Origin of the sequence: Actinomadura kijaniata (genome assembly GCF_014138665.1) — a bacterium.
GTDB lineage: Bacteria > Actinomycetota > Actinomycetes > Streptosporangiales > Streptosporangiaceae > Spirillospora > Spirillospora kijaniata.
The window spans coordinates 108,871-165,104 of record NZ_JACJIA010000010.1 but is presented as its reverse complement, the minus strand read 5'-3'; the positions used below and the strand labels follow the sequence as shown (position 1 = coordinate 165,104).

Genomic DNA, 56,234 nt, shown 5'->3' with positions numbered 1-56,234 from the left:
GGATCTCGGGCACCGCGTCCACCGTCGTCCGGTGGATGTCGTGCATCAGGATCACCGCGCCGGGGCGCGCGCGGCGCACCGCCCGGTCGGCGACGACCTTCGCGTCGCGGTCGCGCCAGTCGTTGGTGTCGACGCTCCACAGGACCTGCCGCAGGCCCAGCGAACGCGTCACGCCCGCGACGGTGCCGTTGGTCGCGCCGTAGGGGGGCCGCATGAGCGTCGGCGCGGTGCCGGTCGCCGACCGCACGATCTCCTGGGTGCGCTGGACGTCGGAGTTGACCTGCACGGCGGTGAGGCGGCTCAGGTCGCGGTGGCTCTGGGTGTGGTTGCCGATCTCGTGGCCCTCGGCGTGCTCGCGGCGCAGCAGGTCGGCGTGGGCGTCGGCGTTGGTGCCGACCACGAAGAACGTGGCGCGCGCCCGGGCGTCGCGGAGCGTGTCCAGCAGCCGCCCGGTGGCGGGGCCGGGGCCGTCGTCGAAGGTCAGCGCGACGCACTTGGCCGTCGCGCAGTCGGTGCGTCCGGGCGGGACGGTGGCGTCCGGGGTGGCGCCCGGGGTGGCCGTCGGGCTCGGGGTGGCCGATCCGTCCAGCGCCAGCCTCGGGCGGGGCGCCATCGCGGCCGCGTACGCGCGCCTGCCGAACTCCGACAGCAGCGGCTCGTAGTCCGCGCGTTCCAGCACGACCGCGACCCGCCCCGACGAGCCGGGCGCGACGGTGTTGTCGCTGAACTCCACCACCATGTCGCCGACGTCGTTGAACCCCAGCGACGAGAACGTGTCGGCCCCGGCGGTGACGCGCGCCGGGTCCCCCTTGCCGCCCAGCCGCGCGCGGACGCGCTCGGCCAGCCCCGCCAGGCCGCCGCCCGCGCGCAGCAGGTCGGCCGAGGGCCGGACCTCGCCGGTCCGCCCGTCGTACCACAGGGTGCGCCGCGCCTCCCCGGCCGAGGCCCCGGCGGACTCGGCGAACACCAGCCGCACGCCGACGACGTCGCCGGACGCGGCGGCCAGGGACCACTGGACGTTGAGCTCGGGCACCGCGCCCGGCGTCCGGTCCCCGGTGTCGGCCAGGAACGGCCGGATGCGCTCGTCGGCGGCGGCGGCCAGCGCGGCGGTCAGCCGGTCCGCGCCGGGGATCCTCGGCCAGGCGGCGTACAGGTGGCGGCGCCCGTCCTGCTCGTTGCGGGTCGCCACCGACAGGCCGGGGACCGTGCCGGGATCGACGACGTGCACCGCCGTGGAGTCGGCCACCGGCCGGACCCGCTGCCCGGGGCCGCCCCCGCAACCCGCCAGCAGCGCGGCCGAGGCCAGCCCGGAGACCAGCACGGCCGCCCCGCGCAACGCCCGGGCCCGCCCGGGGGTCGCCGCCTCTCCCCGTGCCCGACGCCGTGTCCCGACGAACAAAGAACGCACCCCCATGTGTCCCGGTGGACCGGGCCCCCGGCCCGGAGATCGGTTCGCAGCGTATGCCGGAGATCGTCAGGAAATGCCGTAACACATGGGGCATAGCGGACTTTTCCCTTTATCGGAGGAGTCGTTGGGAGGTGCTTTAACTTTCCTTGACTTCGGCGGGGCCGCTCTGGCGGCGGCGGCGCGGCTCGTGCCATCGTGAGACACGACGGGACGACGGGCCCTCCGGCGGCCCGACATCCGACGGCCCGGGTCGAGAGGTGACGCCCCATGACCAGCCCAGGTGCGCGTCCGGCCGACGGTTCCCCACGGGACCTGCGGCCGGGCGACCCCACGCGGGTGGGGCGCTTCACCCTGGAGGCGCGCATCGGCGAGGGCGGCATGGGCGCGGTCTACCTGGGCCGCTCCCCCGAGGGCCGGCCCGTCGCGGTGAAGGTCGTCCGCCCCGACCTGGCCGACGACCGCCGGTTCCTGGCCCGCTTCCACGACGAGGCCCGCAACGCCCAGCGCGTCGCGTCGTTCTGCACCGCGCAGGTCCTGGACCACGGCGAGGACCTCGGCCTGGCCTACATGGTCACCGAGTACATCGAGGGGCCGTCGCTGCTGGAGTACGTCACCGGGAACGGCCCGCTCCAGCCGGGCATGCTGCACGGCGTCGCGGTCGGCGTGGCCGCCGCGCTGGTGGCCATCCACTCCGCCGGGCTCGTGCACCGCGACCTCAAGCCCAGCAACGTGCTGCTGTCGATCACCGGTCCGCGGGTCATCGACTTCGGCATCGCCCGCGCGCTGGACGAGGCGTCGGCGCACACCCGCACCGGCCAGGTGGTCGGCACCCCCGGCTACATCTCCCCCGAGCAGGTCACCGCGCAGGAGACCACCCCGGCGGCCGACCTGTTCGCCTGGGGCTGCCTGGTCGCGTTCGCCGCCAACGGGCGCAACCCGTTCGGCACGGGCCCGTTCCACCTCATGATGGCCCGCGTCGTGCACGCCGACCCCGAACTGGGCGCGCTCACCGAGCCCCTGGCCGGGCTGGTCCGCCAGGTCCTCGACAAGGATCCGCGCCACCGTCCCACCGCGCGCGACCTGCTGCTGTCGCTGGTCGGCGGCTCCAGCGAGGAGGCCGTGAACACCACGCTCGGCTCGCTCGGCCCCGCCTGGGTGGCCCCGCTCCAGCCCGAACCGGCCGCCCCGCCACCGCCCGCCGCGCCCGAGTCCCGGCCCGAGCCCGAACCGCAACCCGAACCGGAGCCCGCGCCGGAGCCGGAACCCCGGCCGGAGCCCTGGTCGGAACCCCGGTCGCAGCCCGTGCCCGAGCCGCCGACCGGCCCGCTCGCCTCGCCCCCGACCGGCACCCCGCTCCCCCACGCCACCGTTCCCTCCGCCCCTCTCACCTCGGTCCCCTCCCCCTCCACCCAGGAGACCGTCGCCGAGACGCCCACCGTCGCCCGGCGCCGGAGCCCCCGGCGCGGCGGCGCCATGGCGGCGGCCGCCGCCGCGGCGCTGGTCGCGGCCGTGACCGGCGGCGTGTTCGCGCTCGACCGGCTCACCGGCTCCTCCGGCCGCCCGGACGCCGGCGGCCAGGCGGGTTCGCCGCAGACGAGCGGAGCCTCCGGCACGTTGGCGGGCGGCGTCCCGACCACGCCGATGATGGTGCGCATCGACACCGAGCAGACCTGGACCAAGGGCGAGTGCCGCAGCGACATCGGCCGGTTCACCCCCGGCGCGGCCCGGCCCGAGACCCTGGTCGGCGGGGACACCTGCGACTCGCTGCCCGAGCAGTCGCACGACCGCTCCCGGATCGCGTTCACCCGCTCGCTCGGCGGCGGCCGCACCGCGGCGATGCTGGTCGGGGCCGCCGGCGGCACCCCCACCATGGTCACCGACCGGCTGTCCGGCGGCCGGGTGTCCTGGTCCCCCGACGACAGCAAGCTGGCGTTCGTCGGGAAGGTGGACGGCGTCGCGCAGATCTTCACCGTGCCGGTCGGCGGCGGGACGCCCCGGCAGCTCACCCGCGACACCGCCGCCAAGGACGACCCCATGTGGTCCCCGCAGGGCCGGATCGTCTTCTGGAGCAAGCGCGACGGCGTCGAGCAGCTCTACACCCTCGACCCCGAGCGCCCCGACGAGCCCTGGAAGCGGATCGTCGACGACGGCGTGCGCTCCGTGGACCCCGAGTGGTCGCCCGACGGCACGCGGATCGCCTACACGCGCGGCCCCTATCCCGACAGCGACATCTGGGTGGTCGGCGCGGAGGGCGGCACGCCCCGTCCGCTGGTGCGGGGCGGGGGCCACGACATGGACGCCGCCTGGTCGCGCGACGGGCGGTGGCTGTCCTACGTGCGGGGTCCCTACGACAAGCCGGAGCTGCGGGTCATCCGCACCGACGGCGAGGAGGACCGGAAGCTGACCCCGAGCGGCTACACGATCGCCCACCCCAACTGGTGAGCCGCGCCGCCGGTCTCAGGTGCCGAGGGTGTCCAGCCGCCGCAGGATCACGCCCTCCCGCAGCGCCCACGGGCAGACCTCCAGCTCGGGCAGCCCGAACAGGTCCATCGCGGCGTCGGCGACGATCGCCCCGGCGGGCAGCTGCGGAACGCGGCGCTCCGACACCCCGGGCAGCTCGGCCCGTTCCTCCGGGGACATCCGCGGCAGCTTCTCGGCCAGCTCGGTCAGGCCCGGGTGCCGCAGCACGCGCCGCACGAACGGCCCCTCCGCCGACGCCGCCGCCCCGGCGACCCGCGCCAGCTGCTTGAACGTCTTCGACGTCGCCACCGCGTGGTCGGGCGCGCCGTAGCGGGACACCTCCCCCACGTGCCGGGCGATCTCGGCGCGCACGTGCTTGCGCAGCTTGCGCACCTCCTCGGGCGGCACCGGGTCGGCGGAGAACCAGTCGCGGGTCAGGCGGCCGGCGCCCAGCGGCAGCGAGATCGCCGCGTCGGGCTCCTCGTCGATCCCGGAGGCGACCTCCAGCGAGCCGCCGCCGATGTCCACCACCAGCAGCCGCCCCGACGACCAGCCGAACCAGCGCCGCACCGCCAGGAACGTCAGCCGCGCCTCGTCGGCGCCCGACAGCACGCTGATGTCCACGCCCATGTCCTCGCGGAGGCGGGTGAGGACCTCCTCGCCGTTGGCGGCGTCGCGCACCGCCGAGGTCGCGAACGCGACCAGGTCCTCCACGCCCTTGTCCTCGGCGATCTGCAGGGCCTCGGCGACGAACGCGGTCAGCTTCGCCTCGCCCTCGGCCGACAGCCGGTCGTCGTCGTCCAGGTGGGCCGCCAGCCGCAGCTCCGCCTTGTGGGAGAACGCGGGCAGCGGGCGCGCCCCCCGATGGGCGTCCACCACCAGCAGGTGCACCGTGTTCGAGCCCACGTCAAGCACGCCGAGTCGCATGGCCATGACGGTAGCGGACCCGGAGCGAATCGGGGTCAGCCGCCCTTTCCCTCCGAAAGGGTGTCCACGGCGATCGCGACCGCCAGCGCCAGCGGCACGTCGGCGCCCTCGGCCACCTCCACGGCGTAGGTGTCGCGCAGCGCGACCTGCACCCATTTGCGGGAGATGACCGCGACGGTGCCCTCCTCGGCCGCGACGGTGTACTCCTTGCGGAACACGTTGCCGGTGACCGACCATTCGCCGCCGTCGGCCAGCTCCACGGTGAACCGGTCGCGCGGGAGGCTGATCAGGTGCTTGCGGACGATGGCGGCGGGCCGCCCGTCGCGTTCGACGGTCATGGTGTCGCGGATGCCGAGCATCTTGCGGCGCACCACGGCCAGCACCTCGCCGTCGGGCGACTTCAGCTCGAACGTCCGCCGGACGCGCAGCGCCTTGCCGTCCACCAGGAACGCGTGCCGTCCGTCCTCGTCCTCGATCCAGGAGTCGTCCCCGATCCCCATGATCCTGCTGCGCACGGTGAACCTCATGCGGCCACTCCATCCGATCGCGGCGCCGCGCGCCAGGCCCGGATACGCTCGCAGACGTGAAAGAACGGACGGGGGCGGGGGCCCGGTGGCGGGTGCCGCCGCAGCAGGTGGCCGTCAAGTGGCTGGCGTGCGCGGCGTTCGTCGCGCTGGCGGCGCTGTCGTCGGGCGACCCGCAGCGGATGCTGCTGGCCGGGGCCGCCGCCGTCGGCGCGGGGGCGCTGGCGCTGCGCGACGTGCTGGCGCCGGTGCGGGTGGCCGCCGACGCGGAGGGCGTGACGCTGGTCACCGGGTACGCGACGCGGCGGCGCGTGCCGTGGGGCGAGGTGACCGCGGTGCGGGTGGACGAGCGCAGGCGGCTGCTGACCACCACGCGGCTGCTGGAGATCGAGACCGGCGGCACGGCCGACGGCACCGAGGACGGGCACGACGTGCACCTGTTCAGCCGGTTCGACCTGGGGGTCGACGTGGCGGACGCCGCCGCCGGGCTGGAGCGGCTGCGGGAGGCGGCGCGCTGACCCGGGGTGGCGCTCGAAGTTAGGGCGACCTAACATCGAGATCCGACCCGACCGCCCGCAGCACCGACCCGGAACGAGGAAGCCCGCCTCATGATCGATTTCTTCCGCGGACTGCCGCTGTGGCTGGGCGTCTCGGTCGCCGTCGCGATCATCTTCGTGCGCGGGATGGTCTACTACTGGATCGGCCGCGCGGTGGGACCGCGGATTTATACGTCCAAGCTCGGCCGCCGGATCGGCGAGGGGCGGCTGCGCCGGGTCGAGGCGATGGTGGCCCGGCGCGGCGTCCTGGCGATCGTCGGGGCGCACTGGGTCGCCGGGATCCGGCACGCCATCCCGATCTGCGCCGGGGTGATGCGGATGCCGCTGCCCCGCTTCATGCTCGGCTCGGTGATCGGGGCGGCGCTGTGGACGCCGCCGTGGATCGTCGGCGGGTACGCGGTCGTGTGGGGCTGGCTGAAGGTGTTCCGCGAGTCGCCGCCGGCCGCCGCGGCGCTGGTCGTGGCCGTGGCGGCGCTGGTCACCGGGCTGGTGGTCCTCCGGCGGCGCCGCCGGGGCGGCGCGCCGGAGGAGACCGTCGCGCAGGATCAGCCGGGCAGCTCGTCCACGCCGGTCGGATAGGAGCTCTGCGCCCCGGCCTTCCGGACGGCCGCCGCGCCGACCCGCACCGCGAACCGCGCCGCCGTCACCAGGTCGTCGCCGCGCGCCAGCCGCAGGCACAGGGCGGCGGTGAACGCGTCCCCGGCCCCGGTGGTGTCCACCGGGTTCACCTTCGGCGAGGGGACCACCTGGGTCTCCTCGCCGGTGGCGACCAGCGCGCCGTCCGCGCCGAGCGTGATCACGACGGAGCGGGGGCCGCGTTCCCGCAGGGCCGCCGCGAGCGCCGCCGGGTCGTCCTCGGCGCTGTGGTCCGGCAGCAGGAACGCCGCCTCGTGCTCGTTCACCACCAGCGGGTCGCACAGTCCCAGCAGCTCGTCCGGGACCAACGCGGCCGGGGACAGGTTCAGCACGACCCGCGCCCCGCCCCCGGCGGCGGTCCGCGCCGCCGCCAGCACCGTCGGCCGCGGCACCTCCAGCTGGAACGACACCACCGTCGCGCCCGCGAGCAGGTCGCGGGCGGCGGCGACGTCGTCCTCCGACAGGTGGGCGTTGGCGCCCGGCGACACGATGATGGTGTTGTCGCCGTCCGGCCCGACCGTGATCAGCGCGACACCGGTGGGGGCGTCGGTGACCAGCAGGTGCGCCAGGTCCACCCCGGCGTCGGCGAGCGAGCCGCGCAGCAGGTCGCCGTGCCCGTCGCCGCCGATCCGGCCGAGCAGCGCGACCCGGCCGCCGAGCCGGGCCGCCGCGACCGCCTGGTTGGCGCCCTTGCCGCCGGGGTGGGTGGCCAGGTCCGAGCCCAGCACGGTCTCCCCCGGACCGGGCCACCGGTCGACGCCGACCACCAGGTCCGCGTTGACCGAGCCGACCACGACCACTTCGTGTGACACATCTGCTCCCGTCAGGAGGTGGCGAACTCGGCCGCGTTCTCGCGGGTGGCGATCTTCACCGGGACCGCGGCCGTGGCCTCGATCCTCTCACCCTTCGCCGCCTTGATCGCGGCCTGCACCGCCATCCGGCCGAGCAGCCGGGGCTGCTGGGCGACGGTGGCGGTGAGGGTGCCCGCCCGCACGGCCTTGATCCCGTCGGGGGTGCCGTCGAACCCGATGACCTTGACCTGCCCGCCCGCCTTCGCGCCGAGCGCCTTGACCGCGCCGAGGGCCATCTCGTCGTTCTCGGCGAACACCCCGGTCACGTCGGGGTGGGACTGCAGGAGGTTGGTCATGACGTCCAGGCCCTTGGTGCGGTCGAAGTCGGCGGGCTGCTTGGCCACCACCTGGATGCCGGGGTACCGCCGGATGCCCTCCTCGAAGCCCTGGCCGCGCTCGCGGGAGGCGGAGGTGCCGGGCTGCCCCTGGATCACCACGATCTTGCCCTTTTCACCGAGCTCCTCGGCCAGCCTTCGGGCCGCGTCGCGTCCACCGGCGACGTTGTCGGAGGCGACGAGCTGGGCGACCGCCGCGCCGTTGACGCCCCGGTCGGCGGCGATCACGGGGATCCTCGCGCGGCCGGCCGCCTGCACGGCGGGCGCGGCGGCGTCGGAGTCGACCGGGTTGACGATGATCGCCCTGACGTTCTGGCTGGTGTAGTTCTGCACCTGGTTGACCTGCTGGGAGGCGTCGTTCTGGGCGTCGCCGACGGTCAGCGCCACGCCCTGCCTCCTCGCCTCCTCCTCGGCGCCCTGGCGGAACTGCACGAAGAACGGGTTGTTGAGCGTGGACACCGACAGGCCGATCTTCAGGCCGCCGCCCGCGCCGGTCGTGCCGGTCCTGGAGCCGGTGGACGCGACGCCCACGGCGATGGCGACGACGGCCGCCAGCACGGCGACGCCGCCCGCCCAGAACGCCACCGGGCGTCCCTTCAGGCCGCGGAGGCCGCCGCCCCGGCGGACGGTGTCCAGCAGCACCGCCAGCGCGATCACCACGCCGATCACGACCTGCTGCCAGAACGCCGACACCGACAGCAGGTTCAGGCCGTTGCGCAGCACCGCCAGGATGAGCGCGCCGACCAGGGTGCCGAACGCCCGGCCCTTGCCGCCCGACAGGCTGGCCCCGCCGATGACGACGGCGGCGATGGCGTCCAGCTCGTAGCCGCTGGCGGCCTGCGGCTGCGCCGAGGCCAGCCGGGAGGCCAGCACGATCCCGGCCACGGCGGCGAACGCGCCCGACAGCGCGTAGGTCACCAGCTTCTGCCGGTCGACGCGGATGCCCGACAGCCGGGCGGCCTCCTCGTTGCCGCCGATCGCGTACATCGCGCGGCCGCTGTAGGTGCGGGCGAGGACCAGCGCGGTCAGCAGCCCCATCACGATCATGACGAGGACCGGGACCGGCAGGTAGTCGCCGATGGTGTCGCCGAGGCGGGTGACGGCCTTGGGCAGCGCGATCGGGCTGCCCTCGGAGATCACCAGCGCCAGGCCGCGCGCCACGCCCAGCATCGCCAGGGTGGCGATGAACGGCGGCAGCTTGCCGAAGGTGATCAACGCGCCGTTGACCAGCCCGGCGACGACGCCGACCAGCACCGCCAGCACCAGCGCCACCGGCCAGGGCACGCCGCCGTCGGTGGCGGTCCAGGCCAGCACGACCGCCGACAGCGCGGCGACCGCGCCCACCGACAGGTCGATCCCGGCGGTGACGATGACGAAGGTGACGCCGAAGGCCAGGATGGCGGTCACCGCCGCCTGCACGCCGACGTTCAGCAGGTTCGTCACGGTCAGGAAGTCGCCCGACAGCACCGCCAGCGCGACCACCAGCACGGCGAGCCCGACCAGCGCCCCGTTGTCCCCCAGCAGGCGCCGCGCCGTGCCCGGCGCGCCCTGCTTCCGCGGCTGCTCGCGCAGCGTGTCCGCAGACATCACGATTCCTTCCCTGTGTCCGAGACGGCCAGCGCCATCACCGCGTCCTGGGTCGCCTCGCCCGCCGGCAGTTCCCCGGCGAGCCTTCCGCGCGCCATGACCAGCACCCGGTCGCTCATCCCCAGCACCTCGGGGAGGTCGCTGGAGATCATGAGCACCGCGTGCCCGGCGGCGGTGAGAGAGTTGATCAATCGGTAGATCTCGACCTTGGCGCCGACGTCGACGCCGCGCGTCGGCTCGTCGAGGATCAGCACCCTGGCGTCGGCCATCAGCCACTTGCCGATGACGACCTTCTGCTGGTTGCCGCCCGACAGCGTGCGGACCGGCTGGTGCAGGCCGCTCATGCGCACCCTGAGGTCGCCCGCCATCTCGGCGGCGCGGCGGCGCTGCCCGGCCCGGTCGACGAACCCGCCGCGCACCGCGCGGCCCAGGGTGACCAGGCCGAGGTTCTCGGCGACGTCGGCGTCCAGCACCAGGCCCTGCCCCTTGCGGTCCTCGGGGACCAGGCCGAGGCCCGCCTCCATCGCGGCGTGCACGTCGCCGCCGCGCAGCGGGGCGCCGTCCACCTCCACCCGGCCGCCGTCGTAGGGGTCGGCGCCGAACACCGCGCGGGCCACCTCGGTGCGGCCCGCGCCGACCAGCCCGGCCAGGCCGACGACCTCGCCGGCGCGCACCTCGAACGAGACGTCCTCGAACACCCCGGAGCGGCGCAGCCCGCGCACCCGCAGCAGCGGCTCGCCGGCGTCCGAGCGCTCCCGGGGGTACTGCTGCTCGATCGAGCGGCCCACCATCAGGCGCACCAGTTCGGGTTCGGGGGTGTCGGCGGGCACCCGGCCGACCGAGCGGCCGTCGCGCAGCACCGTCACCCGGTCCCCCACCCGGGGGATCTCCTCCAGGTGGTGGGTGATGAACACGACCGCCACGCCCTGGTCGCGCAGCGCCGTCACGATCTCGAAGAGCCGGTCCACCTCGCCGGTGGTCAGCACGGCGGTCGGCTCGTCCATGATCAGCACGCGGGCGTCCAGGCCGAGCGCCTTGGCGATCTCCACCATCTGGGCGCGGGCGATGCCGAGGTCGCCCATGCGGGCGCCGGGGTCGACGTCCACTCCGACCCGTTCCAGCAGCCCGCGCGCGGCCTCGCGCATCGCCCCGCGGTCCACCAGCCCGAACCGGCGGGGCGGGCGGCCGAGGAACAGGTTCTCCGCGACCGTCAGCTCGGGGACCAGGTTGAACTCCTGGTAGATGGTGGCGATCCCGAGCCGGGCGGCGTCCTGCGCCGACCGGATCCCGGTGATCTCCCCGTCCACCTCGATCGTCCCGGCGTCGGGCCGGTGCGCGCCCGACAGCGTCTTGATCAGCGTGCTCTTGCCCGCGCCGTTCTCGCCGAGCAGCACGTGCACCTCGCCCGGGCGCAGGTCGAAGTCGACCCCGTCCAGCGCGACCACGCCGGGGAACGCCTTGCGCAGCCCCCGGACGCGCAGGATCTCTTTCTCGGCCGTCATCGACCGCTCCCTTCTTCCCGCTCCGGCTCACCGCACGAACGACGCACCACCAGCCGGGCCCGCAGCTCGACCGGCTCCACCGGGCCGCCCGCGATGCGGTCGGCCAGCGCCGCCACCGCGCGCCGCCCCAGCTCGCGCACCGGCTGGGCGATCGCGGTGATCGGCGGGTCGAGATGGGTGAACCAGGGCACGTCGTCGTAGGAGGCCAGCGCCACGTCCCCGGGGATCGCCAGGCCGCGCGCCCGGATCTCGTCCAGCGCGCCCAGCGCCATCAGGTTGTCCCCCGCGAAGATCGCCTCGGGGGGTTCGGGCAGGTCCAGCAGGCGCGCGGTCGCCGCGCGCCCGCTGGCGGCCTGGAAGTCGCCGCTCTCCAGGTACTCGGGCCGGACCGCGAGCCCGTGCCGGGCCATCTCGACCATGAACGCGTCGGTCCGCTCCCGCCCGGTCGACAGCAGCGCCGGACCGGAGATGAACGCGACCCGCCGGTGCCCGAGCCCCTTCAGATGCGCCACCAGCGCGCCGATCGCGGCCGTCCCGTCGGCGCGCACCGTCGGCACGTCCAGGCCGGGCAGCGTCCGGTCCAGGAAGACCAGCGGCAGGCCGTCGTCCACCAGGTCGCGCACCAGGGAGGTGATCTCGGCGGTGGGGCACAGCAGCAGCCCGTCCACCCGGCGCTCCAGCAGCGTGCGCACGTAGTGGTCCTGGAGGTCGGCGCGCTCGTCGGCGTTGCCGATGACCACCGAGTAGCCACGCTGGCGCGCCTCATCCTCCGCGGCGCGGGCCAGCTCGGTGAAGAACGGGTTGAGGATGTCCCCGATCACCAGGCCGATGGTGCCGGTGGCGTCGGTGCGCAGCGAGCGGGCGACCGCGTTGGGCCGGTAGCCGAGCTCGGCGACCGCCGCCAGGACCCGCTCCCGGGTCCGCTCGGTGACGGGCGCGCTGTCGTTCAGCACGCGCGAGACGGTCGCGACCGACACGCCGGCCAGCCGCGCGACGTCCTTCACGCTCGCCATCGTCACCTCCCTTGCGTGTAAACGATTACAGAAAAGCTCGTGTAAACGTTTACACAACCCTCGTCCAATGTGCAAGCGCAGGTCGGGACCGTTACCGTGGGCCCGCGTGAGCGAGGTGCACGAATCCCGGCTGGCGCGCCGGGTGCGGGAGGCCGCCGACGCGGCGACGCGGCGGGCCGGGACGGTGTCGCCGGTCGAGGTGTTCGTCCGGCTGCGGTGGCTGCGGCAGGCCCAGGTGGACGAGTGGCGGCAGGGCCGCGTCGACCCGCTGTCGGAGGCGACGCAGGTGCGTCCCGACCGGCTGGCCGCCGCCGCCCGCGCGCTCGGCGACTGGGCGCGGGACAGGGGATGGGAGCCCGGCGAGGCGGCCTACACCGCCGCGACCCGCGACCGCCGCCCGCTGCGGTTCACCCCCGACGGGCGCGACGACGCCCTGTTCCGCACGCACTGGATGGCGCCCGACCTCACCGACGCCCAGCGGCGGCGGCTGGCCGCCAAGCTCGACAAGGCCCCGGACCTGGAGGTCCTGGTCCCCGAGCGGGAGCGGTGGACCTGCACCGGTTGCCACGGCACCGACCGGTTCCAGCTCGTCGAGGACGGCGCGCCGCTCTGCCTGGCCTGCGCCGACCTGGACCACCTCGTGTTCCTGCCCTCGGGGAACGTGGCGCTGACCCGGCGGGCCAGGAAGGAGAGCCGCCTGTCGGTCGCGGTCGTGCAGTACAACCGGCGGCGCAAGCGTTACGAGCGGCGCGGCCTGCTGGTGGAGGAGGCGGCGCTGGAGCGCGCCGAGGAGCGGTGCCTCGCCGACGAGGAGGTGCGGGCCCGCCGCCGCGAGCGCGACCGGGAGCGCCGCGCCGCCGAGGACGTGGAGTTCCAGGAGGCGATGGCGGCCGAGATCCGGCGGCTGTTCCCCGGCTGCCCACCGGGCCGCGCCGCGGTGATCGCCCGGCACGCGGGGCTGCGCGGCAGCGGCCGGGTGGGCCGCACGGCCGCGGCCCGGGACCTGGACCCCGAGGCCGTCACCCTGGCGGTGGTCGCCTCGGTGCGGCACCTGGACACCGACTACGACGACCTGCTGATGGCGGGGGTGCCGCGGACCGAGGCCAGGTCCCGGATCCGCGGCACCGTCGACGCCGTGCTCGCCCGCTGGCGGGCCTGAGCGGACCCGCTCAGTTCCCGCGCACGTCCTCGCGGGCCTCGACGGCGGTGTCGGGATTGTCGCTCCACACCCCGTCGATGCCGGTGCGGTAGAAGGCCGCGTACTCGCGGAACGCCTGCCCGTAGTCGCCGGGGCTCGTGCCGACGCGCAGGTCCCTGGGCAGGAACTGGTTCTCGTTGCGGAAGGTGTAGACGATGACCTTCAGCCCGGCGGCGTGCGCGTCGCGCACCAGCGGGGTGGGCGTGCCCATGGTCCCGTCGGCCCTGTTCGGGATGACGCGGGTCTTCTCCGGGCCGATCATGTCGGCGTAGGTGGAGATCTCCTTGAGCCCGGCGGGGGCGACCATGTCGTTGAACGTCGGGCCCTTCCCGCTCGCGACGGTGTCGTAGGGCGCGCCGGAGGTGGAGATCGCCTGGAGCAGCGGCACCCGCAGCCCCCGGTTCATGATCTTCAGGCTGGTCGGCTCGAACGACTGGACGATCGCCCGGCCGTCGCGGTGGTCCATCCCGTTGCGCTTGAGGACGCGGATCACCCGCTCCTCCAGCGGCAGGCCGATGGAGCGGAAGTAGGTCGGGTGCTTGGTCTCGGGGAAGATCCCGATCCGCCGGTGGTGCTGCCGGCTGAGGCGCTTGGCCAGGTCGATGACCTCCTGGAGGGTCGGGACCTGGTAGCGGCCGTTGTAGAGGGTGCTGTGCCGGCGGACGGCGGGGATGCGCTCCACCGCGCGCAGCGTCTTCAGCTCCCGCAGCGTGAAGTCCTCGGTGAACCAGCCGGTCACCTTCGCGCCGTCGATCGTCTTGGTCTTCTTGCGGTCGGCGAACTCGGGACGGCTCGCCACGTCGGTGGTGCCGCCGATCTCGTTCTCGTGCCGGGCGACCAGCTCGCCGTCCTTGGTGGGCACCAGGTCCGGCTCGATGTAGTCGGCGTTCATCCGCACGGCCAGCTCGTAGGAGGCCAGGGTGTGCTCGGGCCGGTAGCCGGGCGCGCCCCGGTGCCCGACCACCAGCGGCCCGCGCGCGCCGACGCCGTGCTCGGGTGGGGCGGCCTGGGCGGGTCCGACGGCGGCCAGCAGCGGCAGCAGGGCGGCGGCGGCCGCGAGCAGGGCCGTGCGCCTGCCCCGACGTGCGACGGGCATAGCGGTTCCTTTCCGGCGCGGCGCCCGGTGCCGGTCACCGGGGGATCACCGCGCCCGGAACGTACCGGGCCAGGGGTACCCGGGCCAGGGCCTGTCCGGTGACGGCCGGGGCAACGGTGGACGGCGACCTGGTGAACCGCCCCGCTCCGCCGTTCGCGGCGCGTCCACCCTTCGCGCCCGACGAGGAGGACCCGGCGCGGGCGGGAAGGTCCACGAAGGGGCCGACGCGCGTCGCCGGTTAGCGGAGCTGGTCGGGGCGGGCGTCACGCCCGGTTCGGACACGTGAGGTGAACGCCGCGCTCCGCTCCGCGACCGCTCGTTAGAGTGGACCCCATGCGCATCCGTATGAGGTCGGGCCTGGCGGCGCTGGCGCTGCCGGTGGCGTTGCTGGCCTGCGGTCCGGCGGACGCGGGGCGGCGGGGCGACACCGTCGGGGCGGGCGGGACGTTCACGCTCGCGCCCGGCGGCACCGCGCGGCTGGAGGGCGCCGATCTGGCGGTGACGTTCACGAAGGTGAGCCAGGACAGCCGCTGCCCCCAGGGCGTGCAGTGCGTCTGGGAGGGCGACGTGACGGTGGACGTGGAGGCCGTCACCGGCGGGAAGGCCACCGCCCACCGGCTCAACCTCAACCGCGCGCCCACCGGCGTCACGGTCGCCGGGCACGAGCTGAGGCTCGTCGCGATCAGGCCGGACCGCGTGGCCGGACGGCAGATCCCCGCGGGCGACTACCGCGCCGACCTCACCCTCACCCGGCGCTGAGCGGGCGTCCGGCCGCCGTCGCGGCGGCCGGACGCCGCGACGGTCACGCCACGTGGAAGGTCGCCGGGTCCGGGCCCAGGCGCTCGCCCTTGTCCAGCGCGGCGATCGCCGCCATGTCCTCGCCGGTCAGCGCGAAGTCGGTGACCGCGAAGTTCTCGGCGATGCGCGAGGGCGTCACCGACTTGGGGATGACGAGGTTGCCGAGCTGGAGGTGCCAGCGCAGCACGACCTGCGCCGGGGTCCGGCCGTGCGCCCGCGCGACGCGCGTCAGCGCCGGGTCGTCCAGCAGCCCCCTGCCCTGGCCGAGCGGGCTCCAGGCCTCGGTGCGGATGCCGTGCTCGGCGTGGAACGCGCGCAGCTCGGCCTGCTGGAGATAGGGGTGCAGCTCGATCTGGTTGACCGCGGGCACCACCCCGGTCTCGTCGAACAGCCGCCTCAGCGTCTCGACGGTGAAGTTGGAGACGCCGATCGCGCGGACCCGGCCGTCGGCGTAGATCTTCTCGAACGCCTTCCAGGTGTCGAGGTACCTGCCGGTGTCGGGCATCGGCCAGTGGATCAGGTAGAGATCCAGCCGCTCCAGGCCGAGCCGGTCCAGGCTCGCGTCGAACGCGCGCAGCGTCTCGTCGTATCCCTGGTCGGCGTTCCACAGCTTGGTGGTGACGAAGACCTCCTCGCGGGGCAGCCCGGAGGCGCGCAGCGCACGGCCCGTGCCGGCCTCGTTCTCGTAGACCTTCGCGGTGTCGATGCTGCGGTAACCGGTCTCCAGGGCGGTCCCCACGGCCTTCTCGGCCTCGTCGTCGGCCACCTGCCAGACGCCGAAGCCCAGCTGCGGCATGGTGATTCCGTTGTTCAGCGTGATGTCGGGTACCGACACACTCTCTCCCTGGCTCGCTGTCAGCTTTCCTCCCTGGGGCAACGCGCCGGTCCCGCCGCGGATTTCCCGTCCGCGGCGTGACCCGCGCCACCCCGCCCCCGCCGCCACCTGCGGCGGAGCCCATGTCAGGGTTTCCCACGATGTTCGCGGGAGCGGCCCCTGGCCAGGATCGAGGGCGTCCGGAGCGGAGCCATGCCCGGAACGCGCCCGCCGTCGAACAGGAGACCCGTCCCCATGGCCGCTCCCCCCGGCTTCCGTCTGCCCCCGGCCGCGCAGGTCGCCTGGCTCGTCGGCGACCCCACGGGGTTCTACGCGGCGGGACGGCGCCGGTTCGGCCCGGTCTTCACGGTGCGCTTCCCGGGGCTGCCGCCGGAGGTGTGCGTGGCGACGGCGGAGCTGGCCCGGGAGGTGTTCGCCACCGACGGCGGCGACGCCGGGGGGTCGCGCGCCGGGGCGATCCGGCGGGAGTTCGTCGGGCCGCTGGTCGGCGAGCAGTCGCTGCTGCTGCTGGACCGGGAGCCGTGGTGGCGGCACCGGCGGCTGGTCAATCCCTCGCTGCACGGCCGGGCGGTGGCCGGGTGGCGGGACCGGATCGCCGCGATCGCCGCCGCCGAGGTCGACGGCTGGCCGGTGGGGGTGCCGTTCGCGCTGCGCGACCGGGTGGAGCGCGTCACCCTCGAGGTCATCATGCGGATGGTGTTCGGCATCTCCGACGCCGCGCGGCTGTCGGCGCTGCGGGCGCTGCTGCCGGAGCTGGTGTCGGTCGGGGGGTCGCCCGCGCTGCTGCGGCTGCCGCCCCGGCTGCGCGACCGGGCCCTGGGGTCGCCGCTGCTGCGGCGGGTCCGGGCGCTGCCGACGACCCGGTTCGCGCGGTTGCGCGACGCGGTCGACGCGATCCTGTACGACGAGATCGCGCGGCGCCGGGCGCGTCCGGAGCCCGGCGCCACCGACGTGCTGTCGCAGCTGGTGGCCGCGCGCGACGACCGGGGCGAGCCGCTGACCGACCAGGAGGTGCGCGACGAGCTGCTGACGCTGTTGCAGGCCGGGCACGAGACGACCGCGACGGCGCTGGCGTGGACGTTCGAACGGCTGGTGCGCACCCCGCGCGTGCTGCGGCGGCTGCGCGCCGAGCTGGCGGCGGGCGAGGGGTCGGAGTACCTGGACGCGGTGGTCAAGGAGGCGCTGCGGGCGCGGCCGGTGGTGCTGGGCGCGCCGCGCCTGCTGGACGCCCCGGTGAGGATCGGCGGCTACGAGGTCCCGGCCGGGTGGTACCTGTCGGCGTCGATGCCGCTGGTGCTGTCCGACCCGGAGGCGTTCCCCGCGCCCGGCGAGTTCCGGCCCGAACGGTTCCTCGGCCCCGGCGCGGACGCGGCGCTGCGGTCGTGGATGCCGTTCGGCGGCGGGCACCGCTACTGCGCGGGCGCGCAGCTGGCGACGCTGGAGATGCGCGTCGTCATCACCGAGGTGCTGCGCCGGGTGGACCTCGTCCCGGCGCGTCCGGAGCCGGAGCGGCCCCGCGTGAAGAACGTGACCCTCGCCCCCGCGCGCTCGACCCGGGTCGTGGCAAGGCCACGCCGGGACGAGGCAAAAGAAAGATGACGAACACGGCACGGTTGCCCGCACACTGTTGACATGTGCCCTCCGACGGCGCTTGATGGCACTGGAACCTGACTGACGGAGGAAACGACCCGCGGCCCCGGGTTATGGCCGTTTCGTCTAATAAGGGCGTGTCGGTCTCCCGCCGCGGGGGGCGGATCGGTATTGTGACCCCCGCGATTTTCACAATCGCGACAAGAAAGCATCATCACGGCGTATCGACCGCCTGTCGCTGTTGGGATGTGGACATGGAGGGTCGTGCGGACCGGCACGCTGACCGGCGTCACGAGGAGTCGGCGGGGAGTCCCGGGGTGCCCGTGAACATGCCGGGCCCCGTCCCCGGGAACATGCCGCTGGTCGGCCGTGACGACGTGCTGCGGGGGCTGGAGGAGTGCCTGGACGTCGCCGCCGAGGGGGCGTTCCGGTTCGTGGCGCTGGTCGGCGAGCCCGGCGCGGGCAAGTCGCGGCTGCTGACCGAGCTGACCGGCGCGGCCGCGGCGCGCAAGCTGGTCCCGCTGAACGGCCGGGCCGCCGAGTTCGAGCAGGAGATGCCGTTCGGCGCGGTCGTGGACGCCCTGGACGACCATCTGGAGGAGCACTTCCCCGACCTCGGCCCGGCGGCGATCAACCTGCTGGCCCCGGTGTTCCCGGCGCTGTCGACGGCGCTGCTCGACCCGCTGGGCGTCCCGGGGACGGCCGCGCCGCACACCGGCACGCCGGTCGCGCGCTACCAGCTGTACCGCACCGTGCGGCACCTGCTGGAGGAGCTGGCCGCGCCGTCGGGCCTGGTGCTGGTGCTCGACGACGTCCACTGGGCCGACGACGCCACCATCGAGCTGCTGGACCATCTGGTGCGCCACCCGCCGCGCGCCCGCGTGCTGATCGCGGTGGCCTACCGGCCCGCGCAGGCGTCGGCGCGGCTGCAGGCGCTGGTGCAGGCGTCGGCGCAGGGCGGCTGCGGGCACGTGGTGCCGGTGGGGCCGCTGACCGAGGACGAGGTCGCCCAGCTGCTGGGGCCGCGGGTCGGCCGGGCCCGCTGCCGGGAGCTGTACGAGGCCAGCGGCGGCAACCCGTTCTACCTGGAGGCGCTGGCCCGCAGCGCCCAGCCGTTCACCGGCGGGGTGCAGGAGGGTGACCTGCCGCCCGCGGTGCGGGCGGCGTTGCAGCTGGAGCTGAGCGGGCTGTCGCCGGACGCGCTGCTGGTCGCCCAGGGCGCGGCGGTGGCCGCCGACGAGTTCACTCCCCCGCTGGCCGCCGCGGCGGCCGAGGTGTCCGAGGACGTGGCGCTGGCCGCGCTGGACGAGCTGGTCGCGCGCGACATCGTGCGTCCGGCCGCCGAGCGGTTCCGGTTCCGCCACCCGCTGGTGCGGCACGCCGCCTACGGGTCGGCGGCGGCCGGGTGGCGGCTGGCCGCCCACGGCCGCATCGCCGTGTACCTCAGGCAGATCGGGGCGCCCGCCGCGCTGCGCGCCCGGCACGTGGAGCGCTCGGGCCGGGTCGGCGACCGCGACGCGGTCGCCACGCTGGTGGAGGCGGCCCGGGCGTTCGCCACCCGCGCCCCGGCGACCGCCGCGCACTGGCTGAGCGCCGCGCTGCGGCTGATGCCCGAGAACGCCCCCGAGCCGCCCGCCGGGGAGGGCCTGCCGTCGCGGCTGGAGCTGCTGATGGAGCTGGCGCAGGTCCAGTCGGTCGGCGGCCAGCTCAAGGAGGGCCGCGAGACCGCCCGCGCCCTGCTGCGGCTGCTGCCGGACGACGACTACGGGCGCCGCGCCCGCGCCGCCCGGTTCGCGGCGCTGATGGAACGCCAGCTCGACCGTCCCAACGAGGCCCGCGCGCTGCTGCTGGACGAGCTGCGCCGGATGCCCGACCCGCGGTCGCCCGCCGCCGTCCCGCTGCGCATGCGGCTGGTCGCCGAGCGCATGATGCGGATGGACTTCCGCGCCGCGCAGGCGGTGCTGGACCTGATGCCCGACACGGGCGACGACTGGGAGCCCAGCCTGGAGGTCGCGGTCGCGGCGATGCGGCCGATGCCCGCCCTGGCCGCCGGGCGGATCGCCGACGCGCTGCGCTACGCCGAGGCCGCCGACCGCCTGCTGGGCGCCGCCCCCGACGAGCACCTGGCCGAGTGGATGGACGCCATCGCCTGGTGCTGCTGGGCCGAGACGTTCCTCGGCCGCTACCAGCACGCCGCCGACCGGTTCCGCCGCGCGGTCGCGGTGGCCCGTTCCACCGGCCAGCTGTACGTGGTCACCAACCTGATGGCGGGGCTGGCCCGCTCCTACGGGATGCTGGGGCGGCTGGCCGAGGCCGCCGCGGCCGCCGAGGAGGCCGTGGAGGAGGCCCGGCTGCTCAACTCCGGCCAGCAGATGATCTTCGCGTTGACCCAGCAGAGCCTGGTGGCCTGCTGGTCGGGCGAGGAGGAGACCGCGCTGCGGCACGCCGACGAGGCGGTGCGGATCGGCGCCGGCGTCGGCGAGTGGTGGGGCTCGATGGCCCGCTACGCCCGCGCGGTCGCGCTGCTGGGGCTGGGCCGCACCGACGAGGCCGTGGCCGCCGTCGCCGAGGCCACCAACGACTTCGACGCCCCCGTCCTGGACGCGCACACCCTGCTGTCGTGCTGCGAGGTGATGGCGGGCGCCGAGGCCGCGCGCGGCAACGCCACCGCCGCCGCCGAGTGGGCCGACCGCGCCCGGCTGTTCGTGATCCCCGGCCTGGACGCCATCAACCCCCTGGCCGACCTGGCCCGCGCGCACGCCCTGCAGCTCACCGACCCGGCGCTGGCCGCCGACCGGGCGGTCGCGGCGGCCGAGGCGCTGGAGGCCGGGCAGATCCGCGTGGACGCCGGGCGCGCGCGGCTGCGCGCCGGGCTCGCCCACGCCGAGGCCGGGGACCGCGGGGCCGCCCGCGAGCAGCTGCGCGGGGCGGTGCGGCTGTTCGAGGAGTGCGGCGCGCGCACCCTGCACGGCCAGGCCGTCCGCGAGCAGCGGCGGCTGGGGGTGCGGGTGCCCGGCCAGGGCGGGCGCGGCGCGACCGGGCCCGGCGGGCTGTCCAAGCGCGAGCAGGAGGTCGCCGCGCTGGTCGCCGAGGGCTGCACCAACGCCCAGATCGCCGAGCGGCTGTTCGTCAGCGTCCGCACCGTCGAGACGCACCTGTCGCACATCTTCACCAAGCTCGGCGTCACCTCCCGCGTCGGCGTGGTCAGCGCCATGAACCGCGGCGCGGGCGCCGGCCGGGACTGACCCGTTCCTCCGCGTCCTCCCAGAACCCGAGCGGCTCCGGGAGCGTCCCACCGGTATCGGTGGTGCGAGTCAGGGTTTACCACGATGCCCCCGGATCGCTCCGGGTCGCATCATTCTTGCGGGGGCAACACGGAGGCGAGGACATGGAACGGATGATCCCGAGGTTCACCCTCGACGGCGTCGGCGACGCCGAGGTGTCGGTGTACCCGTTCGCGACCGAGGACGGTCTCGGGCTGGAGCTGACGCGGTTCCTGCGCGCCGAGAGCGACGACGTGATCCTGCTGGTCCACGGCCTCACCTCCGCCAGCGACGTGTTCATGATGCCGGAGCACCGCAACCTGGCCTCCCACCTGCTGGACAACGGGTTCACCGACGTGTGGGCGCTGGACTTCCGCATGAGCGGCCGGTACCCCTACGACACCGAGACGCACCGGTACACGCTCGACGACATCGCGCTGTACGACTTCCCCGCCGCGCTCGACGTGCTGCGCCGCCATATCGGGGGCCGGCGCATCCACGTCATCGCGCACTGCCTGGGGTCGGTGTCGTTCTCGATGAGCCTGTTCGCCGGGAAGGTCTCCGGCATCACGTCGCTGACCTGCAACAGCGTGTCGCTGACGCCGCGGGTGCCCGCCTTCTCCCGGCTCAAGCTGCGGTTCGGGCCCGCGGCGATGGAGTACCTGGTCGGGCTGCCCTACATCGACCCGCGCTTCGGGGAGGCGCCGGTCCTGACCCGCGGCTGGATGGTCGCCAAGACGGTGTCGCTGTTCCACAACGAGTGCGACGTGTCGGCGTGCCACCTGCAGAGCTTCCAGTGGGGCGCGGGCAAGCCCGCCATGTACGAGCACGCCAACCTGCTGCCGGTCACCCACAAACGCGTCGCCGACATCTGCGGGGCGTCGGGGCTGCACTACTACCGGCACGTCCGCAGGATGGTCGAGGCCGGGCGCGCGGTGAAGTACGACCGGGACAACCCGGCCCACCGCGACCTGCCCGACGACTACCTGGTGAACGCCGCCGACGTCGGAACGCCGATGCTGCTGCTGGCGCCCGAGCGCAACAAGGTGTTCACCGACTCCAACAACCACCTGTTCCGGGTGCTGGAGAAGCGGCGGCCCGGCCGCCAGGAACTCGCGGTGCTGCCCGGCTACGGGCACCTGGACCCGCTGATCGGAAAGAACGCCCACCTCGACGTCTTCCCGAAGATCGTCGACTTCCTGAAGCGGCACGGCGGCTGACGGCCGCACCGCGAGCGAGACGGACGGAGCAGGAGCAGAGTATGGAGCACGTCGACGCGGTCGTCGTCGGGTCGGGTTTCGGCGGCTCGGTGGCCGCCTACCGGCTCGCCGAGGCGGGGCGTTCGGTGGTGCTGATGGAGCGCGGCCGGGCGTTCCCGCCCGGCAGCTTCCCCCGCTCCCCCGCCGACATGGGCCGGGCGTTCTGGGACCCCGAGGCGGGCCTGCACGGGATGTACGACGTGTGGCGGTTCGGCGGGTGCGACTCGGTGGTGTCGGCCGGGCTGGGCGGCGGTTCGCTGATCTACGCGAACGTGCTGCTGCGCAAGGACGAGCGCTGGTTCGCGCACGAGGACGCGCACGGCGGCCACAAGTCGTGGCCGGTCACCCGCGGCGACCTGGACCCGCACTACGACGCCGTCGAGCGGATGATCGGCGCGGCGCCGTACCCGCTGGACCGGCCGCCCTACGACGACACGCCCAAGGCGCACGCGCTGGCCGACGCCGCCGCCGAGCTGGGGCTGCACGCGACGCTGCCGCCGCTGGCGATCAGCTTCGCACCCGAGCGCGGGGTCGCCCCCGGCATGGGCCTGCCGGTCGTGGACGCCCCCTACGGCAACCTGCACGGCGTGCCGCGCCGCACCTGCAAGCTGTGCGGCGAGTGCGACATCGGCTGCAACGAGGGCGCCAAGAACAGCCTGGACCACACCTACCTGTCGGCCGCCCGGTTCCACGGCGCGGACCTGCGCACCTCGCACGAGGTGAAGGCGGTCCGTCCCCGGCACGGCGGCGGCTACGAGGTCGACTACGTCGTCCACGACCCCACCCGCGACCCCGCCGAGGACCCCGCGGGCGAGGACCGCCATCCCCCGGTGCGGACGATCACGTGCCGGCGGCTGGTGCTGGCCGCCGGGACCTACGGCACCACGTTCCTGCTGCTGCGGTCGCGGGAGGCGTTCCCGGGGCTGAGCCCGGCGCTCGGCACGCGGTTCTGCGGCAACGGCGACCTGCTGACGTTCCTGCTCAGGGCCAAGGACCGCAACCGGGTCCGGCCGCTGGACGCCTCCAAGGGACCGGTGATCACGACCGCGATCCGGCTGCCCGACGCGCTCGACGGCGTTCCCGGCGCGGGCCGCGGCGCCTACATCGAGGACGGCGGCTACCCGGGGTTCGCCAAGTGGATGGTGGAGCCGACGCTGGACTTCTCCGCGCAGCTGGAACGCATGGTCAAGTTCATGTGGGGCCGGTTCGTCGAGTTCTTCAAGGACGCGCCCGACACCAACCTGTCGGCGGAGCTGGCCGAGCTGATCGGCGACGGGGCGCTGACGGTCAGCTCGCTGCCGCTGCTGGGCATGGGCCGCGACACCGCCGACGGGCGGCTGTCGCTGCGGGAGGGCCGGCTGAACGTCGACTGGTCCGCCGAGACCAGCGAGGAGCACTTCGAACGGCTGCGCCGCACCATGCGGAGCATCGCCGACGTGCTGGGCGCGGAGTACCGGGACAACCCGATGTGGCTCCGCAAGCGCGTCATCACCGTCCATCCGCTGGGGGGCGCGCCGATGGGCGACCATCCGGACGAGGGCGTCTGCGACGCCTTCGGCGAGGTGTTCGGGTTCCCGGGCCTGTACATCGCCGACGGGGCGGCGATGCCCGGTCCGGTGGGCCCGAACCCCTCCCTGACCATCGCGGCGATGGCCGACCGGATGAGCACGAGACTGCTGGAGTCCGCGAGCGCCGGCGGGAACGCCGGCGGCGCGGGCGCCGGCGCGGGGGCCGGGCCGGTCGCGGGGACCGGCCCGCACCACGGGGCGGTGGGCGGCACGGCGCACGGGTCGGAACCCGGGCTCCACGACGGGACCGGGGAACAGTCCCGGGCCGAGGGGTCCGGCCCGACGTCGCTGTCGTTCACCGAGGAGATGAAGGGGCGCCTCGCCCACGGGGTCGCCGACCCGCGCGCGGGGGAGCTGGCCGAGGGGCGCGAGCCCCTGTCGTTCCGCCTCACCATCACGGCCGACGACGTGCGGCGGTTCCTCGCCGAGCCCGAGCACACCGCGCGGGCCGAGGGGTGGATCGACGCCGCCTGCTGCGGGGGCCGGCGGCCGGTCCAGCGGGGCTGGTTCAACCTGTTCGCCCCGGACGGCGACGAGAACCGCCGCCTGATGAAGTACCGCCTGTTCTTCACCGACGACCAGGGGCGCGAACGCACCCTGGCCGGGGAGAAGAACGTGCTGCACGGTCCGCCGACGCGGATCTGGCCCGACACCTCCACGCTGTACGTGCGGCTGCTGGAGGGGCACGTCGCCGAGGACGGGCCCGACGGCGAGGTGCCCGGTGGTGAGGTGCCCGGTGGTGAGGTGCCCGGTGGTGAGGTGCTCGGCGCGGGGGTGCTGCACATCCAGCTCACCGACTTCGCGCGGCAGCTGACCACGTTCCGCACCAGCGGTCCGCGGGGCGTGGCGGCGCTGCTGGACTTCGGCCGCTTCTTCGCGGGCGAGCTGTGGGAGGTCTACGGCCCCGACCTCGAATAGGGGCCGCCACGGACGCGTGGGCCGAGGGAACTGCGGGGTGCCCTCGGCCCACGCCCTTTTCCCGTCCCCTTCCGCGTCCCTACCGGGGGAGGCGGGCGCGGTAGACGGCGCGCGCGGCGTCGAGCAGGTCGAGGTGGTCGGTGAGCCGGCGCTCGCCGTCCAGGCGCGCGTGCTCGCGGATCATCGTCTCCAGCCCGTCCAGGTAGTCCAGGCACCAGCGCACGTCGGCGGGCCGGGCGACGTGCCGTCCGGCGACGTCGAGGTAGACGGGGCTGGTGTGGGCGTACGCGCCCGAGTAGTGGAAGGTCCGGGGGTGCGCGGGCCCGGAGGCGACGGCGACGACGTAGGTGGGGGCGTCCACGGTCAGCTCGGCGGTGAGTTCGCCGGGCGGCCCCTCGGCGACCACGCCGTCGGCGGTGCGCAGCTCCAGCCCGCGCACCTCGGGGCCGACGCAGCGGGCGGTGACGGTGACGCGGTCGCCGGGGGCCCGGTCGAGGGCGTCGCCGGGGCCGTGCCCGTCCACCTCCAGCTCCAGCCAGGGGCCGGTGGTGGCGAACGTGCGGCCCGCGCGGATCGCGTCGGCGAACGCGGCGGCGGTGAGGGGGCCGTCGAGGCGGGCGTAGACGCGTTCCCAGCCGGGCGGGCCGGACTGGCTGCTGCGGCGGTTGAACGACAGCATCGTGTCGGTCCCGGCGGTGACGGCGAGCCGGTTGCCCGCGCCGACCAGGTGCCGGTACACCGTGGCGGTGGCCTGGATCGAGGAGTGGTTGAGCACGTCGAGGGAGTCGACCAGGCCGAGCGCGGCCCCGGACACGATCTCGCGGGCGCTGCAGTTGCGGCCCTCGGTGAGCGCGGCGGCGGGCGGGGCGTCCTCGTCGAACGGGACGTGGAAGGGGTGGCTGTAGCCGAGCACCGCGCCCAGCCCGCGCAGCTCGCGGCAGGCCTCGGCGTTGGGCGGCCAGTCCGCGGTGCCCAGGAACCCGGTGTGGTAGCGGGTCGGCGGGGTGTGCATCCCGAAGGCGTAGAAGTGGCCGAGCAGGTCGCTGCGGTACTCGACGCCGAGGCGCGCGAGGTGGGTGGCGTCGGACCAGGGCAGGTCCCGCCCGGCCCAGTGCTCCAGGGCCTCGCGGTCGTAGACGCGTTCGGAGGCGACGTTGCCCGCGACCAGGTTGAGCACGTGCAGGTCCTCGCCGTGCTGGGCGGCGGCGGCCTGGGCGGGGGTGCCGACGGTGTCGCCGGTCCAGTTCATGTGGACGTGCATGTCGCCGCCGTACCAGCCGCGCGCGGCGGCGTCGTACAGCCGCCGCGGGGTCAGCTCGACGAGGGTCTCGCGTCCGGGCTCGGGGATGACCTCGGCCTCGGCGGTGTCGTACTCCATGCCGCGGGTGACGCGGACGGTCAGCGGCTCGGCGGGCACGTCCAGCACCAGGTCGTCGCCGTGGAAGTAGGGGTCGCGGTGGCCGTCGCGGCGGGGCTGCGCGCCCTCGGGGTACCAGCCCCGGCCGTTCTCCCCGATCACGGACCAGCGGCACGGGAACCCGGCGCGCACCCGCAGCCGGGCGGCGGGCGCGGAGCGGACCAGGCCGCCGAGGCCGACGGTCCGGCCGTCCACCGCGACGACGCTGGCGGGGGTGACCGGGACCAGCAGCGCTCCCCCGGCGGCCAGCTCGCGGGCGGCGCCGTCGACGGTCAGGGTGACGGGCCGGTCGAGCGCGGAGTCGGCCATCAGCGTGGTGCGGAACCACTCCCCCTCCAGCACGGTCTGGGCGCGCGCCTCCAGCCGCACGCCGTCCGGGGTGATCCGCAGCGCGGCGAGGTTGTCGGGGAGCTCCCGCCCGGCGAGGGCGTCGCGGATCACCTCCTGGAGGTCCATGTCGCGGACGCGTTCCTCGATCTCCTCGGCGGACGCGCCCGGGTACCGCGCGAAGACCTTCTCCAGGAGCGCGAGGAAGAACCGGTGCTCGTCGCGCACGAACGCGTCGGCCTCGATCTGCCGGACGTAGGTGATGGGGTCCTCGCCCCAGGTCGGCCCGTGCTCGGCCAGCAGCCGCCGGTAGTCCGCAAGGGCCCGCCGGACGGCGGGCGGCAGGTCGTGCTCGTCGCACATGGGGTCTCCGTCTCGCTGGGGCCGGGGTTCCCTCAACGTGCCACAGCGCACCACGGCGGGGAAGCGCGTGGCCACCGCCGGTAGGCGATCTTCCCTACCGGGAGGAACAATCCTCTATCCGGCCTTTTCACCCGGTGCGGAAGCGGTCCAGCATGGCGGCCTTGGCGGTGGCGAACTCCTCGTCGGTGAGGACGCCGTCGCGGTGCAGCTCGCCCAGTTCGCGCAGGCGGCGCAGCAGCACGTCGGGGTCGGCGGCCCCGGCGGCGGCCGCCAGGGCGGGCGTCTCGGCGGCGGGCTTCTCCAGCGAGGGCTTGTCCTCGGCGGGCGCGAACGGGTGCGGCAGCCGGGCGACGACGGCGGCGGCGAGCAGCGCGGTGGTCCCGCCCTCGCGCTGGATGCCCCACGCCAGGCCGTTCGGGTCGTTCTCGGCGGCGTGCTGGGCGGACGCGCCGCGCAGCCGGAAGCGCAGGAACCCGTAGCCCATGCCCGACTGGCGGCTCCACTCGACGCCGGCGACGTCGCCGAGGGCGAACTCGCGGGGCCCGGCCTTGGTCTTGGCCTCCTCGGCCATCCAGTTCCACTCCAGGCGGATCCGGGCGCCGTCGAAGGTCGCCGTCCCGTCCCCGGCGGTCGCCGAGATCGGCACCGGCGGCCCGGGCATCAGGTAGCGGTCGCAGGGCCCGTCCGGCACCTCCCACACGATCAGGGAGTTGCGCACGTCGTCCACCAGGAACTCGGCCACCCCGACGCGGTCCCTGCCGACGGCGAGCCGGTAGGGGTCGGCCTCGGGCGGCAGCCCGCCGCCGACCGCCTGGGTGAACGGGTCGGCCCCGGGCCGCAGCCGCAACCGCAGCCGCCCGCCCTTGCGGCCCGGTTCGAACGCGACGCCCGCCACCGCCCGCAGCGGGACGGCGATCTCGCCCATCGCCCTGCGCAGCTTGTGCACCGACCGGTCGTGCCCGGGCACGATCCGCAGGATCTCGCCGTCGAACGTCCAGGATCCGTCGCGGGTGGTGATTTCCGCCATGTCCGAATGGTAGAGCCGTGGAACGCGGATCCCCCTCCGCCCGGAGGACCGGTTCGGGCGGCCCCGCTAGCGGGCGCGCCGGGCCCAGGGGGTGCGGCCCCAAGGCTTGTAGTACGACAGCACCGTCATCGTGACGTACATCGTCATCGACACCACGGGCGGGGCCAGCAGGTCCCAGGAGCCATGGTCGGCGGGGGTGCCGAGCGCGGCGCGGGCCGCCTCGTGCAGGCCGGGCCGCAGCGAGAGGACCGTCAGGGTCCCCGCCACCAGCGTCAGCACCAGCTTGACCAGCACCCACAGATGGCGGGTCAGGCCCCAGTGGGTGCCCAGCGACAGCACCACGCCGGTGGTCAGCGCCAGCAGGGCGACCGGGACCAGCAGCACGTCGCCGAACAGCCGCATCGCCACGTAGGCGGCGCGCAGCGTGGTGGTGTCGTCGGTGGTCAGGCCGGTGAGCGTGAGGGTCAGCAGCCCGACGTCCAGCCCCAGCCAGGTGACCGAGCAGATCACGTGCAGGACGAGGTTCGCCTTGCGCGCCCGGGGCGACATCCGCCACCCCCGCCCGGTGGTGCCCCGCCGCGCGCGGGCCTCGCCCTTCACGGACCCCCCGCCCCTGACGGGGACCTCGGCACTCGTGGGGACCTCGGCACTCGTGGGAGCTTCGGCACTCGTGGTGGCCTTACCACCCGTGGAGCCCTCACCGCCTGTGAAGCCCTCACCGCCTGTGAAGCCCTCACCGCCTGTGAAGCCCTCACCACTCGCGTGGAGCTCGGTGTGGGCGTGGGGTTCGGCGCCCGTGCGGTTCTCGGTGGTGGTCATGTCCTGACGGTGCCGGGCGGGTTCGGGGTGGCGCGTCGCATGGGCGGCGGCTTCGTCCCTAACGCGAGCGGTGTAGAACGACGGCGTCCGCCTACCGCGTCTGAGGTAGGCGGACGCCGGGGTCGGTCCCGGCCCCCGTCAGGCCGGGCTCAGGGCCGGGATCGGCCCGGTGAGGATGTGCCCCTGGAAGACCGCGCCCTTGGCGGTGACCTTGACGGGGGTGAACACCGACGGCGGCAGCGCGCAGAACCCGGTCCGCACCACGTCCGCGTACAGCGAGTCCGACACCACGTAGGCCACGTCGCGGCCGGGGTCGTCGACCAGCAGCCGGCGCAGCGGCCCGGCGTCCAGCAGCCGCTGGACGACGATCGGCGCGTCCCCGGCGGGCCCGAACGGCCCGTCGGTCATGGTGCCGTGGTGCAGGGCCAGCCGGATCCGCAGCCGGGGGCCCGACCCGGTGTTGGCCTCGTGCAGCGCCGCCGCCAGCGCGACGACGAAGTCCCCGGCCACCGGCGCGGGGTCGACGTCCTCGGGAAGGGTGGCCAGTTCCCCGTCGCCGCCGACCTGCTTGGCCCACCGGGCCCGGTCCAGCCCGGTGCCCCGGGCCGCCGCGTCGAGCGCGTCGTTCAGCTGCCGCTGCGCCCGCAGCTGCTCGGCGGTGTTGCGCTTGCTGTAGCCCTGGATGTCCACCGCCAGCAGAAGGCGGTAGACGAGCTGTTCGTCCCCGTTCACTCCGGTTCGCCTTTCGGTCTCCGTCGTTCCTCCAAGAACAGGCGCGGTGTTCGTTCCGCCCTTAGACGTCACGGACCGGTCCCTGAGACGGCCCGGGTCAGTAATCAGTGGCGAATCGGTAAGTGCTTGAACCCGTTTTCCCGATCCCTGCGTACTGCCTCCCGACGTGACACGAAGCTCACCGGGAAGGAACGCCATGACCGTGTCCCCCTGGAGGGTGGCCCCCGGGCTCCCGCGGCGCGACGGCGCGGCACGACCGATCGCCCTTCTCGCGGGCGCCGTGGCCGCGGCCCTGGCGCTGACCGCGTGCGGCGGCTCCGGCGGGGCGGTCGGTCCCCCGGCGCGGGCCGCCGCGGGCGGCATGGCGGACATGCAGGACATGCAGGCCGTTCCGCCGTCGCTGCGCGCGCTGCCGACCACCATGTTCGGCAGCGTCGTGGCCGACAACTCCGGACGCACCCTGTACCGCTTCGACCGTGACCGCCCCAGGCCACCGGCCACCACCTGCGTGGACCAGTGCGAGCGGACGTGGCCGCCGGCCGTCTGGACGCCGGAGCTGAGGATCACCGGCATCGACCGGGAGCGCGTCGGGCGGGTCCGGCGCCCCGACGGGTCCTGGCAGGTCACCCTGGGCGGCTGGCCGCTGTACCGGTACGCCGGGGACGCCGCGCCGACCGAGACCACCGGGCACGGCAAGGGCGGCGTCTGGTTCGCCAGCGCCCCGAACGGAGGCAAGGCCCGCCTGGTGCGGCCCGCGCCGCCCGGCACCCGCGCCGAGGACGGCCAGGGCGGCGCCCCGAACGGCGGCGCCCCGAGCAGCCCTCCCCCGGACGGCGGCATGCCGGGCATGCAGGGCATGCCCGGCATGAACTGAGTCCCGGCCGCGTCCACCCCACCCCGCACCCCCACCCATCGGAGACCATCGATGGCTCATCGTTCCCCCACCGCCCCGGCCGCCCGCGGACGCGGCCGGGGCGGCGACGCCCCGGCCGACGGCCCGTGGTCGTGGTTCCGCGGCCCCCGCCCGGCCGGGGACGTGGACGACCAGGTGATCATCACCGAGCTGTACCGCGTGTACGGCCGTCCGCTGCTGTCGCTGGTGCTGCGGCTGACCGGCGGCGACCGGCACTGGGCCGAGGACGTCGTGCAGGAGACGATGATCCGCGCCTGGCGCAGCGCCCACCAGCTGGACTCGGGCGCGACCTCGCTGCTGCCGTGGCTGGCCACGGTGGCCCGCCGCATCGTCATCGACGACCAGCGGCGCAAGAACGCGCGGCCGCAGGAGGCGGGCGAGGGCCCGCTGGAGAACCTGCGCGCCCCCGACGGGTTGGAGGACCTGCTGCGTTCGGTCGTGGTGTCCGAAGCACTGCTCGCGCTGTCCCCCTCGCACCGCGAGATCCTCAACGAGACCTTCTTCCGGGACCGCTCGGTCAACGAGGCCGCCGCGGCCCTCGGCATCCCCGTGGGCACGGTCAAGTCCCGGGTGTACTACGCGCTCAGGGCGTTGCGCGTCGCCCTGGAGGAAAGGGGCGTGACGCCGTGACCGGGCACGTCGAGGTCGGCGCCTACGCGCTGGGCCTGCTGGAGCCGGGCGACCGGCTGGCGTTCGAGGGGCACCTGGCCGGGTGCCCGCCGTGCCGCCGCGAGCTGTCGGAGCTGCGCGGCGTCGCGGCGGCGCTGGACGGGCTGCCGCCGGAGCTGGCCGCTCCCCCGCCCTCCGAGCCCGACCCGGCCGGGGTGGTGGACCTGCTCAGCCTGCACGCGCGGCGGCGGCGCCGCGACCGGTGGTCGCGGGCGCTGGTCGGGGCGGCGGCCGGGCTGGTGCTGCTGGGCGGGGCGCTGGGGCTGGGAACGACGCTGGACCTCACCGAGGCCGAGCCGCCGGCGCCGCCGGACGGCAGCGCCGAGCAGCTGCTGAGCGCCGGCCGGACGGCCGCGGCGACCGACCCGCGCACGGGCGTGACGGGCCGCGTGGCGACCGAGTCGAAGGCGTGGGGCACCCGCGTGGGGCTGCGGCTCAGCCGCCTGCGCGGCCCCCTGCAGTGCGAGCTGGTGGCCGTGGACCGGTCGGGCCGGGCGCACACGGTGGCGGGCTGGTCGGTCCCCGAGCGGGGCTACGGCCTGCCCGGCACGCCGCCGGCGCTGGTGCTCCAGGGCGGCACGGCGCTGCCGTCGTCGCAGATCGTCCGGTTCGAGGTGCGCACGCTGGGTGACGACCGCACGCTGCTGACCGTTCCGGCGTGAGGGACCGAACGCTACCGGCGGGTACGGATCCGGTGCGGGCGGCGTCTACCCTGGAGCGGTGAGCGCGACCCGACCCGCATCCCGTGAGCCCCGCCTGCTGCTGCCCGGCCTCCGCGAGGTGTACGCGGCGTACGTGCGGGCGGCCGGCGCGCTGCCCGCGCTGCCGTCGGCGTTGCAGGCCGAGGTGTGGGCCTCGGCGCAGCTCGGCTCGCTGGAGGCGGCCGCGCCGAACGCCGAGGGGTACCGCGCGGCGCTGGGCGATCTGATCATGAGTCTGCGGGCCGCAGCGACGCCGGGGGCGAAGGCCTTCCTGCGGGCGCTGGCGGCGATCGGCCCGGCGGAGGCCCGGACGGCGGCGGGCCGCGCCGCCGACGCCCTGGCCGCGGCCGAGCCGTCCTGGGCGGGCGCGCTGGGCCGGGTGGTGCCGGGCATGGTCTGGCTCATCCAGGAGGGGCCGCTGGACGGCGACCGGCTGGTGTGCGAGTTCCGGTACGAGGGCGGCGCCGACCTGCACGCCCTGGCGGTGCGGCTCGGGTACGGCGACGAGCCGGGCGAGGTCGTGGTGGTGGGGGACGTCCCGGCGCTGATGAACGCCGCCCGCCAGGCCATGCAGGCGGAGCTGTGCGTGGTGCAGCCCTACGACGCGGCGGCGGTCGGTCCTCGGCTGCGGGCGGCGCTGGCGGCCGGGCGGACGTTCGCCGACGACTGTCACCCGGCGCTGGCCGTCGCCCGGCACCGCGCGGACGCGCTGCCGGGCGACTGAGCCCTCACCGGTCCAGGTCGCGGTAGCGGCGCACCGACAGCGGCGCGAAGACCAGCACCAGCAGCAGCGGCCACGCCACCGCCAGCTCCATCGCGTGCTCGGCGGCCCAGGACCCGCCGCCGGGCACGGTCTGGCCGAACAGCTCGCGGCAGGCGGTGACGGTCGCCGACAGGGGGTTCCACTCGGCGAGGGCGCCCAGCCAGCCCGGCATGGTGCTGGGCGCGGCCAGGGCGCTGGACAGGAAGCTGACCGGCCACACCAGGATCTGCACCGCCACCAGCGACTCGGGGCCCTTGGCGACCAGTCCCAGGTAGACACCGACCCACACCAGGCCGAACCGCAGGGCCAGCAGCAGCGCGAGCGCCGCCAGCGCCGCGCCCGGCCCGTCGTGCCAGCGCCAGCCGACGGCCAGCCCGCACACCACCATGACGGCCAGGGACACCGTCGAGTGGAGCATGTCGGCGACGGCGCGTCCGGCGACCACCGCCGAGGGGGCCATCGGCATGGCCCGGAACCGGTCGGTCACGCCCCGCTGGGTGTCGGTGGCGACCGCCGCGAACGTCGTCTCGACGCCGAACAGCATGGTCATCGCGAACATGCCCGGCATGATGAACGCGCGGTAGTCCCCGCCGCCGGGCACGCGCATCTGCCCGCCGAACAGGTAGCCCATCATCAGCACGACCATCACGGGGAACAGCAGGCCCAGCACGACCTGGCCGGGCTGGCGCGCCCAGTGCGCCAGCGCCCGCCCGGTGATCGTCCAGGCGTCGGCGACCGCCCAGCGCAGCCGGGCGGCGCCGGTGGGCACGGCGGGGACGGGGATCGAAGCCGGGACGCTCATACGGTCGCCTCCTCGGTGGCGGGGCCGGTCAGGCTGAGGAACACCTCGTCGAGGGTGGGGCGGCGCAGGCCGATGTCGGCGACCGCGACGCCCGCCGCGTCCAGGGCGCGGACCGCCTCGGTGAGGGTGGCGGCGCGGTCCCGGGCGGGCGCGCCGACCCGCAGCGCGGCGGCGTCCACCTCCGCCTCCGCGCCGCAGACCCGGCCCACGACCTCGGCGGCCACGGGCAGGGCGGCCGGGTCGGCGACCACCACGTCCAGGCGGTCCCCGCCGATCCGCGACTTGAGCCGGTCGGGGGCGCCCTCGGCGATGACCCGGCCGTGGTCGATCACCGACAGGCTGTGCGCGAGCCGGTCGGCCTCCTCCAGGTACTGGGTGGTGAGCAGCACGGTGGTGCCGCCGCCGGCCAGGTCGCGGACCGCCTCCCACACCTCGTTGCGGGAGCGGGGGTCCAGGCCGGTGGTGGGCTCGTCCAGGAACAGCACCGGCGGGGCCAGGATCATCCCGGCGGCCAGGTCGAGCCGCCGCCGCATCCCGCCGGAGTAGCCGCGCACCGGCCGGTCGGCGGCCTCCTCCAGCCGGAACGCCGCCAGCAGCTCGTCGGCCCGCCGGCGGGCGGCGCGGGCGCCCAGGTGGTACAGCCGCCCGAACAGCACGAGGTTCTGCCGTCCGCTGAGGATCTCGTCGACGGCGGCGTGCTGGCCGACCAGCCCGATGCGCGACCGCGCCCGCGCCGCGTCGCGCACCACGTCGTGCCCGGCGATCTCGGCGCGGCCGCCGTCGGGCCGGGCCAGGGTGGAGAGGATCCGGACGGTGGTGCTCTTGCCCGCGCCGTTGGGGCCGAGCAGGCCGTGCACCGTCCCGGCCGGGACGGCCAGGTCGACCCCGTCCAGGGCCGTGGTGCCGCCGTAGCGCTTGCGCAGCCCGGTGGCGACGATCATGTGCGTCGTCATGGTGCGCCTCCAGTTTCGTACGCCGTACAGAGTTGGCTCGCAGAACATAACGTACGCCGTACAGAGTTTCAATCCGTAAGGTGTACGGATTTTCTGCCAGGATGGAGGGGTGAGCACCGAGCACACCGGAACCGGCGACCCCGTCCGCACCCTGGAGCTGCTGTGGGGCGTCCAGGACCGGCCCCGGCGCGGGCCCAAGCCGAAGCTGACCGTGCCGCGCATCGTCGACCGGGCGGTCGCGATCGCCGACGCCGAGGGGCTGGAGGCGCTGTCGATCCGGCGGATCGCCGAGGACCTGGACGTCGCGCCGATGTCGATCTACACCTACGTCCCCGGCAAGGCCGAGCTGCTCGACCTGATGGTCGACCGGGTCAACGGCGAGCCGGCCCCGCCCGGCGGCGGCTCCTGGCGGGAGCGCCTGGAGCACATCGCCCACGAGAACTGGCGGCTCTTCCACCGCCACCCGTGGCTGCTGCACGTCTCCGCCGCCCGCCCGCCGATGGGCCCCCACCTGCTGGACAAGTACGAGTACGAGCTGGCCGCCGTCGAGGGCCTCGGCCTGTCGGACGTGGAGATGGACTCGGTCGTCGCGCTGGTCAACGGGTTCGTGCACAGCGCCGCGCGGCTCTCGGCCGACGTCACCCAGACCGAGCGCCGCACCGGCATGAGCGACCACCAGTGGTGGGAGAAGGCCGCGCCGGTGCTGTCGAAGCTGATCGACATCGACCGCTACCCGCTGGGCGCACGGGTGGGCACGGCGGCCGGGCAGGCCTACGACGGCCCGGTGGGGCCCGAGCACGCCTTCGAGTTCGGCCTGGCCCGGATCCTGGACGGCATCGAGGTCCTGATCCGTTCCCGCGGCTAGACGGTGCCGCCGGGCCCTGGCCCACGGCGCTCGCCCCGGGGGGGGCTCGCACCTCACCAGGTCTCGGCGAGCGCGACATCGCTTCGCGATCTGACCCGCGGGCCCTCGCCTGCGGCGTCGGGCCCGCAGGTCAGGCAACACGCTCGCGTGCGTGGACGAGACCCACTTTGAGACAGGACCTAGGCCCGGCGGTTGGTGCGCCGGGTGGCGGCCGCCTGGGTGGGGTCCTCAGGCCAGGGGTGCCTGGGGTAGCGCCCGCGCAGCTCGGCCCGCACCGACCGGTACCCCTCCCGCCAGAACGAGGCGAGGTCGGCGGTGACGGCGGCGGGCCGTCCCGCCGGGGACAGCAGGTGCACCACCACCGGGACCCGCCCCCCGGCGAGCCGGGGCGCGGCGTCCCAGCCGAACAGCTCCTGGAGCTTCACCGCGAGGACCGGCTGCTCCCCGGAGTAGTCGACCCGGACCTGGGACCCGGACGGCACCCGGATCCGCTCGGGGGCCATCTCGTCCAGCCGCGAGGCGCACTCCCACGGCAGCAGCCCGCGCAGGGCCGCCGCGACGTCGATCCGCGCGAGCTCGGCCCGCCGCCGAGCCCCGGCGACCCAGTCCACGGCGTGCGCCAGCAGCGCGCCGTCGTCCACCGCGGGCCACGGCTCCCCGAGCGCCCGGTGGCAGAACGCCATCCGCTCCCGCAGCGCGACGGCCGCCGGGCCCCAGTTCAGCAGCCCCAGCCCCTCCTGGCGCAATCCCTCGGCCAGCGCCTCGGCGACCGCCCCCGGATCGGGCGCGCGCAGCGGCCGGGCGGCCAGCTCGACGGCCCCGAGCCGCTCGACCTGCCGCGCCACGACGTCCCCGTCGCGCCAGACGACCTCCCGCGCCTCCTCCAGCAGGGGGGAGGCGGCCTCGCGGGCGGTGTCCTCGTCGATGACCACCGCCTGCCGGATCCGCGCCGACGCGGCCCCGGCGGGCCGGTCGGCGACCGCGACCGCCAGCCACTCGGCCCGCGCCCCCGCCAGGGCGGACCCCTCCGCGAGCTCGCCCCCGGTCCCGGAGGCCATCAGGTACCGCCCCTCGGCCCGCCGCCGGGCGACCCGCTCGGGGAACGCGAGCGCGACCACGGTCCCGGCCGCCGCGTCGTCCCCCGTCCCCCGGGCCGGAGGGGCCGTGGCCGTCGCGGTCAGGGCGGTGGTGAGGCGGCGGGTCTCGTCGCGCCAGCGGGCGGCGTGGGCGTCGGCGGGGCGGCCGCGGCGCAGGGTCCGCCAGATCGCCGTCAGGTCGTCGCCGGCGCCGGGCGGCGGGGGCTCCGACAGCAGGGCGACGATCTCGGCGGCGGTGCGGGCGCCGACGCGGCGGGCGCCGTCGAGCAGGGCGCGGGCCAGGCGGGGGTGCAGGCCGACGCGGGCCAGCGCGCGGCCCCGTTCGGTGACGCGGCCGTCCGGCCCGGTCGCGCCGATCGCCCGCAGCGTGGCCCGGGCGGCCCGCAGCGCGGCGGGCGGGGGCGCGTCGAGCAGAGCCAGGTCGCGGGCGTCGGGGTCGCCCCAGGCGGCGGCCTGCAACGCGAACGCGGTCAGGTCGGCCAGCTCGATCTCCGGGCGGGGGCGGGGGGCGAGGCGTTCGTGCTCGGCCGCCGTCCAGCAGCGGTACACCGTTCCGGGGGCCTCGCGGCCGGCGCGGCCGGCGCGCTGCCCGGCGGCGGCGCGGGAGACCCGGACGGTGGTGAGCGAGCCGAGGCCGCGCGCGTGGTCGGTGCGGGGTTCGCGGGCCAGCCCGGAGTCCACCACGATCCGCACGCCGGGGACGGTGAGGCTGGACTCGGCGACGGAGGTGGCCAGCACGACGCGCCGTCGCCGGCCCGGCGCCAGCACCGCGTCCTGCGCGGCGGGCCCGGCCTGGCCGTGGACCTGGAGCACCTCGGCGTCCACGCCGGCCAGGGCCCCGGCGACGCGGGCGATCTCCCCGACGCCGGGCAGGAAGCACAGCACGTCGCCGTCGCGTTCGGCCAGGGCGCGGCGGACGGTCGCGGCGACGTGCGCGAGCAGGGCGGGGTCGACGCGCATGCCGTGCGGCGGGGGGAGCGGGCGGTCCGGCGGGGCCCACACCACCGCGACGTCGTGCAGGGCGGCCTCGGTCTCCACGACCGGCGCGGGGCCGTCGCCGCCGCCCAGCAGGGCCGCCCAGGGCGCGGTGTCGGCGGTGGCGGAGGCGGCGACGATCCGCAGGTCGGGGCGGAGCGCCGCCCGGGCGTCCAGCAGGAACGCCAGCGCGGTGTCGGCGTCCAGGTGGCGTTCGTGGCACTCGTCGAGGATCACGGTGCCGACGCCCGCGAGCTCGGGGTCGTCCTGGAGGCGCCGCAGCAGCACCCCGGTGGTGACGACCTCGACGGCCGTGCCGGGCCGGTGCTCGCCGCGCACGGTGACGCCGACGCGGCCGCCGACGCCCTCGCCCAGCAGCCAGGCCATCCGGCGGGCGGCGGCGCGGGCGGCCAGCCGCCGGGGTTCCAGCACCACGACGCGGCCGGGCGCGCCGGTGTCCTCGCCGGCCAGCCCGGCCGGCCCGGTCAGCCCGGCCAGGGCGAGCGGGACCAGGGTCGTCTTGCCGGTGCCGGGCGGCGCGGCGAGCACGGCCAGGCCCCGGTCGGCCAGGGCGGCGCGCAGGCCGGGCACGGCGTGGCGGACGGGCAGGTCGAGGGCCTCCCGCAGGCGGTCGGTGGTCGGGCCGGTGCGCATCGCACCAGTGTGCCGCGCCGGTGCTCACCGTCGGGAACGGCCCATGTACACTTCCGGCGGATGTGACGAATCCCACCGGCCGAAAGCGGTCACGATTCTTGCGGTGATAGTTTCACCGCCCTTTTCGCCGCGCCTTTGAAACCTTCTCAAGGGAGCGCCAAGAACGCACAATAAAAGCTTCACCAAAAGCCGCGTACTGCGATATCTCTTCCACCGCCGGTGACTTTCGGGTTCTAGTTCCCTCACCCCGTGATGGCCCGCCCCATTGTCCCGGGTATGCCCATAATCGGCTCGTCAACACCGGGGCAGGAGGAACAGCGGTGATCGGAAGCTCTATCTATCTCAGGGACCGCGCGGCCTTCACCGGGGGCACGCCGCAGGCCGTCTACGAGGAACTCTGGCAACGCGGACGAAAGAGCCGTGTAAGGAACCGTGCAATTTTCGCGGTGCTCACCTTCGTACTGTGCGGGATGCTGGTGAACGCGGTTTTCGGCATCGTCATGGCTCTTGTGGTGACGGTATTGGACGCCTACTTCCACTGGCGCGGTTACAACGCATCCTCGGTATGGCGGCGCGGATTGCGCGGCGAGGAGCGCATGAACCGGTGGCTGCGGCACACGCTGGAACGCCGCGGTCACCGCGTGCTGCACGCGCGCACCGTTCCCGGATACGGCAAGGCCGACCAGATCGTGATCGGTCCGGGCGGGGTCTGGCTGGTGCACAACGAGGCCTGGCACCCCGAGGCCGAGGTCGCGCCCTACGGCGGGCGGCTGTTCATCGACGGCCGCACCCAGTCCGCGCTGGTCAAAAGGTTGACGGGCGCGGCGCGGGAGACGGCCCGGCTGCTGTCGGAGCGGACCGGGGAGCCGGTCACGGTGACCCCGGTGCTGGCGGTGCACGGCGGGCGGCTGGCGCGCGCCCCGTTCGAGGCCGACGGGATCGTGTTCGCGCCGCCGCTGGCGCTGCTGCGCTGGATGCGCCGCAACCCCACCGCCGAGTACCCGGCCGAACGCGTCGAGGAGATCACGCGCGCCGGCGTGCACGTCCTGCCCATCGGCGGCCACACCATGCAGACGGCGGCCTGAGAGCGGCCGGCCGTCCCACGAACACCGCCCGTACGGGTCCGGCGACCCTCCCCGTACGGGCGGCGCTCTTTTCTCCGCTCTCCCCCGGCCCCCGTCTCAGGCGCGGGCGCCGCGGCGGCCGGTGCGCCACAGCCACCACAGGCCGACGACCGGCAGCACCAGCGGGACGAACCCGTAGCCGCGCCCATAGGCCGACCAGACGGTGGCGTCGGGGAACGCGGCGGGGTCGGCCAGGCTGAGCGTCCCGACGACCAGGACCCCGGCCAGCTCGACCGAGCAGGCGGCGGCGGCGACGCGGCGGGAGGTCCGCCCGCCGCGGGCCAGCGCGACGGTGGCCAGCACGTACACGGCCGCGGCCACCGCCGACAGCGCGTAGGCGACGGGGGCCTCGTCGAAGCGCGTGGCGATCTGCACGCCCGCGCGGCAGCCCGCCGCCAGCGCGAAGACCGCGTAGACGGCGACCAGCATCCGCCCGGGGCCGCTGCCGGTGCCCGGAGCGGCGGGGCCGGCGGGTTCGGTGGGGGTGGTGCGCTCAGCCAACGGTGCCCGTCCAGATCTGCCGCATGCGTTCGATCATGACCGCCACCGACAGCCCGGCGACGACGATCACGCCCGGTCCCCAGCGGGAGCGCTCCAGCAGCCCCCAGCCGGCCCCGGCGACCGGGATCACCAGGATCGCCAGCAGGTAGCCGACGAACGTCGCGCTGTCGCCGGGCCCCTCGCCGCCCGACAGCTTCACGAACCCGACCACGGCCTGCACGACCAGCAGGACCTCCAGCACGCCGAGGGCGGCCAGGTCCCCCCAGCCCATCGCCCGGTTGCGGACGGCGGTCACGGCGCTGTAGGCGGCGGCCAGCAGCGCCACCACGATGATCACGACGGACAGGGCGTTCGACATAGGACCTCCGAGACTACTACCGGCTGTAGAGCACGGCCGCACGGGCTCGCGCGGCGTGGAATCATGCTGGGGTGGACACGCTCGATTGGTTGATCCTGACCCGGCACGGCGAGAGCACCGGCAACGTGGCCTACCGCGCCGCCTACGAGCGGGGCGCCGAGGAGACCGGGATCCTGGAGCGCGACGCCGACATCCCCCTGTCGGAGGCGGGCCGTGTCCAGGCCGCGGGCCTGGGCCGGTGGCTGGCGGCGCTGCCCGAGGGCGAGCGGCCCACGCTGGTGCTGACCTCCCCGTTCCTGCGGGCCGCCGAGACCGCGCGGATCGCGCTGGAGCAGGCGCCCTACGCGGTGCCGGTCCGGGTCGACGAGCGGCTGCGCGACCGCGACCAGGGCGTCTTCGAGGGGCTGACCTCGTTCGGGATCCGCGCGCGGTTCCCCGAGGAGTACACGCGCAAGCGGCGGATCGGCAAGTTCTACTACCGGCCGCCCGGCGGCGAGTCGTGGGCGGACCTGGCCCTGCGGCTGCGTTCCCTGTACCGGGACCTGCACGAGCAGGAGCCCGGCGGGCGGGTGCTGGCGGTCGCGCACGACGCGATCGTGGTGATGACGCGGTACGTGGTGGAGGGCCTGTCGGAGCCGGAGATCCTGGAGATCGAGAAGACGCCGATCGGCAACTGCTCGGTGTCGCGGTGGCGGCACGACGGCGGGCGGCTGTGCCCGATCATCTACAACGACATCTCCCACCTGGCCTGACGCCCGGCCCGCACGGCGTCCGCCCCGGGGCGGCGTTCGGTCCCCGCCCGCCAGCAGCGTGGCGGCGCGGGCGGCGACGGCGGCGTGCCGGGGTCGTCCGGCGGGAGCAGGGCGTGCAGCCGTTCCAGCGCCTCCAGGTCGTCGCGGCCCGGTCCGCCGGTGACGTAGTCCCACAGCCCGGCGATGCCGCCGCGGGCCAGGACCTGCCGGCGCAGCCGCACCGCCGCGGCGACCTCGCCCGCCTCCAGCAGCCGCCGCACCGCCAGCAGGTCGGCCTCCACCTCGCAGTCCAGCCGGTAGGGGCGGGCGCGCCCCACCCCGCCCAGCGCGGACCGCAGCCGGTGGATCTCGGCGTGCCGCAGCGACAGCGGCACCGGGCGGCCGTCCAGCCGCGCGGCCGGGGCGGCGTCGCCGAGCAGGGTGAGGGCCAGCAGCGGCCGGCGGTCCGGGGCGGGCGGCTCGACGTGCCGGACCAGGAACACCTCGCCGACCGGTTCGGCGAGGGCGAGGCCGCCGTCGGGCAGCACCAGCCGCCCGCCGGACGCGGGGACCCCCACGCGCCGCCCCCGCCAGCGCGCCGCGCCCGCCAGCACCCGGCCGGTCGCGGTCACCAGCAGGCCGTCGCCGCCGACGTAGCGGCCGTAGCGTTCGCGCAGCCGGTCGTCGGCGGCGCGCATCCGGTCCGCCAGGCGCTCCTCCACCAGCCGCGCGGCGGCCCCGACCAGCGCGACGGTGGCCGGGTGCAGCCGGTCCAGGGTGGCGCTGACGTCCACGCAGCCCAGCACCCGGCCCGAGTCCGGGTCGGTGACCGGCGCGCCCGCGCACGATCAGCGGTGCAGCACCGACACCACGTGCTCGGCGGAGTAGACGTACTCGGGGCGCCCGGTGACCAGCGGGGTGCCGATGCCGTTGGTGCCGACCGCGTTCTCGGCCCAGCAGAACCCCTCGGTCAGCCCGACCTCGTCGGCGCGGCGCCGCACCCCCGGCGGCCCCTCGGTCCACAGCGCGCGCCCGAGCTCGTCGGTGACGACGATCAGCTGCTCGGCCTCGTCGGCGACCGTCGCGGTGTTCCCCCGCGCAACCCCTTCCGGAAAAAGGAATCACCTGGGACGTCTCGCCGTACGTGCACGGGTGGTCGCAACGTGCATGCAACCTGGTCCGTCCTACCGTACGGGCGTGCACCGGAGCCCGGTCGCCGGGATCGGGACCCGCCGCCGCGCGTTCCGCGGGACGCGCGGCGGCGATGGGGGAGGTCCCGGCCGGCGACGGCTCCGGTGACGCCGAGGAGGAACGCGATGCTGTGCCTGACCTGCCGCAGGGTGCGCCCGGCGCACGGCCCTGCCGGCTACACCGCCGACCGTGCCCGGCTGATCCTCCGGCACGGGCTGTGCCTGTGCGCGCCCCATGTTCCGGCTCCCTCCCCAAGGAGAACATGACTCGTTTCGCCATGGTTCGCCTAGAGTTCAAGAGGCGTCCACGCCGATCCCCTTGCCGAGGAGTGTCATGGCCGTTCTGCCGGGTCTGGTCCGCCGGGTCGTCTCCGAAGCCGACCGCCATCTGCGCGGTCGCCTGCCGGCCACCCCCGGGGACCTGCTCCGCGGCCTGGCACGGGAGCTGACGCGCCCGGTGGAGCTGGAGCGGCTGGTGGCCGCCCAGGGCGAGCGGATCGCGCGGCTGGAGGAGCGCCTGCGCGAGCAGGACGCGGGGTTGCGCGCGGTGCGCGCCGAGCTGGACTCGCTGGTCGGCCAGCTCAACGACCGGCTGCTGCCGCGCCTGGACGAGCGGCTGGACGACCTGGAGCGCGACCTGATCGCCGTCGCCACCGGCATGATCCGGGCGGGCAAGGAGGACGACGCCGCCCGCGTCCGCCTCGACATCCTGGACCGGCGCATCGGCGACCTGCGCGGACGGATGGCCCAGACCGAGCAGCGCGCCGGGCTGTGGCGGGAGCTTCAGGCCACCCTGGCGCGGCTGGGCGACGACGTGGACGCGCTGCGCGAGCGCCTCGGCGGCCGTACGGTCGGCCCGGTCCCCGACCCGATCACCGACCCGATCACCGAGCGGCTCACCGACCAGTCCCGGCACGGCGCCGAACGCCTGGCCGAGCCGCTGGGCCGGGGCGAGGCCCACGCCTGAGACCGGTTCCGGCACGGGCAGAATGGGCCCATGACCGATCCTTCGAACCCCTCCGTCCCGCCGCGGGGCCGCGTCGTCGTGGTCACCGGGTCCGCCGGCGCCGCCGGGCAGGCGGTCGTGCGGCGGCTGGCCGCCTCCGGCGCGCGCGTGGTGGCCGCCGGCCGGGTCCCCCACCGGTGGGACGACGAGAACGTCTCCCCCGCCGTGGTGGACCTGCTCGACGCCGAGGGCACCCGCGCCTGGGCCGACGCGGTCGCGGCCGAGCACGGCGGCGTGGACGGGCTGGTCCACCTGGTCGGCGGCTGGCGCGGCGGCGTCCCGTTCGGCGACACCGACCTGGCCGACTGGGCGTTCCTGCACGACCTGCTGGTCCGCACGCTCCAGCACGCCACGCTGGCGTTCCACGGCCACCTGCGCCGCTCCCCGCGCGCCCGGGTCGCGATCGTCTCCCAGCACGCCGCCCGGCGGCCCGTCCAGGACGCGCCCGCCTACTCCACCGCCAAGGCCGCCGCCGAGGCGTGGACGCTGGCGATGGCCGACGCGTTCGGTGACCTGCCCGACGCCGCCGCCACGATCCTGGTCGTCCAGGCCCTGCTGACCGACGCCATGCGCCGCGAGCACCCGGACGCCCCCTTCACCGGCCTCACGCACGTCGACGACCTGGCCGCGGCCGTCGCCGGGCTGTGGGACCGTCCCGCCGCGCGACTGAACGGAACCCGCGTTGACCTCTCCGCTTCCTGACCTCTCCGCCGGCCTCGCCGCCGGCCGCGGCTTCGCCAGCGACAACCAGGCCGGGGCGCACCCCGACGTCCTGGCCGCCGTCGCCGCCGTCAACACCGGCCACCAGCCCGCCTACGGCGACGACGCCGTCACCGCCCACGCGCGCGAGGTGTTCCGCCGCCACTTCGGCGAGCAGGCCGAGACCTACCCGGTCTTCAACGGCACCGGCGCCAACGTCGTCGGCCTCCAGGCGATGTGCGACCGCTGGAGCTCGGTGATCTGCCCGGCGACCGCGCACGTCAACACCGACGAGTGCGGCGCGCCCGAGAAGGTCGCCGGGATCAAGCTGGTCCCGGTCGCCACCCGCGACGGCCGCCTCACCCCGGGCGACGTCGCCCGGCACGCCCGCGGTTTCGGCGACGCCCACCACGCCCAGCCGCGCGTGGTGTCGCTGACCCAGAGCACCGAGCTCGGCACCGTCTACACCCCCGGGCAGGTCGCCGCCGTCGCGGCCGCCGCCCACGAGCGCGGGATGCTCGTCCACATGGACGGCGCGCGCCTGGCCAACGCCGCCGCCGCGCTGGACGCGCCGATGCGGGCGTTCACCACCGACGCCGGGGTGGACGTGCTGTCGTTCGGCGGCACCAAGAACGGCCTGATGTTCGGCGAGGCGATCGTGGTGCTGAACCCGGCGGCCGTGCGCGGCGTCGAGTACCTGCGCAAGGCCGGGATGCAGCTGGCGTCGAAGATGCGGTTCGTGTCGGCGCAGCTCGTCGCGTTGCTGGAGGGCGACCTGTGGCTGCGCAACGCCCGCGGCGCCAACGCCATGGCGCGGCTGCTGGCCGACTCGGTGCGCGGCCTGCCCGGCGTGGAGATCGCCCACCCGGTGGAGGCCAACGCCGTGTTCGCCGTGCTGCCGCACGAGGTGATCGAGCGTCTGCGCAAGCGGTTCGCGTTCTACGTGTGGGACGAGGACCGCGGCATGGTGCGGTGGGTGTGCTCGTTCGACACCACCGAGCGGGACGTGGCCGCGTTCGCCGCCGCGCTGGCGGAGGAGCTGGGCTCCTGAGCCCGGGCGGCCCCGGCCGCCCCCCTATCTAACAATCGTTAGATAGAAAAGGTTATCGTGGGGCTGAACCCGATTCGGCACTGGAGGCACCCCCATGGCCAACCGCACGTTCGTCATCGGCGTGGGCATGACCAAGTTCGAGAAGCCGGGCTCCCGCGACTGGGAGTACCCCGACATGGCGAAGGAGGCCGTCGGCAAGGCCCTCACCGACGCCGGGATCGCCTACGACCGCGTCCAGCAGGCCTACGCGGGTTCCATGTACGGCGCGATGGGCCAGCGCGCCCTGTACGAGGTCGGCATGACCGGCATCCCGGTGATGACCGTCGCCAACGCCTGCGCCACCGGCTCCAGCGCCCTGTTCCTGGCCCGCCAGGCGGTGCGCGGAGGGCTGGCCGACTGCGTCCTTGCCCTCGGCATGGAGAAGATGCAGAAGGGGTCGCTGGGCGCGGGCGTCGGCAAGTCCAAGGTCACCATCATCGACCACCACCTGAAGGCGATGACCGCCGGCCGCCCCTGGGAGATCGACAAGGCCCCGATGCCGCAGATGTTCGGCAACGCGGGCCGCGAGCACATGGAGAGGTACGGCTCCACCCCCGACCACTACGCCTGGATCGGCTGGAAGAACCACAAGCACTCGGTGAACAACCCCTACGCCCAGTTCCAGGACGAGTACTCCCTGGAGGACGTCAGGAACGCCACGATGATCTTCGACCCGCTCACCAAGCTCCAGTGCTCCCCCACCTCCGACGGGGCCGCCGCGGCGATCGTGGCCGGCGAGCGCTTCGTGGACGAGCACGGCCTCGGGGACCGGGCGGTCGAGATCGCCGGACACCACATCACCACCGACACCCCCGACAGCTTCGCCGACCACTCCTCGATCGCCGCCGTCGGCTTCGGCTGCACCGAACGCGCCGCCCGCGCCGCCATGCGGGAGGCCGAGGTCTCCATCGGCGACGTGGACGTCGTCGAACTGCACGACTGCTTCTCGGCCAACGAGCTCATCACCTACGAGGCCCTCGGCATGGCCCCGGTCGGCGAGGGCCACAAGCTCGTCGACGAGCGGGCCACCACCTACGGCGGACGCTGGGTCGTCAACCCCTCCGGCGGCCTGATCTCCAAGGGCCACCCCCTCGGCGCCACCGGCCTCGCCCAGTGCGCCGAGCTCACCTGGCAGCTGCGCGGCGAGGCCGGCGCCCGCCAGGTCGAGGGCGCCCGCGTCGCCCTCCAGCACAACATCGGCCTCGGCAGCGCCTGTGCCGTCGCCGTCTACCGGCCCGCCTCCTGACCCGCCCCCAGGGTGGCGGACGTGAGACGAATATTGACTCACGTCTCACGATCGGCCACCCTGGCGGGCAGGACCTCCAGGAGGTGGGATGACCGCACCCCTCGAACCCGGCTGCCTGCTCCGGAAGTACGCCGGCGACCTGCGCTCCCTGCTGCCCGGAGCCGCCGCCGGACTCCTGCAGCTCATGCACCCCGGCATCGGCGCGGGCGTCGCCCGGCACTCGGCGTTCTTCGACGCCCCCTTCGACCGCATCCACCGCTCGGTCCCCCAGATCTGGGCCACCATCCTCGCCCCCGACGGCCCCGAACGCGCCCGCGCCATCCGCGACCTGCACCGCGCCATCGGCGGCACCGACGAGCACGACCGCCGCTACCACGCCCTCGACCCCGAGACGTTCTGGTGGGCCCACGCCACCTTCACCTGGGAGATCTTCAAGGCCGCCGAACTGTTCCACCCCGGGACCCTCACCGCTGAGGACCGCGAACGCCTCTACGCCGAGACCGTCACCTGGTACGCCCGCTACGGCGTCAGCATGCGGCCCGTCCCGCCCGACCACGCCGCGTTCCAGTCCAGGTTCTGGCACGTGTGCGCCCGGGAACTGGAACTCACCCCCGCCGCCGCCCGCGCCCTCGACATCGCCCGGCACGGCTCCGACACCGTCACCCTCCTGCCCGTCGGCGGCCCCCTCGCCGAACGCGCCGGACGCCTCGTCGCCGAACGCCCCCTCCGCCTCATCACCTTCGGCTGCCTGCCCCCGATCGTCCGCACCCGCTTCGACATCCCCTGGAGCCCCCTGGACCAGGCCCGCTTCACCGCCCTCGCCCTGGCCCACCGGCAGGGCTACCGCATGCTCCCCGGCGGCCTGAACCACTGGGCCCTGCGCACCGCGCTCCGCTACATCGGCGCCCACACCCGCGACCAGCGGTACCGCCCCGCCGCCTGAAACCCGTCACGCGCCGGAAGGCCAGGTTCACCGGCCGCCTCCCCCGGGCATGATCCCCCCGACCGCCGGGAGGTGTTCTCCCGCGCGGCACCCGAAGGTCCCCCGGCCTTCAGGGAACCAGCCGACAACCGAAGGTGTGGAGACGATCGCCGCCGGCGCTGAGCGAACGGCGCCCGCCGTCCTGAGCGGCGCCGCCGCCGGGACCTCCCGGCCCCGCGCCCGCCGGCCGCGCGTCCGCCAGGGCGTGACCGCGGCCCTGCTACTGGCCGCCCTGGCCGCGGCCGCCCTGCTGATCCCCACGCACACGCTCGCCACCGCGTTCCGCGACACCCGCTGGGAGTACGTCCCCGTCCTGGCGGCCCTGTCGGTGCTGCACTACGTCTTCGCGGCCCTGGCCCTGCGCGGCGTCAGCGGCCGCGCCCTCCCCCTGCTGCCCACGACGATGGCCCAGTTCACCGCGGCGGCGGCCAACCGCCTCACCCCCGGTGGCCTGGGGGCGATCGCCGTCAACACCCGCTACCTGGTCTGCCACGGCCTCCCCCTGGCCCGGGCCGCCGTCGCGGTGGCGGTCATGCAGGTCGCCGGCGCTCCCGCCGACCTGATCCTCCTGCTGCTGATCCTCGGCGTGGACCCGGACGACCGCGCCCTCCACACCATGGGCGACCACGCCGCCCGCGCCATGACGTTCCTGCCACCCGAACCGCTCCTGGCGGCGGGCGCGGCCCTGCTCGCGGCCGCGGCCCTGTGGGGCCGCCGCGCGGCCCGCTCGGCGGCCGTCACCCGCGCCCTGGCGGGCCTGCGCGACCTGGCCCGCCGCCCCCGCGACCTCCTGCTGACCGTGACGGCCTCGGCCGCGACGACGTTCGTGCTGGGCCTGGCCTTCGCGCTGAGCGCCCTGGCCGTCCCCGGCACGGGAGCCGGCCCCGGCGACGTCCTGCCGTTCCTGACGGCCTACCTGGTCGGCGCGGCGGCGGCCGCCGCGGTCCCCTCCCCCGGCGGCGTGGGCTCCACCGAAGCCGCCCTGACAGGGGCCCTGATCGCCCTGGGCGTGACGGCGGCCCCGGCCCTCCAGACGGTCCTGCTGTTCCGGGCCATCACGTTCTGGGCCCCGGTGCCCATCGGCCTGCTGACGTCCCGGACCCTCCGCCGACCCCCCGAACCCCGCCGCGACACAGCGCCAGAACGGTGAGCCGCCCCCGGCCAGGACATGGCGCCTCCCGCGCCCCCACCTCAGCCGAGTCCCAAGCCCCTGACCCACGGCGCTCACCTGGCTTCGGCGAGCGCGACCTCGCTTCGCGCTCTGACCCGCGGGCTCGCGTGCGAGGCTGGGGCCCGCTTCGAAACAGGCCCCAGCCACACCCGAGCGAAGCGGCGTTCACCACGGAGGATCCAGCACGGAACGGGCCGGTCACATGGAAGCGCCAGGTCCCGGCTAGACCACGAGCTGGTCCCCCAGACGGCTCCGGCGGTACAGGACGTGCCGCCCGCCGCGGGCCCGGGTGACCAGACCGGTCGCGTACAGCACGCGCAGGTGCTGGGAGACGGCACTGGGGGCCACCTTCAGGCGACGGGCCAGCTCCACCGTCGGCAGCGGCTCACCGAGAAAGCCGAGCAACGCGGCCCGGGACGCACCGAACAGCGACCTCAGGGCGGTGGCGTCCAGGGACGGCGCCAGAGCCCACAGAGTGGCCACCCCGCGGCTGGGATAGACCAGGAGCGGCGGCTCCTGCGGAACCTGGCGGCCGCAGCGTCGCCGGGAACCCCCTCTGGCACCAGCGCAACGCGCAGGTCCCTGCGGACGGGCTCCGGAGCCGTCGAGAGCGGACGGGGTCTGGAGATGGACTCCGACGCGAGGCGTCCGAGCGTTATGACGTCGTCACGGACAGCCAAGCCGATGCATGGATGGCATCAGCGCGCATGAACGAGCGATTTCCCTCCCTTCACCCTTCGTGTCGAATCGTCCCCTTCCTTTACATTGTAGATTTCTAACGTCGGCGGGCCGCCACCGCGGTCGCCAGCAGGGGCAGGGCCGCCAGGGCGGTGCACCATGCCAGGGGGACGCCGCCCAGGAGCATCCCGGCTCCGGCCGTGCCGGTGGAGGGACCGGCGTTGAAGGCGGTGTTCACCCACGCTCCCGCCCGCGTGCGGCTCCCCGGCCCGGCGCTCTCGTCGGCGATCAGGGAGGCGGTGCCCAGCAGCGGCGACACGAAGAGCCCGGCGACTCCGACGGCTCCCGCCAGCGTCGCCACCTCGGGCATGCTCCCGGCCGCCGCGACCGCTCCCCCGAGCAGCACCCCCAACAGCGCCAGCCGCACCCGCACGTCCGCGCGCCACGTCACCGCCCCGTAGGCGAGACCGCCCATGGCGCTCCCGGCCGCGAACAGGGCCGCGCCCGCCGCCAGGAGCGGTTCGGGCGCCAGGAACGGTTCGGGCAGCAGGAACGTCATGGCGCGGGCGGCGTGGTCGCCCATGGTGTGGAGGGCGCGGTCGTCCGGGTCCACGCCGAGGATCAGCAGCAGGAGGATCAGGTCGGCGGGAGCGCCGGCGACCTGCATGACCGCCACCGCGACGGCGAGGAGGTGGAGAGCCCCAGGCAGAAGCCGGTCCCGCCGCGACCGCGACGGGCCGCTCCAGCCCGGCGAGACCGCCCCACGACCGCTTCGGCTCGTCCCGCTCCTTGTCACCCTCCCCTCGCATGTCCCGCACCGCCGGCGAAGACACCAGCGCCAACGTTCCAACGACCACCAACACGGCACTCACGGCGACCCCGGCAGCGGGGCGCGCGACCACCGCGAGCAGTCCCGCCACCAGCGGGCCGGTGACGTAAACGAGCTCCTCAGCGACGGTGTCGAGCGAGAACGCGCGCTGCAACAGCCGCCGGTCGGGCACCAGTTCGCCCAGAGCGCCCGCATCACCGGCCCCAGCGGCGGGGCGCGCGCCCCGCCCAGCGCCGCGAGCCCGCGCAGCAGCACGCGCGACGATCCCGGTTGCCAGCTGGAAGCGGCGAGCCCCACCAGCGACACCGCGCAGGCGGCGGCCGTCACGGGCAGGACCCGCCGCGGTCCGCGCCGATCGACCAGCGCCGCCCGCCACGGCGACACCAGCGCCCCGACCAGCCCGAACAACGCCATCGCCCGCCTGCGACGGCATACGACCCGGTGGCCTGGGAGACCGCCAGCGTCAACGACAGGAAGACGATTCCGTAGGACAGCCGCCCGAGCAGCGCGGCGGCGAAGGTCGTGCGGGCATGCGGAACGCGCAGCACGACGGCATACGAAGACATGGGAGTCGTTCCTCGGAGAACGCGACGCGCTCCAGGCGCGGCGCGGGTGTGCAGGGGACGTCGAGGGGCGGGCCGCTCGGGACCCGGCCGACGCGTCTCCTACGCACGGGAGAGGAACATGCCGTCACACTGAACGATCACATGATCCGTCGGCAATCCAACCGCCTCACCCACTCCGCGAGCCGGCCCAGGAAGGTGCGGGCCACGGGCGGCCACGCTCCCTCCGCGAGCAGGACGGCCGTATGGAAGGCATGCGGCATGTCCTCGTAGACGTCGAGGGTGACCTCCGCGCCCGCATCGGCAACCGCGCGGGCGAGACGTCGCGCGTCGTCCAGCAGGAGCTCGTCCGCTCCCACCGCGACCAGCAGCGGCGGCGTTCCCCGGAAGTCCCCGTAGACCGGAGACTGCGGCGCCTGATCCGGGGGCGCGCCCGCCAGATAGTGCTCGGCGATGACGGCCATCGTCTCGGGGGTCATGACATCGCGGCCGTCGCCGGCGTGCACCCCGGCAACGGCGAAGTCCGTGACTGGCGACACCGAGACGGCACCCGCGGGCAACGCGTCCCCGGCCTCCGCCAGAACCAGCAGCGCTGACAGGGCCAGGGTCGCCCCGGCCGACTCCCCGACCATCAGGATCCGACCGGCGGGCACCCCCTGCTCCACGAGGCTGCGGTGGACGGCCACCACGTCCTCGACGGCCGCCGGATACGGGTGCTCGGGCGCGAGCCGGTAATCCACCCGGAACACCGGCCGCCCCGTGGCCTGCGACAACCGCAAGGCCATGACCTCCTCCAGCGCCGGCTCACTCTGCGAGAACCCGCCGCCGTGCACGTAGACCGTGACCCCGGCCCCGCCCACCGCCTCACCCGCGACGACCTCGGGCGCGGTGACCCACGTCCCGGGCACGCCCCCGGTGTACGACAGCACAGGAACAAGATCAGCCCGCTCGTCCAACACCGGCGGATCGACGAACAGCTTCGACATCTGCTCACGCAGCGCGGCACCCTCTCCAGGCGCAGCGGCAATCGAATGGAAACGCACGCGAACCACTCCTTCCCCCATACACGAACGAAGACAAGACAGAACGAAGACGAGACAGACCGAAGCGCGCAAGCCATGCGTAGCGGCCGCGCGGCACAGCCATGCGTCACGGCATGCGCCACGGCCATGCGCCACAGCCGCGCGTCACGCCCACGCATCACGCCCACGCATCACGGCGGCTCGTGGGGTCTTTCCCGGTGGGTCATCTTCGGCGGCGGTTGAGGCGGGCCAGGCGGGTGGCTATTCGGTCCATGGTGTCGTCGCCCGGTTCCCAGCCGTGTTGCAGCAGTGTGGTGAGCAGTGCCTCCAGGTAGGGGCCTGGCCGGGGTAGGAAGTCCCTGGTGATCGGAATGACGTTCCATCCTTGCTCCTTCTTCAGCCAGCGGCGTCGGGCGGCGTCGGGCGGCGTCGTGGGCGCGTGCCCGGCGGCCGGTGTGGTGTTCCTCGCCGTCGTACTCCAGTCCGACCTGGTGGTCGGGGTAGCCGAGGTCGACGTACAGCAGCTCGTCGTTCGGCCCCGGTATCGGGATCTGGGTGCGGGGGCGGGGAAAGCCCGCGTCCATCGTGATCAGGCGGACCCAGCTCTCCCCCGGCGACTGCGCGCCCCCGTCGCCGAGGCCCAGCAGCGCGCTGAGCCTCCTGTTGTTCCGGTAGCCGGTCAGGGTGCGGGCCATGGCCCGCAGCTCCTTCTCGGTCACGCCGCGCCGGAGGAACTGGTCCAGCGCCGCGACGGCGTCCCGGCGCGGCAACCAGCGCACGCAGTCCAGGGCGGTGCGTGCGGGCGTCGTCACCCGCACACCGTCCTTCTCCACGACGTGGTCGTCGGGCAGCTCCGTCCAGCGGGGGTCACGCCCCGGCGGCATCGGCCCCGGCGCGAGGACGAGATCGACGTCGCACTCCATCGCGCTCACTCCCGGGGGTAAGACGTCCAGCCCCCAGATCCAGGCCGCCGTGCGGCGCGCGACGGCGCACCCCTCCGGCAGCAGGCCGCTGATCGCCCTGGCTCGTTCCGTCAGGGACGCTCCGGGTCCCGGGGCGAAGCCGACGCCGGGTGCGACCGGCACGACCTGGCCGTTGGAGGACCGTGTCCAGAGGACGTTGAGTTCGCTCATGCCCTCGATGCTGCGGGTCGTCCGCCGCTCCCCGGAAGGCGTCCGCGAGATCTGTGGATAACTCGCTCCCCCGGATGGGGAGCATGGTGATCGAAATGACGGTCCCGCAGGCTAAGGTGCCGGACATGGCGGATGTGTACGAACTGATCCTGTCCGCGGACCTGCCCGCCGACCTGTCGCGCGGTGAGGTCGCGGAGCTGCGCTGGCACCTGGGCACCGGCCGGCAGCCGGACACCCTGACCATCGTGACCGACTTCGCCGAGGCGTTCGAGGACGAGACCGGGCAGGTCCGGACCGAGCAGGTCCCCTACCCGGTCCTGGCCCGCCGGGAGCCCGCCTGGCGCATCGGCGGGGTCGTGTCCGCCGAGTTCCAGCCCCGCGATGACGGCGGTTGGGCGCTGACCGCGCGGCAGGAGATCCATCCTGACGGATTCCCGCAGGTCACCGCGTTGCTGCGGTGGCTGGAGGCGCGGGCGGTCCGCTTCTCCTGCCAGGCGCGGCACTACGAGAACGAGGTGTTCACGCCGGTCAGGAACGCCGAGTTCCCCGACGTCGAGGCATTCGCCTAAGAGTCTCAATGCAGTGGCCAGGGCACCCGGAGGGCCGGGCGGCCACTCCCGGGGAACCACACAAAGCGGCAAGGGCCGATCAGCCACATCCGGCCCTCCGGCGCCACCCAACAACTTACGGAGGGCTGATGTTGCTGGAGCATCGCGGGGCGCGTCCCGTCGTTCCCGATTCCGCGTATGTGGCGCCGTCCGCCGTGCTGTGCGGGGCGGTGGTCCTGGGGGAAGGGGCCCGTGTGCTGCACGGCGCGGTGCTCACGGCCGAAGACGGCGAGGTACGGGTCGGCGCCAACACGACGGTGATGGAGAACGCCGTGGTCAAGGGCCGTTCCGAACATCCGGCGGTGCTCGGCGGTTCGGTCCTGGTCGGCCCGCACGCCCATGTCAACGGCGCGACCGTCGAGGACGAGGTGTTCGTCGCGACGGGCGTCTCGATCTTTCCCGGCGCGGTCGCGGGCACCGGTTCGGAGCTGCGCATAAACAGCGTGCTCCACGTCAACTCCCGTATCGGGCCCGGGACGGTCGTCCCCATCGGCTGGATCGCCGCCGGTGATCCGGCCGAGCTGTTCTCACCCGACCGGCACGACGAACTGTGGGAGGTGCAGCAGGGAATGGACTTCCCCGGCACCGTCTACGGCGTGCCGCGCAGCACGCCGCTGCGCGAGATCATGGCCCGCCAGTCCACGTTCTACGGCGCCCACCGCGACGACCGCGTCATCGACTGACCGCGCCTCAACGGCTTGACCGGAACGCGTCCCACGGGCGCGGCCGGCAGCCCGCCGCACCCCTGCTCGTACCGGTACAGCCGGTACGGCCCCAGTCGCGCTTCCCAGGCGCCACATCCGCACGGGCCTCGCCCGGGCCGACCTCGCCATCGCAGCGGCCTTCACGCCGTCAGGGCCGGGCGCCGTGACCGGTCCGCGGCGCCTCCGGCCGCACCGGTGAGCCAGGGTCACGGTCGGGGCCAGGCCGTCGCCCAGGCGCCGATGCGTTCGATCAGGTCCGGGGTCGCGGCGACCTCCGCGTGGCCGAAGGAGGGTTCGATCCACAGTTCGCGCGGGTCGCGCGCCGCCTCGTAGAGCTGGCGCGCGTGCTCCAGCGGGAAGAACTGGTCGGCGTCGCCGTGGACCACCAGCAGCGGCGTCGGCGAGATCCGGCCCGCGACCTCGTACGGGGCCTCGGGAGCCGGGTTCCATCCCTTGGTCGAGACGCGGGTGCGCCGCGCCAGCCGCACCGCCAGACGACCGGCGCGGCGTTCGATCGCCCAGTGGACGCGGCGCATCGGCACCGTGTCGCGGTAGTACCAGCGCGCGGGCGAGCTCACCGACACCACCGCGTCCACGCCGCCGTGCAGCGCCGCGTGCCGTACCGCCACCGCGGCGCCCATCGAGAACCCGGCGACCGCGACGCGCTCGTAACCCCGGCGGCGCGCGGCGGCGACGGCCGCCTCGATGTCGAGCACCTCCCGGTCCCCGACCGTGGAGCGGCCCCCGGACCGGCCGTGGCCTCGGAAGTCGAAGGAGATCACTCCGCCGTGCCGGTTGAGGCCCTCGGCGATCCGCAGCAGCATCGGCTGCCGCCACGAGCAGGTGAACCCGTGCGCGACGATGAAGCACCACCCGTTCTCGCCCCGCCGGTGACCGGCGTCGATGCGCACGCCGTCGGCGGTGTAGAGCGTCAGCGGTTCGGTGAACGACACACCGCTTTAATCCCCCGCATACCGCGCCTCCTCCCGTGGTGTTCCGCCCGCGGGTCAAAAAATCTTGTGATGGCCCGTCGGAGAACCGGCCCGCGAAACGATGAAGGGGTATGGGCCGACCGGGACGACTCGAACCGGACCTCGGGCCGGCGCTGCTGGATCTGTACGACGTGGCGCTGCCGGAGGTCTACGGCTACCTGCTGTCCCGCTGCGGCCGCCGGGCCCTGGCCGAGGACCTCACCGCCGAGACGTTCCTGGCCGCGGTCGAGGCGGTCCGCAGACCGGACCCGCCGGAGCTGACCACGGCCTGGCTGATCGGGGTCGCCCGCCGCAAACTCGTCGACCACTGGCGCCGGGCCGCCCGGGAGGAGCGCGGCCTCCACGCCATCGAGGGCGGGCTGTCCCCCACCGACGATCCCTGGGACGAACGGCTGGACGCCCTGGTCGCCCGCGGGATCCTGGAGGATCTCGGGCCCCACCACCAGGCGGCGCTCACCCTGCGCTACCTGGACGGCCTGCCGGTCCCCCAGGTCGCCGAACTCCTGGGACGCACCGTGCACGCCACCGAGGCGCTGCTGGTGCGCGCCCGGGCCGCTTTCCGCCAGACCTACGCCGACCATGTGAAGGAGGGCCGAGATGACTGATCCGCTGGATGCCCTCCACACCCCGGTCGAGCCGGTCGCCCCCGACCCGATCTTCGCCGCGCGGCTGCGCGAACGCCTGCGCCGCGCCCTGCTGCGCCCCACAGGAGACCCCATGTCCGCCCAGGTCACCGCGACCGCCGCCCGCTCGGCCGCCCCGGAGCGGCGACTCGTCGCCACGCTCCACTCCCTGAACTCCTACCTCTGCGTCGACGACGCCCGCCGCGCCCTGGACTGGTACGCCGAGGCGTTCGGGGCCCGGTGGCGCGGCGAGCCGATCGTGATGGAGGACGGCCGGATCGGCCACGCCGAACTCGCCGTCGGCGACTCGGTGCTGATGCTCGCCGACGAATGGCCCGAGCTCGACCTGCTGGGCCCCACCGCACGGGGCGGCCCCAGCCAGTCGCTCTACCTGCGGGTCCCGGACGTGGACGCGACCTTCGACCGCGCCGTCGAACTCGGCGCCCGCCCGGTCCGTCCCGTCACCGACTACGACTTCGGCCGCAACGGCGTCATCATCGACCCGTTCGGCCACCGCTGGATGATCACGATGCCGCCCGTGTCCGCCGTCCCCCGGCACGGCGACATCGGCTACGCCTCCCTGTGGACGCCCGACATCGTCCGCGCCACCGACTTCTACGGCACGGTGCTCGAATGGTCGTTCGCCCCCGGCAGCGGCCACCAGGGACGCCAGGTCGAGGGCCTGCCCCACCAGCACATCGGCCTGTGGGGTGGAGAGGAACGCCGCACCCTGCACCTGGCCGTCGCCGTGTCCGACATCCACGACACGATCCACCGCATCCGAGCCGCGGGCGGGGAGGCCGGCGAGCCCACGGACGAGCCCTACGGCCTGGCCTCGATGTGCGTCGACGACCAGGGCCTGCCCTTCTCGCTCTACCAGCCGCCCACCGGCGATCTCGCCGTTCCGGACGAGACCGTCACCCCCGTCCCGGCCCCCGGAGAGATCGCCCACGTGACCCTCCAGGTCCCCGACACCGTCCGCGCCCGCGCGTTCTACAGCACCGCCCTGGGCTGGGAGTTCTCTCCCGGCACCGTCCCCGACGGCTGGAGGGTCCACAACCACGGCACCGAGGTCCGCCCCGTAACGGGCCTGCACGGCGGCTTCGGCGAGGCCGCCGCGGTCCCGACGTTCACGGTCGCCGACATCAGCACGGCCATCACCCGGGTCCGCGACCACGGCGGCACCGCCGCAGACCCCGAAGACCGCCCCTACGGCCGCACCACCCAATGCACCGACAACCAGGGCACCCCGTTCTGGCTCGCCCAACTCTGACCCCGTCCCGCGTCCGGTCAACCGCGGCCGACCGCGGCAGGCCGGGCCCCAGGCACCACCTGATCTGCAACAGTGGCGGCCTCCCGCTGGCGGCGAGGCTCACTGACGGCAACCCACCCAGCACCACCAGCAGGACCAAGCCCGTGACCGCCGGACCACCTAGGACCTGTTCCAAAGTGGACCCCGGCCACGCACACGAGCACGTGACCTGACCTGCGGGCCCGAAGCCGGAGGCGAGGGCCCGCAGGCCAGATCGCGAAGCGATGCCGCACTCGCCAAGATCTCGTGAGGTGCGAGCCCCCTGACGAG

At 74.9% G+C, this 56,234-nt stretch carries 52 protein-coding genes (1 of these 52 running past the window's edge); 26 read left to right on the top strand and 26 right to left on the bottom strand.

All coding sequences use genetic code 11. From position 1 onward, the window contains the following. Positions 1-1,321, bottom strand: the 5' portion of a protein-coding gene (locus HNR61_RS32280) for a polysaccharide deacetylase family protein (protein ID WP_182846934.1). It extends 98 nt beyond the left edge of the window; 1,321 of the gene's 1,419 nt are visible here — the first part of the coding sequence; its start codon is at positions 1,319-1,321; the stop codon falls past the left edge of the window. Positions 1,322-1,675: 354 nt separating this feature from the next. Here HNR61_RS32280 and HNR61_RS32275 point away from each other — a divergent pair, with 354 nt between their 5' ends. After that, positions 1,676-3,850 (top strand): protein kinase domain-containing protein, encoded by a 2,175-nt coding sequence (locus HNR61_RS32275; RefSeq protein ID WP_182846933.1) that lies wholly within the window; start codon positions 1,676-1,678, stop codon positions 3,848-3,850. 15 nt (positions 3,851-3,865) lie between these two features. Here the strand turns inward: HNR61_RS32275 and HNR61_RS32270 are convergent, their stop codons facing one another. Next, positions 3,866-4,795, bottom strand: coding sequence for a Ppx/GppA phosphatase family protein (locus tag HNR61_RS32270; RefSeq protein ID WP_182846932.1), 930 nt, complete (start codon positions 4,793-4,795; stop codon positions 3,866-3,868). Between the two features lie 35 nt (positions 4,796-4,830). Then, complete coding sequence (locus HNR61_RS32265; RefSeq protein WP_182846931.1) at positions 4,831-5,322, bottom strand: LURP-one-related/scramblase family protein; 492 nt, start codon at positions 5,320-5,322, stop codon at positions 4,831-4,833. 56 nt (positions 5,323-5,378) lie between these two features. On the opposite strand from HNR61_RS32265, the gene HNR61_RS32260 reads away from it, so the two are divergent. Both HNR61_RS32260 and HNR61_RS32255 read left to right on the top strand, forming a co-directional pair. Beyond that, positions 5,379-5,837, top strand: a complete 459-nt coding sequence (locus HNR61_RS32260) for a PH domain-containing protein (RefSeq protein WP_182846930.1) — start codon at positions 5,379-5,381, stop codon at positions 5,835-5,837. A 90-nt stretch (positions 5,838-5,927) separates the two neighbouring features. Next, the gene (locus HNR61_RS32255) at positions 5,928-6,455 is read left to right on the top strand and encodes a DedA family protein (protein ID WP_182846929.1); all 528 of its coding nucleotides are present in this window, start codon (positions 5,928-5,930) and stop codon (positions 6,453-6,455) included. Here HNR61_RS32255 and HNR61_RS32250 read toward each other — a convergent pair. From HNR61_RS32250 to HNR61_RS32235, 4 genes are read right to left on the bottom strand one after another with little or no spacing between them, the layout of a single operon-like run. Beyond that, the gene (locus HNR61_RS32250; protein WP_182846928.1) at positions 6,422-7,324 is read right to left on the bottom strand and encodes a ribokinase; all 903 of its coding nucleotides are present in this window, start codon (positions 7,322-7,324) and stop codon (positions 6,422-6,424) included. The two genes, HNR61_RS32255 and HNR61_RS32250, sit on opposite strands and share 34 nt — an antisense overlap. 11 nt (positions 7,325-7,335) lie before the next feature. After that, complete coding sequence (locus HNR61_RS32245) at positions 7,336-9,285, bottom strand: ABC transporter permease/substrate-binding protein (protein WP_182846927.1); 1,950 nt, start codon at positions 9,283-9,285, stop codon at positions 7,336-7,338. Then, positions 9,285-10,787 (bottom strand): sugar ABC transporter ATP-binding protein, encoded by a 1,503-nt coding sequence (locus tag HNR61_RS32240; RefSeq protein WP_182846926.1) that lies wholly within the window; start codon positions 10,785-10,787, stop codon positions 9,285-9,287. The genes HNR61_RS32245 and HNR61_RS32240 overlap by 1 nt, the downstream gene beginning before the upstream one ends. Beyond that, positions 10,784-11,800, bottom strand: coding sequence for a LacI family DNA-binding transcriptional regulator (locus tag HNR61_RS32235; protein WP_182846925.1), 1,017 nt, complete (start codon positions 11,798-11,800; stop codon positions 10,784-10,786). The genes HNR61_RS32240 and HNR61_RS32235 overlap by 4 nt, the downstream gene beginning before the upstream one ends. 106 nt (positions 11,801-11,906) lie before the next feature. Between HNR61_RS32235 and HNR61_RS32230 the strand changes: the two genes are divergently transcribed. Then, a complete protein-coding gene (locus tag HNR61_RS32230; RefSeq protein WP_312898202.1) occupies positions 11,907-12,959 on the top strand; it encodes a DUF2293 domain-containing protein in 1,053 nt (350 codons plus the stop codon). 10 nt (positions 12,960-12,969) lie between these two features. On the opposite strand, the gene HNR61_RS32225 is transcribed toward HNR61_RS32230, so the two are convergent. Further along, the gene (locus HNR61_RS32225) at positions 12,970-14,094 is read right to left on the bottom strand and encodes a glycerophosphodiester phosphodiesterase (RefSeq protein ID WP_182846923.1); all 1,125 of its coding nucleotides are present in this window, start codon (positions 14,092-14,094) and stop codon (positions 12,970-12,972) included. Between the two features lie 333 nt (positions 14,095-14,427). Here HNR61_RS32225 and HNR61_RS32220 point away from each other — a divergent pair, with 333 nt between their 5' ends. Further along, positions 14,428-14,853, top strand: a complete 426-nt coding sequence (locus tag HNR61_RS32220) for a hypothetical protein (RefSeq protein ID WP_182846922.1) — start codon at positions 14,428-14,430, stop codon at positions 14,851-14,853. Between the two features lie 43 nt (positions 14,854-14,896). Here HNR61_RS32220 and HNR61_RS32215 read toward each other — a convergent pair whose 3' ends face one another. Beyond that, on the bottom strand, positions 14,897-15,688 hold the full coding sequence (locus HNR61_RS32215) for an aldo/keto reductase (RefSeq protein WP_182847126.1): 792 nt from the start codon (positions 15,686-15,688) through the stop codon (positions 14,897-14,899). A gap of 273 nt (positions 15,689-15,961) precedes the next feature. Between HNR61_RS32215 and HNR61_RS32210 the strand changes: the two genes are divergently transcribed. The 4 genes from HNR61_RS32210 (at position 15,962) to HNR61_RS32195 (ending at position 24,325) form a co-directional block, all read left to right on the top strand. Next, positions 15,962-17,326: a cytochrome P450 gene (locus HNR61_RS32210; RefSeq protein WP_182846921.1), complete on the top strand. Its 1,365-nt coding sequence runs from the start codon at positions 15,962-15,964 to the stop codon at positions 17,324-17,326. A gap of 308 nt (positions 17,327-17,634) precedes the next feature. Continuing rightward, a complete protein-coding gene (locus HNR61_RS49500; protein WP_312898201.1) occupies positions 17,635-20,562 on the top strand; it encodes a helix-turn-helix transcriptional regulator in 2,928 nt (975 codons plus the stop codon). A gap of 143 nt (positions 20,563-20,705) precedes the next feature. Then, positions 20,706-21,800 carry an alpha/beta hydrolase gene (locus tag HNR61_RS32200; protein ID WP_182846920.1) on the top strand — a complete coding sequence of 365 codons (1,095 nt, stop codon included), beginning with the start codon at positions 20,706-20,708 and terminating at the stop codon, positions 21,798-21,800. Positions 21,801-21,841: 41 nt separating this feature from the next. Further along, on the top strand, positions 21,842-24,325 hold the full coding sequence (locus tag HNR61_RS32195; RefSeq protein ID WP_182846919.1) for a GMC oxidoreductase: 2,484 nt from the start codon (positions 21,842-21,844) through the stop codon (positions 24,323-24,325). A gap of 79 nt (positions 24,326-24,404) precedes the next feature. Here HNR61_RS32195 and HNR61_RS32190 read toward each other — a convergent pair whose 3' ends face one another. The 4 genes from HNR61_RS32190 to HNR61_RS32175 all read right to left on the bottom strand — a co-directional run bounded on the left by HNR61_RS32190 (position 24,405) and on the right by HNR61_RS32175 (position 29,010). After that, positions 24,405-26,432: a CehA/McbA family metallohydrolase gene (locus HNR61_RS32190; protein WP_182846918.1), complete on the bottom strand. Its 2,028-nt coding sequence runs from the start codon at positions 26,430-26,432 to the stop codon at positions 24,405-24,407. Positions 26,433-26,559: 127 nt separating this feature from the next. Beyond that, entirely contained in the window at positions 26,560-27,459 is a 900-nt protein-coding gene (locus HNR61_RS32185) for a DUF4429 domain-containing protein (RefSeq protein WP_182846917.1), read from the bottom strand. A gap of 66 nt (positions 27,460-27,525) precedes the next feature. Next, on the bottom strand, positions 27,526-28,059 hold the full coding sequence (locus HNR61_RS32180) for a hypothetical protein (protein ID WP_220510053.1): 534 nt from the start codon (positions 28,057-28,059) through the stop codon (positions 27,526-27,528). Positions 28,060-28,416: 357 nt separating this feature from the next. Further along, positions 28,417-29,010 carry a hypothetical protein gene (locus HNR61_RS32175; protein WP_067825702.1) on the bottom strand — a complete coding sequence of 198 codons (594 nt, stop codon included), beginning with the start codon at positions 29,008-29,010 and terminating at the stop codon, positions 28,417-28,419. Between the two features lie 196 nt (positions 29,011-29,206). On the opposite strand from HNR61_RS32175, the gene HNR61_RS32170 reads away from it, so the two are divergent. Genes HNR61_RS32170 through HNR61_RS32155 form a run of 4 tightly spaced genes read left to right on the top strand, consistent with a single transcriptional unit; the run spans position 29,207 to position 32,017 of the window. After that, positions 29,207-29,884: a COG4315 family predicted lipoprotein gene (locus tag HNR61_RS32170; protein ID WP_182846916.1), complete on the top strand. Its 678-nt coding sequence runs from the start codon at positions 29,207-29,209 to the stop codon at positions 29,882-29,884. A 51-nt stretch (positions 29,885-29,935) separates the two neighbouring features. Beyond that, positions 29,936-30,553, top strand: a complete 618-nt coding sequence (locus HNR61_RS32165) for a sigma-70 family RNA polymerase sigma factor (protein ID WP_084000411.1) — start codon at positions 29,936-29,938, stop codon at positions 30,551-30,553. Beyond that, positions 30,550-31,254, top strand: coding sequence for a zf-HC2 domain-containing protein (locus HNR61_RS32160; protein ID WP_182846915.1), 705 nt, complete (start codon positions 30,550-30,552; stop codon positions 31,252-31,254). The genes HNR61_RS32165 and HNR61_RS32160 overlap by 4 nt, the downstream gene beginning before the upstream one ends. Before the next feature lie 58 nt (positions 31,255-31,312). After that, on the top strand, positions 31,313-32,017 hold the full coding sequence (locus tag HNR61_RS32155; protein WP_182846914.1) for a hypothetical protein: 705 nt from the start codon (positions 31,313-31,315) through the stop codon (positions 32,015-32,017). 4 nt (positions 32,018-32,021) lie between these two features. Here HNR61_RS32155 and HNR61_RS32150 read toward each other — a convergent pair whose 3' ends face one another. Together HNR61_RS32150 and HNR61_RS32145 are read right to left on the bottom strand one after the other, a co-directional pair. Continuing rightward, entirely contained in the window at positions 32,022-32,858 is an 837-nt protein-coding gene (locus tag HNR61_RS32150) for an ABC transporter permease (RefSeq protein ID WP_182846913.1), read from the bottom strand. After that, a complete protein-coding gene (locus HNR61_RS32145; RefSeq protein ID WP_182846912.1) occupies positions 32,855-33,811 on the bottom strand; it encodes an ATP-binding cassette domain-containing protein in 957 nt (318 codons plus the stop codon). Before HNR61_RS32145 ends, HNR61_RS32150 begins: the two co-directional genes overlap by 4 nt. A 109-nt stretch (positions 33,812-33,920) precedes the next feature. Between HNR61_RS32145 and HNR61_RS32140 the strand changes: the two genes are divergently transcribed. After that, the gene (locus HNR61_RS32140) at positions 33,921-34,676 is read left to right on the top strand and encodes a TetR/AcrR family transcriptional regulator (protein ID WP_182846911.1); all 756 of its coding nucleotides are present in this window, start codon (positions 33,921-33,923) and stop codon (positions 34,674-34,676) included. Between the two features lie 179 nt (positions 34,677-34,855). Here the strand turns inward: HNR61_RS32140 and hrpB are convergent, their stop codons facing one another. Then, positions 34,856-37,402, bottom strand: coding sequence for an ATP-dependent helicase HrpB (gene hrpB, locus HNR61_RS32135; RefSeq protein ID WP_182846910.1), 2,547 nt, complete (start codon positions 37,400-37,402; stop codon positions 34,856-34,858). A gap of 446 nt (positions 37,403-37,848) precedes the next feature. Here hrpB and HNR61_RS32130 point away from each other — a divergent pair, with 446 nt between their 5' ends. After that, a complete protein-coding gene (locus HNR61_RS32130) occupies positions 37,849-38,487 on the top strand; it encodes a nuclease-related domain-containing protein (protein ID WP_312898200.1) in 639 nt (212 codons plus the stop codon). A gap of 96 nt (positions 38,488-38,583) precedes the next feature. On the opposite strand, the gene HNR61_RS32125 is transcribed toward HNR61_RS32130, so the two are convergent. Both HNR61_RS32125 and HNR61_RS32120 read right to left on the bottom strand, forming a co-directional pair. Beyond that, complete coding sequence (locus HNR61_RS32125) at positions 38,584-39,027, bottom strand: hypothetical protein (protein ID WP_376770286.1); 444 nt, start codon at positions 39,025-39,027, stop codon at positions 38,584-38,586. Continuing rightward, entirely contained in the window at positions 39,020-39,385 is a 366-nt protein-coding gene (locus tag HNR61_RS32120) for a hypothetical protein (RefSeq protein WP_182846909.1), read from the bottom strand. The genes HNR61_RS32125 and HNR61_RS32120 overlap by 8 nt, the downstream gene beginning before the upstream one ends. A gap of 71 nt (positions 39,386-39,456) precedes the next feature. Here HNR61_RS32120 and HNR61_RS32115 point away from each other — a divergent pair, with 71 nt between their 5' ends. Further along, positions 39,457-40,137 (top strand): histidine phosphatase family protein, encoded by a 681-nt coding sequence (locus tag HNR61_RS32115; RefSeq protein WP_182846908.1) that lies wholly within the window; start codon positions 39,457-39,459, stop codon positions 40,135-40,137. On the opposite strand, the gene HNR61_RS32110 is transcribed toward HNR61_RS32115, so the two are convergent. Both HNR61_RS32110 and HNR61_RS32105 read right to left on the bottom strand, forming a co-directional pair. Further along, on the bottom strand, positions 40,110-40,910 hold the full coding sequence (locus HNR61_RS32110) for a sigma-54-dependent transcriptional regulator family protein (protein ID WP_182846907.1): 801 nt from the start codon (positions 40,908-40,910) through the stop codon (positions 40,110-40,112). The genes HNR61_RS32115 and HNR61_RS32110 overlap by 28 nt on opposite strands. 54 nt (positions 40,911-40,964) lie before the next feature. Continuing rightward, a complete protein-coding gene (locus HNR61_RS32105) occupies positions 40,965-41,117 on the bottom strand; it encodes a hypothetical protein (RefSeq protein ID WP_182846906.1) in 153 nt (50 codons plus the stop codon). Positions 41,118-41,640: 523 nt separating this feature from the next. On the opposite strand from HNR61_RS32105, the gene HNR61_RS32100 reads away from it, so the two are divergent. The 6 genes from HNR61_RS32100 to HNR61_RS32075 all read left to right on the top strand — a co-directional run bounded on the left by HNR61_RS32100 (position 41,641) and on the right by HNR61_RS32075 (position 47,479). Further along, positions 41,641-42,273 carry a hypothetical protein gene (locus HNR61_RS32100; protein ID WP_182846905.1) on the top strand — a complete coding sequence of 211 codons (633 nt, stop codon included), beginning with the start codon at positions 41,641-41,643 and terminating at the stop codon, positions 42,271-42,273. Positions 42,274-42,303: 30 nt separating this feature from the next. Further along, complete coding sequence (locus tag HNR61_RS32095; RefSeq protein WP_182846904.1) at positions 42,304-43,014, top strand: SDR family oxidoreductase; 711 nt, start codon at positions 42,304-42,306, stop codon at positions 43,012-43,014. Further along, the gene (locus HNR61_RS32090; protein ID WP_182846903.1) at positions 42,995-44,062 is read left to right on the top strand and encodes a threonine aldolase family protein; all 1,068 of its coding nucleotides are present in this window, start codon (positions 42,995-42,997) and stop codon (positions 44,060-44,062) included. Before HNR61_RS32095 ends, HNR61_RS32090 begins: the two co-directional genes overlap by 20 nt. 94 nt (positions 44,063-44,156) lie before the next feature. Further along, positions 44,157-45,347 carry a thiolase C-terminal domain-containing protein gene (locus tag HNR61_RS32085; RefSeq protein WP_182846902.1) on the top strand — a complete coding sequence of 397 codons (1,191 nt, stop codon included), beginning with the start codon at positions 44,157-44,159 and terminating at the stop codon, positions 45,345-45,347. A gap of 88 nt (positions 45,348-45,435) precedes the next feature. Then, on the top strand, positions 45,436-46,290 hold the full coding sequence (locus tag HNR61_RS32080; protein WP_182846901.1) for an oxygenase MpaB family protein: 855 nt from the start codon (positions 45,436-45,438) through the stop codon (positions 46,288-46,290). A gap of 136 nt (positions 46,291-46,426) precedes the next feature. Continuing rightward, positions 46,427-47,479 carry a lysylphosphatidylglycerol synthase transmembrane domain-containing protein gene (locus HNR61_RS32075; RefSeq protein WP_182846900.1) on the top strand — a complete coding sequence of 351 codons (1,053 nt, stop codon included), beginning with the start codon at positions 46,427-46,429 and terminating at the stop codon, positions 47,477-47,479. A 243-nt stretch (positions 47,480-47,722) separates the two neighbouring features. Here the strand turns inward: HNR61_RS32075 and HNR61_RS32070 are convergent, their stop codons facing one another. The 5 genes from HNR61_RS32070 to HNR61_RS32050 all read right to left on the bottom strand — a co-directional run bounded on the left by HNR61_RS32070 (position 47,723) and on the right by HNR61_RS32050 (position 51,725). Beyond that, positions 47,723-47,983, bottom strand: a complete 261-nt coding sequence (locus HNR61_RS32070) for an ArsR/SmtB family transcription factor (RefSeq protein WP_312898199.1) — start codon at positions 47,981-47,983, stop codon at positions 47,723-47,725. 292 nt (positions 47,984-48,275) lie between these two features. After that, positions 48,276-48,845, bottom strand: a complete 570-nt coding sequence (locus tag HNR61_RS32065) for a hypothetical protein (protein WP_182846899.1) — start codon at positions 48,843-48,845, stop codon at positions 48,276-48,278. 201 nt (positions 48,846-49,046) lie between these two features. Then, on the bottom strand, positions 49,047-49,421 hold the full coding sequence (locus HNR61_RS32060; protein WP_182846898.1) for an MFS transporter: 375 nt from the start codon (positions 49,419-49,421) through the stop codon (positions 49,047-49,049). Between the two features lie 289 nt (positions 49,422-49,710). Continuing rightward, positions 49,711-50,613, bottom strand: a complete 903-nt coding sequence (locus HNR61_RS32055; protein ID WP_312898198.1) for an alpha/beta hydrolase fold domain-containing protein — start codon at positions 50,611-50,613, stop codon at positions 49,711-49,713. Between the two features lie 170 nt (positions 50,614-50,783). Beyond that, complete coding sequence (locus HNR61_RS32050) at positions 50,784-51,725, bottom strand: type IV toxin-antitoxin system AbiEi family antitoxin (protein ID WP_182846897.1); 942 nt, start codon at positions 51,723-51,725, stop codon at positions 50,784-50,786. 125 nt (positions 51,726-51,850) lie between these two features. Here HNR61_RS32050 and HNR61_RS32045 point away from each other — a divergent pair, with 125 nt between their 5' ends. Together HNR61_RS32045 and HNR61_RS32040 are read left to right on the top strand one after the other, a co-directional pair. Beyond that, positions 51,851-52,294: a hypothetical protein gene (locus HNR61_RS32045; RefSeq protein ID WP_182846896.1), complete on the top strand. Its 444-nt coding sequence runs from the start codon at positions 51,851-51,853 to the stop codon at positions 52,292-52,294. Positions 52,295-52,422: 128 nt separating this feature from the next. Further along, positions 52,423-53,016: a gamma carbonic anhydrase family protein gene (locus HNR61_RS32040; protein WP_182846895.1), complete on the top strand. Its 594-nt coding sequence runs from the start codon at positions 52,423-52,425 to the stop codon at positions 53,014-53,016. A 227-nt stretch (positions 53,017-53,243) separates the two neighbouring features. Here the strand turns inward: HNR61_RS32040 and HNR61_RS32035 are convergent, their stop codons facing one another. Continuing rightward, a complete protein-coding gene (locus tag HNR61_RS32035; protein ID WP_182846894.1) occupies positions 53,244-53,990 on the bottom strand; it encodes an alpha/beta hydrolase in 747 nt (248 codons plus the stop codon). Between the two features lie 110 nt (positions 53,991-54,100). On the opposite strand from HNR61_RS32035, the gene HNR61_RS32030 reads away from it, so the two are divergent. Both HNR61_RS32030 and HNR61_RS32025 read left to right on the top strand, forming a co-directional pair. After that, positions 54,101-54,634 carry an RNA polymerase sigma factor gene (locus HNR61_RS32030; RefSeq protein ID WP_182846893.1) on the top strand — a complete coding sequence of 178 codons (534 nt, stop codon included), beginning with the start codon at positions 54,101-54,103 and terminating at the stop codon, positions 54,632-54,634. Beyond that, positions 54,627-55,925, top strand: a complete 1,299-nt coding sequence (locus HNR61_RS32025; RefSeq protein ID WP_182846892.1) for a VOC family protein — start codon at positions 54,627-54,629, stop codon at positions 55,923-55,925. Before HNR61_RS32030 ends, HNR61_RS32025 begins: the two co-directional genes overlap by 8 nt. Positions 55,926-56,234: the final 309 nt, after the last annotated feature.

Excerpts from the sequence above, each read along its gene's own strand:
- HNR61_RS32275 (WP_182846933.1), top strand. The coding sequence starts at position 1,676 with ATGACCAGCCCAGGTGCGCGTCCGGCCGACGGTTCCCCACGGGACCTG.
- HNR61_RS32270 (WP_182846932.1), bottom strand. The coding sequence starts at position 4,795 with ATGCGACTCGGCGTGCTTGACGTGGGCTCGAACACGGTGCACCTGCTG.
- HNR61_RS32265 (WP_182846931.1), bottom strand. The coding sequence starts at position 5,322 with ATGAGGTTCACCGTGCGCAGCAGGATCATGGGGATCGGGGACGACTCC.
- HNR61_RS32255 (WP_182846929.1), top strand. The coding sequence starts at position 5,928 with ATGATCGATTTCTTCCGCGGACTGCCGCTGTGGCTGGGCGTCTCGGTC.
- HNR61_RS32245 (WP_182846927.1), bottom strand. The coding sequence starts at position 9,285 with ATGTCTGCGGACACGCTGCGCGAGCAGCCGCGGAAGCAGGGCGCGCCG.
- HNR61_RS32240 (WP_182846926.1), bottom strand. The coding sequence starts at position 10,787 with ATGACGGCCGAGAAAGAGATCCTGCGCGTCCGGGGGCTGCGCAAGGCG.
- HNR61_RS32235 (WP_182846925.1), bottom strand. The coding sequence starts at position 11,800 with ATGGCGAGCGTGAAGGACGTCGCGCGGCTGGCCGGCGTGTCGGTCGCG.
- HNR61_RS32225 (WP_182846923.1), bottom strand. The coding sequence starts at position 14,094 with ATGCCCGTCGCACGTCGGGGCAGGCGCACGGCCCTGCTCGCGGCCGCC.
- HNR61_RS32220 (WP_182846922.1), top strand. The coding sequence starts at position 14,428 with ATGCGCATCCGTATGAGGTCGGGCCTGGCGGCGCTGGCGCTGCCGGTG.
- HNR61_RS32215 (WP_182847126.1), bottom strand. The coding sequence starts at position 15,688 with ATGCCGCAGCTGGGCTTCGGCGTCTGGCAGGTGGCCGACGACGAGGCC.
- HNR61_RS32210 (WP_182846921.1), top strand. The coding sequence starts at position 15,962 with ATGGCCGCTCCCCCCGGCTTCCGTCTGCCCCCGGCCGCGCAGGTCGCC.
- HNR61_RS32200 (WP_182846920.1), top strand. The coding sequence starts at position 20,706 with ATGGAACGGATGATCCCGAGGTTCACCCTCGACGGCGTCGGCGACGCC.
- HNR61_RS32195 (WP_182846919.1), top strand. The coding sequence starts at position 21,842 with ATGGAGCACGTCGACGCGGTCGTCGTCGGGTCGGGTTTCGGCGGCTCG.
- HNR61_RS32190 (WP_182846918.1), bottom strand. The coding sequence starts at position 26,432 with ATGTGCGACGAGCACGACCTGCCGCCCGCCGTCCGGCGGGCCCTTGCG.
- HNR61_RS32185 (WP_182846917.1), bottom strand. The coding sequence starts at position 27,459 with ATGGCGGAAATCACCACCCGCGACGGATCCTGGACGTTCGACGGCGAG.
- HNR61_RS32170 (WP_182846916.1), top strand. The coding sequence starts at position 29,207 with ATGACCGTGTCCCCCTGGAGGGTGGCCCCCGGGCTCCCGCGGCGCGAC.
- HNR61_RS32165 (WP_084000411.1), top strand. The coding sequence starts at position 29,936 with ATGGCTCATCGTTCCCCCACCGCCCCGGCCGCCCGCGGACGCGGCCGG.
- HNR61_RS32150 (WP_182846913.1), bottom strand. The coding sequence starts at position 32,858 with ATGAGCGTCCCGGCTTCGATCCCCGTCCCCGCCGTGCCCACCGGCGCC.
- HNR61_RS32145 (WP_182846912.1), bottom strand. The coding sequence starts at position 33,811 with ATGACGACGCACATGATCGTCGCCACCGGGCTGCGCAAGCGCTACGGC.
- hrpB (WP_182846910.1), bottom strand. The coding sequence starts at position 37,402 with ATGCGCACCGGCCCGACCACCGACCGCCTGCGGGAGGCCCTCGACCTG.
- HNR61_RS32120 (WP_182846909.1), bottom strand. The coding sequence starts at position 39,385 with ATGTCGAACGCCCTGTCCGTCGTGATCATCGTGGTGGCGCTGCTGGCC.
- HNR61_RS32100 (WP_182846905.1), top strand. The coding sequence starts at position 41,641 with ATGGCCGTTCTGCCGGGTCTGGTCCGCCGGGTCGTCTCCGAAGCCGAC.
- HNR61_RS32095 (WP_182846904.1), top strand. The coding sequence starts at position 42,304 with ATGACCGATCCTTCGAACCCCTCCGTCCCGCCGCGGGGCCGCGTCGTC.
- HNR61_RS32085 (WP_182846902.1), top strand. The coding sequence starts at position 44,157 with ATGGCCAACCGCACGTTCGTCATCGGCGTGGGCATGACCAAGTTCGAG.
- HNR61_RS32080 (WP_182846901.1), top strand. The coding sequence starts at position 45,436 with ATGACCGCACCCCTCGAACCCGGCTGCCTGCTCCGGAAGTACGCCGGC.
- HNR61_RS32065 (WP_182846899.1), bottom strand. The coding sequence starts at position 48,845 with ATGCAGGTCGCCGGCGCTCCCGCCGACCTGATCCTCCTGCTGCTGATC.
- HNR61_RS32060 (WP_182846898.1), bottom strand. The coding sequence starts at position 49,421 with ATGGCGTTGTTCGGGCTGGTCGGGGCGCTGGTGTCGCCGTGGCGGGCG.
- HNR61_RS32050 (WP_182846897.1), bottom strand. The coding sequence starts at position 51,725 with ATGAGCGAACTCAACGTCCTCTGGACACGGTCCTCCAACGGCCAGGTC.
- HNR61_RS32045 (WP_182846896.1), top strand. The coding sequence starts at position 51,851 with ATGGCGGATGTGTACGAACTGATCCTGTCCGCGGACCTGCCCGCCGAC.
- HNR61_RS32040 (WP_182846895.1), top strand. The coding sequence starts at position 52,423 with ATGTTGCTGGAGCATCGCGGGGCGCGTCCCGTCGTTCCCGATTCCGCG.
- HNR61_RS32030 (WP_182846893.1), top strand. The coding sequence starts at position 54,101 with ATGGGCCGACCGGGACGACTCGAACCGGACCTCGGGCCGGCGCTGCTG.
- HNR61_RS32025 (WP_182846892.1), top strand. The coding sequence starts at position 54,627 with ATGACTGATCCGCTGGATGCCCTCCACACCCCGGTCGAGCCGGTCGCC.